Here is a 57671-nt window from a genome sequence, read left to right on the forward strand (position 1 = left end):
CCGAGGGTGAGGGAAGTACGTTTGGATTTAGGCTGCCAATTAAAAAGCTAAGCGCCACTCATGACGCGGATGAGCTCAAAAAGTAGCCATATAACGATTATTGCCACAGCGACGCCAATTAGTACAGGTTTGGCGATTGGTTTTTTCTCAAACCACCACTGCTGAACTTTATTGCGGTTTTCCGCGCTGATACGTGTGACGGTAGGGCGGCTGATTGCGGCGTCCTTACCGGTGTAGACTTTGTTGCGTTTTTTCTTCTGCTTTGCCATAGGTATTTATAGTATATCAAAAACCACCCCCGTATTAAAACGAGGGTGGTTTTATCCGAGACGAGCTCAGAAAGTTGAGCGGTCAGTCTCTAGTTGAGTGCACGACGGCTGGTAATATAGTAGCCAATCGCTGCAACGAGTGATCCTGCACCAATAAGGGCAATGATACTGTCGCTTGCACCAGTGTGTGGAAGTTCAGTTGGAGTGGTAGGAGTTGTCGGCTGACAAGCAACATCACCCACTGGCTTGTATTTGCTTTGATCCTTTACATCAACAGTGATTGTCTTGCCAGTTGTCTGGTCACATACCTGAACGGTATTTGGCGTCTCACATGTTTTTGTAACGGTAACAGTTGCTGTAGCACTCTTGCTGCCGTTGGCCGTATCGGCCGTTGCAGTGTTGACGAGTGTATTAAGGCCACACTGTGCTAGCTGGTCATTGCTTGCAATCTTTGCCTTAAACTTAAGGTAAGCGTTGCCACCAGGAGCGTATGAACCAATGTTGATGCCACCGTTAGTGACGCCATCGTTGGTTGCAGTCCACTGACCGTTTGTAGCAGACGTTGCAATTTGAGTTGTACCGTTCTCGTATGTTACACCAGCAGGAAGCTGGTCTTTAATGAGAACGTTGTTCTGCTGAGTTGTGCCAGTATCTTTGTACTGAATCTTATACTCAACTTCATCACCAGGCTGTGCTGAAACTTGTGCAGCATATTGGTTAGTGCCGGCCTTGCTGACTGTTTTTTGGATCTCGAAGTTAGGCTGGTCTACGTGAATCTTAAAGATAACATAACCTGAGTAGTTGTTACAGCCAGGTAGGTTACCGTCAAGCTTGTCGTAGCCAAGTGGTGTACCTGTAGTGTACAGAGAGTCGGGCATTTTCGACCCGTTCGTGGCACCCCAGTTGTAGATAGTTGCTGAACCTGGGACATATGTAAGTGCGTAGTTGCCAGAAGCATTACCGTACGCTTCAGACCAAACCTGTTGTGGGTTTGCATTGGTTGCACCAACAAAAGCAGTAACACGAGCTTGCTGGCCAGCGTCTACTGTTGCAGGCATCTGCACGCGCATAAATGCACCGTGAGCTATACCAACATAGTTATGAGCAGCATCGTTTAGGTTGCTTGCAGCATTGTTGTGATAGTAAACGAGCACATCATAATTTTGACCCGGTTGCAGGGTGGTGTTTTGTGAATATGCACTGTTTGGTGCGGTGTCGGCCTTAATGCCAACAAAGTTGCGCTCATCACCTCTCTGAGGGTTATCGGTGATTGAGTTGAATGTTACGTATGGGGCTGGGTGCGCCATAGTAAAGGTTGGACGGTCTGGTCCCCAAGCAAACAAAGCTGCTGGTACCATAACCGCTGCAAATACGACTGCAAGCAGTGCATTGCGCTTCGGTGACCGCTTGATAGCGGCTATAAATTTATTCATATGTACTCTCCTTACTGGTACTCCACATACCAGATTAAATGGAACTTAATAAAACTATATAACAAAACAATATACAAGTAAAACTATCTGAACATTTTATTGTTAACGTGCACAATTGTTGGGATAAAATCGGATCATTACAAAACATGGGTTAGCCAAGGAGCTAACCGTCGCTGCACGAGGTGCAGGAGATTGGCTCCTTGGTATATATGCACGAATAAGTAATACCCGCGGCAGGGCGGCGGAAGGCTTGAGGCCATTCCACCGCCCTGCGCCGAATCAGATTCGGTTGCGGCGTCCACGAACACGCAGACCCAGTCCCAGGAAGGGAAGGGCGAACGCGCCGAGGACGGTGTTCCCACTGTTGCTGTCACCACCGTCCGGGTTCTGGATCCCAGTACCCGGGTTGGTGGAGGGCGGTGCACCCGTAACTGGCGGCTGAGTGACCGGAGTGGTCGGTCCCTGGCTTGCGCCGGGGGCCGTAACACCGGTCGGCTCGGAGCCGGGCGTAGTCGACGGATTCGCCGGATGGGTTTCCACGGGCGGCGATGTCTCCGGCGGCTGTGAATGCGTCGGGAACGTCGGTACGCCCGAAGGCACCGGTCCGGGCCCCTTCGTCTCCAGACAGTTTGGCGGGGTTCCCGTCTGTCCCGGAGGGCAGGTGGGAGGCGTCGTTGTCGGAGGCGTGGTCGGCGGCGTCGTCGGCGGGGTGGTGGGGGGAGTTGTCGTTGTGGGAGGAGGCGTCGTCGGAGGCTTTGTCGTCGACGGAGTTGTCGGCGGCGTGCTCGGCGGTGCCGAAGGGTGCTGGTCGGTGTGACCCGGCGGAACCTTGGTAGGTTTGCCGGGGAACACCGGGTTGCCGCACCGTGCCAGTGCGTAGGTGGGACCACCACTGGCGTAGGACCGCTTGAGGGCGGTCCGATCACCGGTGATGCCACTCGTGGCGTTGACCACGAGTGAGCTGTCTTCCATGCCACTGTTTGTCGCGTTGGCCGGAGCCGGTGCGATGGACACGTGGCTGGTGTCCCACTTACTGGTAAGCGCCTTGTACAGGGCGATGCCCTGCGTCGACAGGCACTTCTTGTCTGGCGCCAGCAGGTTGGTGTAGGTCGCGTCGCTGCGCAGACCCTCGCTGAAGGCATAGCCTGCGAGGGCGCGAACGTCGTGACCGGCCACCGCACGCTGCTTGGCGTCAGCCTGGGCCGGAGTGATCGTGTGGTGCGTGACGTCCTCGTAGAGGCCGCCGTCCACCACCCGGTAGTCCGGGTTGTTCTCCCATTTCTGGACGTAGGCAGGGTCACAGGTAGCGGGCGCGATGCCCGTTCCCGGCGAAGCCTGACTCTGCGCCTGGTCGCCGCCGATGTTCTGGCTGGCCGACTGGTTGGAACCGGAGGTTGTGAGGCCGATCGGCGACAGAACAATCGCCAGTGCGGCGACGGTCGCGAACAGCGTCCCCCAGAGACCATCCCCATGAGGGAACAGCGCGACCACCATCAGGCAGAGCCACCACGTCACCCAGAAAATGAGTGACGCGAGGAAGCTGACGTGGGCGAACTGCGTGATCACGAGGAAGATCGCCAGGACTCCGGAGAGCAGGGCGAAGACGGGGTAGCAGTAACGCTGTCCCGCCTTGGGGTGGTTCTGAGGGTGCTGACGCGGCAGGAGTGAACCCACCGCGAACACCCCCAGGAGAACGATGACGATCCATGTGAACATGGTGTCACCCCTTTCCGTGGTAGGAGGGTGCCTTGGTGGTCACCCTAGTTGTGTGCGGGCGTGCCGGACTGGTCGTCGCGGCGCGGGAAGTAGCGGCGGAGCCGCTCCATCACGTCACCGCGCTGGCTGCCCTGGAAGGCGGAAGCCAGCAGGGCGGTCAGCTCCTCGTCGGTGTAAGCGGCGAGGATGTTCAGGATGCTGACTCCGCGCGGGTTGAGGCCCGCACGGTTGAGGACGCCGCTGAGCTGCTCGGGGGTGAGTCCGTTCAGGATCTTGGCGAGCTCGGGCTTGATCAGCCCGGGCTTGAGTGCCTCGATGGCACCCAGGGCGTCGGTGTGGTTCTTCTTGCAGTCGGCACCGAGAGCCTCGATGGCGGCCAGGATCGGGTCCTTGCCCTTCGGGTCGTCGGTCTTCTTGTCGCCCTTGTCCTTGTCGGACTTGGCGTCGGGAGCCGGCGGCTGGGGGGTGGGAACGGGAGCCGGGGTGGGCTGCGGCTGGGGGGTGGGTCCACCCTTGGGCGGATCCACCTTCGGCGCCTTGTCGTCCTTCTTCTCCTTCGTGTCCGGGGTGGGCACGGGGATGTTCAGGATGACGGCCGCGACCTTGTCGGCCAACCCGCGGGCCTGCTCGTAGAGCTTCATGGCCTGGGCGGGGTTGGTGTTCATGGTCTGCACCGCTCGCTGCCACACGTCGACGGCCTCGTGCTGCGTCGCGGTTGCGGCGCGCAGAGCCTCGGCGCGGACATCGATGGAGGCCAGGAGGTCCTTGTCGCCCTTCGCGTTGACGCGGGCGGCAGGCAGGTCCTCTTGGTACTCGCTGACGAGGTCCTTCGCGTACTGGTTGAGCAAGTCGCGCAGTCCGCTCAGGTGGCCAACGAGCTGACGGGTGTTGTTCGTCACGGCGATGCCTTTCTAGGCGGTAGGGTCGCTGCGAGGTTCGCAGCGGTTGACAACTCCAGATGGTGAGGTGATCAACAGATAAGCAACTGTATGTAGTCAATTACCTATCTGTTGATCACCTCTCTGGTGTAAATACTTTGTTCATGCATATCTGCTACGGAGATTAACTCAACGTAGGGCTGCAAGCTGCAGCGCTATACATACCGTAAAAGATATATATGGCGCTACAGCTCGCAAGAGCATGTACTGTAATGATCCGATTTTTTAATGATCCCGCTCGCATCTTTCTCCACACACGAGTGATGTTAATAATTTATCACAAAATAGCTAAAATGTCAATAGTGTATAGAGGTGGAAAGCAGATGAAATATGCTCTAGGACACAGAGGGAATATTATCTACAACATATTATTGACATATTATCTTGATGTTTACATGATTAAGATATTAAATGGTGGCATCGCAGATCATCGTCTCACCAAAGAAAGAGACCGGCAGTCTTCGCGACGTACCTACGGAGTGAAAACGATGACGCAATCAAAAAGTGGCTCCACGAGAGTGAGTGGACGGCTGGTGGGTCGAGTTGGGCTCATTGCCCTGGATGAGCTGTTCGATGCGGAGGTGCTTGAGAAGATGGAGCGAGAAGTTCGCTACCAGACGATCAAGGTCTTCGCACTCGCAAGGTCCCGAACCGACAGCAGGGCAACCCCTGGTTACGTCCTCGGGCTTGGCGACAAAGTGGGCGATCTTGCCCGCTATGTTGCAGGGCATGTGAAGGCGTACACTTGGAGGGCTATTCTGACTGTCAAGGACCTCCCTGTCGTTTACGGCGCGTGCGCCAAGAGCGAGATCGATTACATTCTGCGTCGCATAAAGCACGAACTGATCGTCAGAGTGCTGGTGCGGCTTCGGGATGAGTTCTCGATCTGGTACATGAGCGGTGAATGGTCGATGGTGCCGACGGTGGTGGACGATTACCTCCTTAGCGGTCGTCCGCACAAGGATTCGTACCACAATGCTCGCAACTACCATGGCAGACCCAAGCGCGACCGTCGCCGGTTGAAGCAGCTGGGGATGGCGCCTGGAGTTTCAACAGCGGCATAGTAGTCGTCATTCCGTTGGACGCAGTGGGTGATCGGGAGGTGAAACTCCGGATCACCCACTGTAAAAAAGTTAGCCTGTAAGGGGGCTTTTTATTTTGCAATCAATCTGTTACAATAGCTATCGCTAACCAAAATTTGGTCTCATCGTCTAACGGTTAGGACACCAGGTTTTCATCCTGGCAATCCGGGTTCGATTCCCGGTGAGATCACCAAAGAAAAACACTCATCGTCAAGATGAGTGTTTTTCTTTGGTGTGACTAAAAATGAAATACCCCGCTTTCTCGGGGTATTTACATACTCAACTAGAAAACGGGGTTAGCTCGAAACTAAAGGGGATCACGCATGGACTGCGAAGGCGCGAAGGGTTCTTTTAGGAGTTCTTGAGCACGCGAACCACGATTCCGTCACCGTTCTTCCGGACTTGCACGCCGGGAGCGATTGAGGTCCAGTCGTCAGTCGGGTGGTGGTAAAGTTCCAGATCCCAGATGGACTCACTGGGCTCGGACTCGACGGCTTCCACCACCTGGTTCGAGAACACGAGGTCGTGGAGCAGCGCTACGACGTTGCTGGTCGGAACGAGGCATGCGTCGGTGTTGACCGGGGTGGTGGGGCTGGTGGGCCAGGCCATGATGGCTGGATTCCTTTCCTACCTATATGTGATAATCCCATTTGGTAAAGAACTTTAGTATAATAAACTATTATTTTATTATTGTCAATATTACGCCGTAGTAAGCAAAGATTTATACATTAGCTTCGCGTTGTCTTTTGATGATGCGAAAAAGAATATAAAGAATAAGTGCAGCTACTACTGTAAGGCTCATGTACATTTGGTAGTGCAGGAATGTCTGGATGTGGTTACCACTGTAATAGCCAACAAGTGACCATGTCCCAACCCACAGTGCAGCACCCAGAGCGTTAAAGACGATAAACTTGGCCCACCGCATGTCACTGAGACCGGCTAGGATACCATTTAGTTGACGCAACCCCTCGATAAATCGTGCAATAGTTACAACTTTGCCTCCATGGTGGTTAAAGAAATGCTCTGCCTTGTGGAGCCTTTCGGGTGTTAAGAACACGTACTTGCCATATTTTTGAACAAGAGGATGACCACCATATTCACCAATAGCAAATCCTATGTTATCGCCGAGCACCGCACCAATAAATGCGACGACGGCTACTATGAATATATTCAAATCACCCAAGCCTGCATAAAAAGCAGCAGCAATTAAGACTGTTTCACCAGGTACAGGAATGCCGAAGTCCTCAAGTAGTAGTAATCCGCCTACGCCTAAATAGCCATAATGCGAAATAAGCGGTGCAAGCGATTGAATAATAGGGGGAATTTGCTGTGGATCTACTGACATACTCTTATTATACAGTGAGTGAGATGTGGTTGATACGATCACTGAGTACGGTTTTGCCCGAAAGGATCCATTGTTCAATAAGTTCGAAGTACTCTTCAAGAGATTGAAGGCTTACCCATTCACTCTCGCTATGACGGCTGCCACCATAGGGTTCAACGATGATACAGGGGATATTATAAGGAACAAAATAGCGTGCGTCGGTGCCGCCATATGAATCATGGTACTTGGCTGGCTCACCACGAAGGCTTTGATAGGCTGTCAGAAATGGCTGTACGGCGGGATCTGTCTTATCGAAGATGACAGGATCGCCCGTTTGGGTGATCTGCACCTCTATTTCGTGTAGCTCAGCTAAGTCGTCAAGTCGTTTTTTAAAGCGGCTAAGTTCGCTACTGTCAAAGCTACGGAAATCCATGAGCGCTGAGGCTGAATCGGCAATTTGATTGACCGCTTCGCCACCTTTAATACTTGTGATTGAAAGTGTACCGTGTTCTGGGCTTTTAAACGGGTACTCACTACGAAGTGTGTGGCATACATCCATAATCCGGTGCAGTGCATTGTCACCCTCCCACGGCCGTGAGCCGTGAGCGGCTTTGCCATTTGCGTAGAGACGAACACCAAAAAAACCTTTGGCACGCTGTTCAATCTCCCAATTGTCGCCACCATCCGGGATAAAAATAACCTTTGGTCGGAGTCCGGTGGCAATGACATCAGGTATGCTGTTGCCGCCAGTTTCTTCGTCTGTCGTGAACAATACGCCGATGTTAAGCATATGAAGTTGGTTAGCGTTCTCTTTTAAAAATGCAATATAACAGGCGGCGGCGAGCTTCATATCGTAAGCACCTCGTCCATAGAGCTTCCCGTCTTGGTTACGCATAGTAAATAACTCACTAGGTGCAGGTACTACGTCAAGGTGCGCTGCTAGTAGTATGTCTGGTTGCTTTACGTTACGAGTGGTGGCATAGAACCAAGGATTGGTTGTTTCTGCAGGGCTGGCGGTGATATGAAGTCCGAGTGGCTCAATCTCGCTACGAACGAATTCCAATATGTCGTGGCAGGCAATAGTATCACTCGTCACGCTTGGAATCGCGATAAGTTTTTCTAGTATAGATGCGAGTTTTTCTTGCATAGCTTCAGAATTGTCAGTATATCAGTTTGATTGTATGTTATCCATTATACACCTTACATACACCTACAGGCAAAACGGGCTAAGAACAATGCGAACGGTGGTACAATATATGTAATATGAGTGTAATTTTTAAACGAACCAAAATCCTTGCAACCGTCGGGCCTGCAGTCGACAATTACGAATCAATTGAAGCGCTTCTAGGCGCTGGTGTAAACGGCTTTCGCCATAATTTCAGTCATGGAACCTACGAAGAGCGTGACGCGCAGATCGAGTGGATTCGCAAAGCCAGCGATAAACTTAAAAAACCTGTTGCTATTTTGCAGGATCTTCAGGGTCCAAAGATCCGTCTAGGTATTCTTGTAGATAACAAATTACCGGTTAAAAAGGGTGATGAGCTGGTACTTGATCATGCGGTTGAGCATGACGGCAGCCTTACACTGCCAGTTCAATATAACTTATCTGAAAAGGTAAAAGTTGGCGAGCCTATCTATATTTTTGATGGTAAAGTTCGCACGACAGTTATTGAGATTCCTTCAGCGACAGCTGTAAAAGTCCGTGTAGAAAATGACGGAACGCTTATGAGTCGTAAGGGTCTTAATCTGCCAGACACCGATTTTGGCGGTGACATTCTTACGCCTAAGGATCTCAAAGACATCGAATATGGTGTTACTAAGGACTACAACTATGTTTCGCTTAGCTTTGTGCAGTCTGCCGATGATATTAATAATCTTCGCCAGATCCTTGTAAGCCATGGCTCACATGTACAAATTATAGCCAAAATTGAGACAAAAGCCGCTATCAAAGACGATGTGCTTGAAGAGATTGTTAAGGCTAGCGATGGCATTATGGTTGCCCGTGGTGACCTTGCGGTTGAGGCTGGTGCTGAGGTTGTGCCTATTGTTCAGCGTCGTATCGTTGCGCTTTGTCGTAAATACGGCAAGCTTAGCATCGTTGCAACCCAGATGATGGCAAGTATGGTTGACTCTCCTGAACCAACTCGTGCAGAGGTAAGCGATGTTGCGAACGCTGTAATTCAGGGTGCGGATACTGTTATGTTGAGCGATGAAACTGCCAACGGCAGTTATCCAATCGAGACTGTCATGGCTATGAAACGAACCATCCTTTATACACAGGAACACGCGACGGTTACTCGGCTTGAAGATGTCGTTGCTATGAAAAACAGTCAGCTTGATGCCATTAGCGCGGCTGCGGTCTCGCTTGCGCAGCAGCTTAAAGTGGATGCAATTGTAGCTGAAACTAAGTCCGGCGCAACAGCTGCCAATATTGCAGCACATCGTCCGAATCTGCCTATTATTAGTGTTACGAGTGAGGTGGGTACTGCCCAGCAATTGGCTTTAAGTTATGCAAACAAGAGCTTTGTTCGTCCTGATGGCGAACGTGCTGGTTTTGAGCTTGCGAAAGAGCTAAAAGCGAGTGGATACTTTGGTGACAAGCAAAAAGTCACCGTTGCGATTGTTAGTGGACGCCAGCCAGGTTTGATCGGGGCTACTGACACAATTCGTCTTCGCGTGTTAGAATAAACATAGCGAAATAACAGGGTGGGGTGATGACATTTTTTAAGCAGACTATCAATACGGTGCCACTGCAGCATGAAACAGTGCTACTCCGGGCAGACTATAACGTACCATTGAAAGAAGACGGCACGATTGATGACGATTTTCGAATTCGTGCATCGCTTGCGACCGTAAAAAAACTACTTGCTGATGGTTGTAAGGTCGTTATTATTAGTCACCTTGGGCGTCCCGAGGGGCGTGACGAAAAACTAAGTCTTGAGCCAGTGGCCTTGCGACTAGCTCAACTTTTGGGTGAACCTGTACGATTTGTCGACCAAACGGTGGGAGACAAGGTTAAAATGGCGGTTAAGCAGGCGCCTAAGCGTAGTGTTATCGTATTAGAAAATCTCCGATTTGACCCCCGTGAAGAAGCTAACGACGAAGGATTTGCCCGCGAACTTGCCGAAAGCAGTACGGCTCGGTATTTCGTACAGGATGGTTTTGGAGTAGTTCATCGTGCGCATGCAAGCACCTCAGCTATTACTATGCAATTGCCGAGTGTTGCCGGCCTGTTACTCGAACGAGAATACACAGTTATTACCGACGCCATGCAATCACCTAAGCGTCCGCTTGTTGCGGTACTTGGTGGGGCTAAGGTTGCTGATAAGATCAACGTCATCAAAGCATTTATTGAAGTTGCTGATACGATTATTATTTCCGGTGCCATGGCGAATACGTTTCTTTCGTATAAAGGCTATTCTGTAGGGTTAAGTAAAGTTGATACGGATGCTAAGCCCGTCTTAGATGATATTTATGCTACTGCAGCTAAAAAAGTGGGTCAAGACAACGTGGATTCATTCTTACTCCTTCCAACCGATCTAGCCGTTGCGACTAGCGCGGATACGGATCAACCACGTAAGGTTATTCCCATCCAGAGCGTTGCTGCTGATGAAAAAGCTTTGGATGTTGGAGATGACACGATTGAATTAGTATGTCAGAAGGCAAGTGAAGCCAAGACGGTTATATGGAATGGAACGCTAGGTATGGCTGAGTATCCCACTTTTGCGCACGGTTCAGCTCGATTAGCGCTAACTCTGGCAACGAACCCTAGCATCACCTCAATTATTGGCGGTGGAGACACTGCGGATTTTGTCTTGAAATGGGACGCTCAAAAAGGTGCTAGTTTTACGCATGTTTCTACTGGTGGAGGCGCAAGCCTCGAACTGATGGCAGGTGAAAAGCTACCAGGCATAGAAAGCTTGCTGGACGCCCGTAAATAAGTGCGATACACTAATTAACAAAGAAGCATAAGTAGAATATGGCTCGAGATAAAAAACTAATCGTCGGCAACTGGAAGATGAACCTCAATACTCATGAGGCGAGTCTGTATGTCCATAAATTGGCCGGTATGATAGAAGTTCACCGCGATGTCGAGGTGGTTTTGGCGCCCACTGTCCTTACTATCCAATCGCTCAGCCTGCAGGTAGATCGTCGTCAGTTTAAGTTGGCAGCTCAAAACCTTTATTGGCGAGATAGTGGTGCTTATACCGGTGAAGTTTCGGCAACGCAACTGCGCGGTATTGTCGACTACGCGATTATCGGTCACTCTGAACGTCGACATATTTTTAACGAAACAGATAAAGAGATACGCAACAAGGTACAAGCGGCTATTCGTAACGAGATTAAACCAATTCTTTGTATTGGTGAGACGGCTGGCGAGCGTACGGATGGCGAAACGAATGCGGTGTTGCACGATCAACTCGTGGCGGGTCTTGCTAATATTACGAGCGAAGAACTGGAGATGGTGACTATTGCCTATGAACCAGTTTGGGCTATTGGGACGGGTAATAACGCCATGCCTGATGACGTGCGGAAGGCGATTAAGACTATTCGCAATCAGATCAAGCATTTGTATGGTGAAGCTGCTTCAGAATCTCTCCGAGTGCTGTACGGCGGTAGCGTCACGAGTGACAGTGCTGGCGGGTATTTAATGATTGACGGCGTGGACGGATTGCTTATCGGGGGTGCAAGTCTTGACGCGCATTCATTTGCGATGATTACAGAAAAAGCGCATCAGGGCTCTAATATGGTTAAAAAGTAAGGGTGGGAAATGAAAGATCTAGATTTTGATGAACTTGACCGGGCGGTAAATTCCCTGATGACCAACGTCCCCAAAACGGCGACCCCACCTGGCGAGGAAAAGATTAAGACGCTCGATATCACGCCAACACTTAGTGGCGATGCTCAGCCGCAATTTGATCGCCTCACAAAGCTTGCTGCCGAGGCTGTTGAGGGTAAAGACACACCTTCTAGTTCGGCTATTCCTCCACTTGCAACTCCAAATATTCCGTCTCGTCCTAACGCTCCAACTATTCAAAGCGCTCCACGACCTGCAGCCACAGCACCAGCTGCTCGTCGCGCTGGTCGTTTCATGGACGTCGTTCATCCATCTTCAGATATGAATACTAAAAAACCGGATATGCCCGTTTCTCGTCAAGGGGTTACTATTGAACCTCGAAACAACGCTCCGCTTATTCAAGAAGTCTCGCCAGTAAAATCAGTTACGCCATCTTCTGAACCGGTAGTAAGAAAAGAAGAACCAGCAGCTTCGAATCCAGGTGGTTCAGAAATACCTTCACAATCCGTCGAAGCATCGGCACCGGCAAGTGATTGGCCCGATCCACTCGATATCGTTCCTCATGCGTCGTTAAAAAACGACGAAGACGAGAAAGAAAAGACCCCTGAACCTCCTATTGAGGCTCCACAGGCTGAAGCTGAAGACCTATCGCCAGCCCCACTCACATCGCCTTTTCTTCCAGACGCTAAGGTAGAAAAACGACCACTTGGCGGGATATCGACGAACACATCAACACCTGCAGAAGAGCCGGTCGCTCCAGTGTGGGAAAAACCAGAAGAGGATGAGCCAAAGACTGTCGATGATCCTAATGCACAGCTTCCCGCTAATCCATCCGATGTAGAACCGCTTCTTCCCGAGGAGCTTAGTAATGATTTAATGGCAGTCGAGGCTGATACGACTCATGATTCTCTCAAGGAAGCTCACGATGCTACAAAAGACGTTGAGGCAGAACCTGAGAAAATGCCAGAACCGAAGACAGAGAAAGCAGAACCACATCAGGAGAAGACTGAGCCTGTGTCAACTGGCCCTACTTCAATTCCGCAGCAATACCACGAAGAGCCGAGTACGGGAGACCAAAAAAATGGCTCCATCTATGATACGGATAGCTACCACCAACCGCTTGCTCACCCGGCTAAAAAGAAGTCAGGCTGGCTGTGGGTTCTATGGATCGTTATTATTCTGGTCATAGGCGCTGGAGCTGGTGCCGCGCTTTATTTCTCTAATATTATTTAGGCGCTAGGCCTATAACACAACACAAAATACTCACCGTGATGTAAAGGGTCGGGTATAATAAAGCTAATGGATTTACTCAAAGACCTTAATCCCGCGCAAGCTGACGCGGTAAAAACGACGTCTGGGCCGCTATTAATCTTGGCAGGGGCCGGAAGCGGTAAGACGAAAACGCTAACGCATCGGATCGCTTACTTAATTGCTAACGAGAGCGTATGGCCAAACGAAATCCTAGCTGTGACATTTACTAACAAAGCGGCGCGTGAAATGCGTGAACGACTCGGAGTATTACTCGGTCAGGATGGTGGAGCGCGTAATTTTATGCCATGGATGGGCACATTCCATGGCATTTGCGTACGACTTCTTCGACATGATGGTGACAAGATTGGTATTTCCGCTAATTATGTTATTTACGATGAAGACGACAGGCAAGGCCTTATCAAGCAGGCTATGAAACAGCTGTCTATCGGTGATAAACAAATTAAGCCACGCGCGGTGAGCTCACTTATCTCTAATGCCAAAAACGAACTTGTAACACCTGAAGAATTTGAAGCAAGTGCAAACTATCCGTTTCAAAAGGAGGTTGCTCGTATCTATACGTTGTATGAAAAACTACGTAAAGACGCCGGTGCACTTGATTTTGATGACTTACTCATCGAGACTGTTCGGCTATTCCGAGAGCATCCAGCAACTCGTGTAAAATGGCGAGCACAGTTCAAACATATTCTTATCGATGAGTATCAGGATACGAACGCCGCTCAGTATGCGATTGTAAAAAGTCTCGTAAACGACGACCGTAATATTTGTGTTGTAGGTGATGACTGGCAATGTCTCACCGAAGGTAGTCTTGTGGAAACATCGAGTGGTTTAAAGAAGATTGAGACCCTTAAGGCGGGGGATACCGTTCGTAGTGCGAGTGGATATGGTAAAGTAGGCGATTTTACCGTGACGCAGCGCAAGAGGTTCTCTTATTCGGGTGAGTTGATCAAGATTACAACAAAATCAGGTAATGTCATAACATGCACCCCGAATCACCTAGTGTTTGCAAGATGGGGGGTGAGTGATGCATTCTTTGTGTATCTAATGTATTCACAGAGCAAGGGATACCGAATCGGTGTCGCTAAAGGCACAAGATTTGATGGCAAGAAAAATGATATAGGACTCCGAGTACGTGCCAATCAAGAGCGAGCAGACCGGATGTGGGTTTTGAAAGTATGTGAAAGCCGTCAAGAAGCGTTGTTTTATGAATCCCGCCTTGCGTACGAGTATGGCATACCGATGACTATATTTCACGCCTCAGCCCAATCAACATCGTTTAGTCAGACATACATCAATCAACTCTACGAAGAAATTGATACAAAATCGCGTGCCAAATCACTCATGAAAGACATTGGGCTACTGTTCGAGTATCCGCATTTCTATCCACAAGCCACAACTCGCAATGGAATAAGCAGGCTAAATGTGAATGTCGTATTATTTGGTGATAAGCGAACGACAAGTCAAAGTCCGTGGTCAGCAAGTAGAATCTCGGCTAATACGACGAAACAAGAAGATCTTGCTGTATTTCAGAAATTAGGTATCAATGTGCGTTCGGGTAAATCAGGTGCGTTCAGGTCGGAGATGTATAATCTAGACTATGGCCATATCGAGACGATAGCTGATAAGCTTCATTCCGCGATTAATGACAGTCGTATGCAAGTTCGTAGGTATGCGTACATGACGGAAGGCGCATCGTACAATTTCATGCCAGCAAGCCAGGTGTACGTTGGCATGGCTATCCCTGTAAAGCAACGCAATCAACTGGTAGCAGATCAGGTTGTTGCGGTGACAAAAGAGGCTTATGAAGGTAACGTCTATGATCTTGATATTGAGAGAGTGCATAACTATATTGTTGGTGGCGTGGCGGTTCACAACTCAATCTACAGTTGGCGCGGTGCGGATTTTACGAACATTCTTAATTTTGAGCGAGATTTTCCCGGCGCAAAAATTGTAAAACTCGAGCAGAATTACCGAAGTACGGGTTCGATTCTTGAAGCTGCGCATAGTGTTATCACTAAAAATACTCAGCGTACCGATAAAAAGTTGTGGACAGCTGAGCCGGCAGGTGCACCCGTTCAGGTGCACGGTGTGTATGATGAGGCTGAAGAAGCATATATGGTTGCGAGTCGTATAAACGCGCAGGCAAGCATTGGTGCTCGGCAATATGGTGATTTTGCCGTCTTGTATCGTACAAACTCGCAGAGCTATACACTTGAACGTGCGTTATTGCAACATCGAATCCCGTATCAAATTATTGGCGGCGTAAGGTTTTATGATCGTAAAGAAATTAAAGATGTAATTGCCTACCTACGTCTACTATATCAACCGAATGATCGTATGAGTTTTAGTCGGATTGTGAACGTACCAACGCGAGGCATTGGTCCTACGAGTCTTGAAAAGTTTTTACTATGGCAGGCTCAAAACGGCATGGATATAATTTCGAGTTTAGTAAACGCCGAACAAACGAGCAGTTTGACGTCACGCGCTAAGGCGGCGCTCGTTTCGCTGGGTGAACTACTGCGAGGTCTTCAGGGCAAGGTCGAGGCGGAGGCTTCACCTAGCGAGCTTATCGATACTCTTATTAATAAAACTGGCTATCGGGATTTTATTTTGGATGGCACACCGCAAGCTGAAGAACGTGAAGCTAACCTTGGTTCACTTGTTTCTGACGCTAAATCGTTTCTGACTCTTCCAGACTTTTTAGAAGAAGTAGCCTTAATGTCCAGCGCCGACAGTGATAGTAGCGAGCAAAAAGTTACCCTTATGACTATTCATGCGGCGAAAGGTCTAGAGTTTCCTGTTGTCTTTATGGTTGGTTTGGAAGAAGGTATTTTTCCAAATGCACGGGTGCAAGATGATGGTCCGGCTGCACTTGAGGAAGAAAGACGGCTTTGTTATGTTGGTATGACTCGCGCTCGCGAAGAGCTTCACCTCAGCTATGCACAGAGTCGGCTACAGTTTGGCCAGCGTGGCTATAATATGCCGTCTCGCTTTTTGGCAGACATGGGGCAAGATGTGGTTACAGCGCCAGCCACTGGTTTTACAACCAGGACACCTGAAGATTTCAATGAGTTTGACATGATGCCTGGTTTTGATATTGGTGACGGTGTTCACTCGGCACAGTTTGGCGTGGGCGAGGTAATAGATATTGATGGTATGGCAGTGACGGTACGGTTTACAAACGGTCAGACAAAAAAACTCAATGTCGAATACGCACGACTAGAGAAAATCTAACTTCACCTACACAATTCACATCTGTCAGTGGTATTATATCTGTAATGGAAGATATAAAGCCCTTTTTGCTTTTACAAACTCGCCCAGAGGATGTTACGTCAAACAATGAATACGACGGTTTTTTGCAGGCAAGTGGCTTACACCCCGAGCAGCTGGTGCGTTTTAGGGTAGAGTCTTCACCACTTCCTAAAATAAATCTCGATGATTACTCTGGTATTATCCTTGGCGGTGGTCCGTTTGATATCAGTAAACCTACCGAAAAAAAGACCGATGTACAGAAAAGGGTCGAGGCGGATCTTTCTAAGTTACTAGATGAACTTGTAGATAAAGACTATCCGTTTTTTGGAGCCTGTTATGGTATTGGAACGCTTGGCTCACACCAAGGTGGCGTTATAGGTAACAAGTATGCCGAAACAGTAATGCCCGCATATTTGGAAGTGACAAATGAAGGAGCGGACGACCCGCTTTGCAAGGGGCTTCCGCATACTTTTCGAGCAATCGTAGGCCACAAAGAAGCTTGCGAGGTGCTCCCCGCACATGCTGTTTTGCTTATTTCGTCACCAGACTGTCCGGTTCAGATGTTTCGGATTAAAAATAATCTATATGCTACACAGTTTCATCCAGAGCTTGACACGGAAGGCCTTGCGATCCGTGTAGAAGTCTACAAACACGCTGGCTACTTTGCACCTGAGGATATTAAAAGTATTCTTGAGATGGCTGAGAAGGCCGACTTATCAAGCGCTCCTACGGTTCTCAGGAACTTCGTTCAACGCTACAGTCGACTTGTCAAAAAGTAGCGAAATTACCAGTAAACGTCTTTTTTTGCTATAATTTTATACAGTACACCGGCGGAGGTGTTTCTAAAATCTATGAAGAGTATACTCCGAAAACAAACGGTCCCACGCGGCATTCTTATGGCCGGTGTTCTTTTTGTCACGCTATTTATTGGTGTTTCATATGCATCTCGCGCCCAAGCAGACTCATTGCAACCTGTCAGTGGCCAACGGCTCATCACCCTTCATGATAGGGGTGAAGACAAGAGTTTTCTGACTCGTACCACAAGTGTACGCAAAGCGCTTCAGGGTGCTCACATCTATATTGATCCGAACGATCTCGTTGAGCCTGGGCTTGATGACGAGCTTGTTGGCAGTAGCTACGAGGTAAATATATATCGTGCACGGCCTGTAACTATTGTTGACGGATCCACACATCTGCGTGTGCTTTCCGCGTATCAGACGGCCAAGCAGATAGTTGAGCATGCAGGTATGACACTGCACGATGAAGATCGAACATCTATGACTCAAGATGCCGATATTGTTGGCGGAAACGCAGGTGTCCAACTGACTATCGACCGGGCAACGGCGTTTACGTTCAATCTCTACGGTAAAACCGTAACTGCCTATACTCAAGCGAAAACTATTGCGGAACTTCTTAAGGAAAAGGGAATTACCCTTGGCCCGAATGATGGCCTATCGTTGTCTCAAACTACACCAATCACTGCTGGTATGACTGTACAGATTTGGCGTAATGGTAAGCAGACGATTACCGAAGAACAAGCTATTGATTTTTCAATTCAACAGAATAAAGATGCTGATCAGCCGGTTGGTTATAAGAAGATTCAAACTCCAGGAACACCTGGCAAAAAATTAGTGACATATGAAGTCAATATGCAGAATGGTCAAGAAGTAAGCCGCACCGAAATCCAATCTGTTATAACACAACAGCCAGCCCAACAAGTTGAGATAGTTGGTATTAAGATGACGAATACGTTCAGCGGTAGCTTTGGGGAAGCGCTTGTGCGCTTACGTGGCTGTGAGGCGGGCGGATCGTATAGTCGAAACTCAGGCAATGGGTATTATGGTGCATACCAATATAACATCTCAACCTGGGGCGGCTATCAAGGGTTCCAAATACCTAGTGATGCACCAGCAGCAGTGCAGGATGAGCGTGCATGGCAAACCTATCAGTCGAGGGGTTGGCAGCCATGGCCTGCATGCTCAAATAGCCAGGGCCTTCAGGATATATATAGGTAAATGGCAGCACCTAACAAAGCTCTGGGTCAACACTGGCTTCGCGATCGCGATACACTTGCATACATTGCCGATGCTGCTGATATCTCGCAGAGCGATACTGTTTTAGAGATCGGTCCAGGTCTCGGGACGCTTACGAGTGAACTCCTGCGACAAGCGGGCAGCGTTGTGGCTGTAGAATTTGATAGCGAGCTTGCACGTAAATTACCTGGTCAATTTCCGGGTAAAAATCTCACTATTATTAATCAGGACATTCTGACATTTGATCTTTCGAGCCTACCCTCAGGATATAAGGTAGTGGCAAATGTGCCGTATTATATTACGAGCAAAATTGTAAAACTTTTGATGACGGCTAAAAATAAACCATCTACGGTTGTGCTTTTAGTACAGAAAGAGGTTGCCGAGCGTCTTGCGGCGCGTGCGGGAGATATGAGCATTTTGGCAATTAGTGCACAGGTTTTTGCAGAGGTGGAACTTGGCGATACTGTCCCGGCTGCATTATTTACACCACCACCAAAGGTGGATTCAGCCGTTGTGATTTTACGTGCACGTGCCCAACCCTTGGTAGATGATATGGATGAGAAAGATTTCTTCCGTCTCGTAAAAGCTGGTTTTTCTGCAAAACGTAAAAAGCTTCGTGGTAGTCTGTCTGGTGGACTCGGAATTTCTAAGGACCAAGCAGCTGATTTTTTGATTAAAGCTAGTATTACACCTGACTCACGTGCGGAGGATCTCTCGATAGAACAGTGGCATACTCTATTAGAATCAGGTATCCTAGAGGTATGATTGCGTCTGACCAGCCGACCATTTTTGGTTCTGCCGTAAAAGCGGCCATTTCATCTAAAGATGATGGCAACATGAAATATGGCATTGGAGACGACGGCGAAGTTGAAAAAAATCGCCGTCTGTTTTTGGATAAGGTCGGAATCTCTATTGATCATGCGACTCTTGTGGGTATTACATATGCGACCGATGACTTTGCAAAGTACCGTATAGCAAAACCAAGTGAGAAAACGATCGGCATGCGTACAATGGAAAACGTCGAACATGCCGATGCGCTTGTAGTAGAACAACCTGGGCATGCATTATTTTTGCCCCTTGCAGATTGTGTAGGGGTGGTACTATACGATGATGATCATCACGTGTTGATGGTTTCACATATTGGTAGGCACAGTGCTGAGATTGAGGGCGCTCGCCGCAGTGTGGAATTTTTAGCCGAGCAGTATGGCACAGACCCTGCGACACTAAAAATATGGCTGAGCCCAGGCGTTGGCAAGGCGTCATATCCACTACATAAATTCAAGGGTGAGAGCTTGCACGAGGTTATCGCACGGCAATTAGTTGGGGTCGGTGTCTCTATGTCTCATATTGAAAACAGTCATATTGATACGGCAACAAGTAGCAATTACTATTCGCATAGCGAATATCTAAAAGGTAATGATGACCAGGGACGTTTTGCGATTGTTGCTGAAATGTGCGAGCAGGGTGAGCCTGCTTTTTAGCAATACTACTAATCTGTTACACTAGAGAGTGACTATGGGTAAAAAACTATATATTACGACTGCAATCCCCTATGTTAACGGCACGCCGCACATCGGTAATGCCCTTGACTATCTTTATGCTGATATTTGGACACGCTACCAAAAACAGAACGGACACGAGGTTCGTTTTCAGGTAGGAACCGACGAACACGGAAATAAAATCGCTGCAAAAGCCGCTGAAGCTGGCATGACGCCAAAAGAGTATACCGATAAAATGTACGGTAACTTTGAGCTGCTTATGAAAAAGATGGATGCTCAGTATACCGACTTCATTCGTACGACTGACGCTCACCATGAAGGTGCTGTACAGTACATCTGGCAAAAACTTCAACCGTATATCTATAAAGGTAGTTATGATGGTTGGTACTGCGTGGGTCATGAGGCTTTCTTTACCGAGAAAGAGGTAGCGGAAACCAACGGTATTTGCCCTGATCATCAAAAACCTTACGAAAAAGTAAGTGAAGAAAACTACTATCTAAAGACAAGTGCATTTACTGATCAAATCCGCGAAGCTATCGAAACTGATCGCATGCAGATTGTGCCAGAAACGCGTAAGAACGAGTTTTTGGAACTTATTAAGAATGGTCTTCAAGATGTGAGTATTTCACGTCCACGTAAAAATCTCAGTTGGGGTGTTCCTGTACCTGGTGATCACGATCAGGTGATGTACGTATGGCTTGATGCCCTCGCCAACTACATCACGGTGCTTGGTTATCCAGACCAAGAGGGCTGGCAGGAATATTGGCCTGCAGATATACAAGTTGTTGGTAAGGATATTTTGCGTTTCCATGCTGGTATCTGGCCGGCAATGTTACTGGGTCTTGATTTGCCTCTTCCTAAGAAACTTCTAGTCCACGGTCATGTGAACGTTGGCGGCGCTAAAATGAGCAAGTCAGTTGGCAACGTCGTTGACCCTAACGAGATTATCGACAACTATGGCGTCGATGCGTTCCGCTATTTCTTCACACGACATATTCCGACACAGGACGACGGTGACTTCACCTGGGAAAAATTTGAAAACGCCTACAATAATGAGCTTGGCAATGATCTTGGAAACGTTGTTTCCCGCGTTGCAAGCATGGTGACACGTTACCAAGCGGGTGTTGTCGGTGAAACTCCCAACGGCGAACATGACATGCAACCATACCGCCAAGCAATTAGCGATTTACGGTTCGATCGTGCACTTGATGAAACGTGGCTAATGGTTAGGTCGCTGAATCAATATCTTGAAAGTGTGAAACCGTGGGAAATTGCTAAAAAACGTGAATCGGAGCCGGACGCTGAGGCTCATCTTGGTGAAGTGCTTGGACACGCGGTAAATACATTACTGCAAATCAGTGATCTATTAGTACCATTCTTGCCATCGACTGCTGAAACTATTCGTAAAACGTTTGAGAGTGGCGTGGTTGTTCCTATTGCACGTGAAGGTGGTATATTCCCTAAAATTTACCTCCACACTCCTAACCCGCGCGAACAAAAATAAAGCCATGCTAGTCGATACGCACTGTCATATTCACGAGCAGTCATACCCGCTTGATGCTGAAGAAACGATAAAAAACGCACATCAGGCGGGCGTGATGAAAATGATATGTGTGGGTACAAACGAGCAAAGCTCGGAAGAAGCGGTTATGTTTGCTCAAAAGCACGAAGGTATTTATTCGTCTATTGGTGTGCATCCGCATGAGACAAAAGATGGTTGGGAAAAGATTCTCTCTTTAGTGGAGTCTCCAAAACTCGTTGGTGTGGGTGAGATTGGTCTGGACTATTTTTACACACATAGTCCCAAAAAAGTGCAGATAGCTGCCCTTGAAGCCCAAATAGATATGGCATTAAAGGCAAATTTGCCGATTATTTTTCATGTCCGCGAGGCATTTGACGATTTTTGGCCCGTCTTTGACAATTTTCACGGTATCCGCGGTGAATTGCATAGTTTTACAGATACGACGGTTAATATGGAAGCAGGTCTAGCGCGCGGACTCTTTATCGGCGTGAACGGTATTAGTACGTTCACAAAGAGCGAAGCACAGCAAGTGATGTTTGCACACATTCCTCTCGAGAGAATGCTATTTGAAACGGACGCACCTTTCTTGACTCCTGCGCCATTTCGTGGTAAAGTGAATGAACCAGCGTTCGTGAAACAAATTGCGACGTTTCATGCTGGTGTACGTAGTGTTTCACCCGAGCGAATCGCGGCTATCACTACGGCAAATGCACAAACGCTTTTTAATCTTTCTTAAAACAAACACTGTCAAAAATCACTAAGTTTAATCCGAGGTGGATTGTGATGAATGAACAGCTAACTCCCAACTACGAACACAACCCAGGCACCCGTTTTGATGATGGTGATACGTTAGAGATTCATGCGGCCAATCCAGATCTTATGACTCTTGAAGAGTTGCAAGTTTTGAGACGTCGTCAGGAATTTGAGCGCCAGGCACTCGACCGGTTAAATGGCAAGCAGCAACCTGAGCGTGCGCCTACACCTTCAGAGTGGGTTGGCCAGGTAAGTCACAACCTTAAACAGATGCGTCAGCAACATCTCGATACTCCAGTAGATCTTTCATCCCCTGATTTCCGTGCATGGGAAGCTGAAATGCAATCCAATAACGACTCTGAACTTTTAGGAGTATAAACCTTATATGCCGACCATATTTAAAAAAGCCCTCAGTCTCCTCACTGGAGGTGATACGACAACCACCTTTAAGATGCCTAAGAACCGGCCGCTTAAGAAACTCACTGAGCGTGAGCTTATTCAGCTTGAAAGCGAAATTGGCTCTAAGCTTTTTGGTGAAATTCCAAAGGGCCATCGACGCGAGTTCTTTTGCCTGGATGAAAAAACATGGATTTGGTATGAAGAATGGATCGATCCTAAGACAAGCAAACGAGCAAACACAACCGTTCGTTATGAAGTGCATGCTAACGGCATTTTGAAAGTACAGGAGGGTGCACGCTATTCTTTTTTGGAAGGTCCTGAGCTTGATAATCTCGTGGCTGCAGTGGGTATGTACTATGAACAAGTGGCTCGCGGGGTATACAAACGCGACCCTCACACAGGTCAAAAACTCGCCTAGCTGGTATACTAAAAGGAGTGAGTATCAAAGAGGTTATTTATCTTGATCATGCTGCTGCCACGCCCCTCGATGAGCGTGTCTTTCGTCGTATGCAGCCTTACTTTAGTGAGCTTTTCTATAATCCTTCTAGTCCTTATGCTCCAGCGCTTGCTGTACGACGCGACTACGACGCAGCTAAGCAAACAATTGCCAGTAGCATTGGTGCCAAATCTGACGAACTAGTTATGACAGCCGGTGCGACCGAATCTATCAACTTAGCATTTGCAAGTATTGGTGGACATATGGTGACGGCAAATATAGAACACCATGCCGTCCTTGAAGCCGCTAAACTACGTGACCATACGCTTGTTGCTGCTGATGCTCGTGGCTTTATTTCGGCAGAAGCTGTGAAGAAGGCAATTCGCCCGAGCACACAGCTGGTGAGTATTGCACTTGCCAACAATGAGCTTGGTACGATCCAACCGCTTCGTGATATTGCTACTGTCATTCGACAGGAACGAGAGGCGCGCCTGTCGCGAGAGGACATGACTCCCATCTACCTCCATAGTGATGCCTCGCAGGGTGCGGGTCAGATTGATATCCATGTAGCTCGACTTGGTGTTGATCTTTTAACACTCAACGCTGGCAAGGTGTATGGTCCAAAGCAGGTGGGCTTATTATGGGCCGCAAGCCATGTCCGTTTAACTCCACAAATTGTTGGTGGTGGTCAAGAGCGAGGCTTAAGAAGTGGTACTGAAAATATCGCGGGAGTGATTGGTTTTGCAGGTGCCATGGAGCTTGCTGAAAGACACCGTAAATTCGAATCCGAGCGACTTCGAGGTCTACGCGATGAACTCCAAAAACAGCTAACAAGTGCATTCTCTGATGCAATTATTTCGGGTAATGAGAAAAAACGCCTACCTGGACATCTTCACATTTCATTTCCTGGCATTGATGCCGAGCGGCTCGTCTTTGCGTTGGAGATGCGAGGTGTTTTGGTGGCGACGGGCAGTGCCTGTGCCGCAAACAAAGGAACTCGCTCACATGTTCTAACGGCAATTGGACTTGCCCCTGAAATTGCCGATGGCAGCTTACGCCTTACGCTTGGACATCTTTCGACTGAGGAAAATGTACGTCAGGCTGCAGAGATTATTATTGAAGAAATAACCAGAGAACGAAAACGGATAGCTGTATGATCAAGGCACTTATAAGTGCTGCCGCAGCGCTGATTATCATTATTGTTGGCTTAACCGTATATCTTGGTCCGGATGATCTTTCAAGTTGTGGTAATGAGCCAGTCGCTACAAATAGTGCGTGCGCTCCGGCAGACGCGATCGTTGCGGTTAGTGGTGGTGATACGTTAGCCCGAACGGATGAAGCAATAAAACTATATCAAAATGGATGGGCGCCAAAGCTCATTTTTTCAGGTGCAGCTGAAGACAAATCGGGTCCAAGTAATGCTGCGGTTATGCGACGAGAAGCTTTGGCGGCTGGCGTACCAGAACAAAATATTTTGGTTGAAGAGTATAGTACGACGACTAAGCAAAATGCAGAAAATACCCAAAGCTTATTCGAGCAAAATGGCATTAAGTCGGTTATTCTGGTAACATCCGGATATCATGAGCGTCGTGCAGGCCTTGAATTTAGTACTCGTTCAGCGAGTGTGCTTGTCCGAGATCATCCTGTAGCGCATGACGATCAATGGTCGGCTTTTTGGTGGTTGACACCTGTCGGTTGGTATTTAGCAGTAGGGGAATTTGTGAAAATTATATTGTTTTATGTAGGTGTAACACGATGACAAAAGTATATGTAGGAATGAGCGGTGGTGTCGACAGTAGCCTGACGGCGGCACTTTTGGTTGAACAGGGCTATGACGTGACGGGTGTCTATATGAAAAACTGGACACAAGATTTACCTGGCATGCGTTGCCCTTGGGCGGATGATTTAGCTGACGCAAAACGCGTGGCGGTGCAGCTCGGTATCGACTTTAAGGTATTTGACTTCGAAAACGAGTACAAACACAAAGTCGTAGATTACATGATCGAAGAATATAAACTCGGTCGCACTCCAAATCCTGATGTTATGTGCAATCAAGAGGTAAAGTTTAAACTATTTCTGGAGACTGCGCTTGAAGATGGCGCAGATATGATTGCGACAGGACATTATGCACAAGTTGAGGATGGCATATTAAAACGTGCTATTGATGATAATAAAGATCAAACGTACTTTTTGTATCGAGTTACTGGCGACGCATTACAGAAAACACTCTTTCCATTGGGTGGTTATACAAAGCCTGAGGTTCGAGAGATGGCCAAAGAACGCAGTCTATTTACGGCTGCAAAAAAAGATAGTCAAGGTATTTGTTTTGTAGGAAAAATTGGTATCCGTGAATTTTTGAGTCAATATGTTGAACAAAAACCAGGCGCTATTATTGACAAAAAAACGGGTAAAAAACTAGGCATGCACGACGGTGCGATTTTCTACACGCTAGGCCAACGTCACGGTTTAGAACTTGGCGGTGGTTTGCCGTATTATGTTGTAGCCAAGAACATGGACAAGAACGAGGTCTATGTTACGACTGACCTTAGCGATGAGACGCTTTGGAAAAAAGAGATTACTCTCGCAAATATTCACTGGATCAACGATAAACCTATGGATGGCGAATACGAGATTCGGGTTCGTCATCGTGCCCCGCTGATAAAAGCGCGTCTTGTATTGGGGCTAGATGGCGCTGCTATTCTTAGCCTCGTTGATCCTGAGCGCGCGGTTACCGCTGGTCAGTCAGTTGTTGTTTACGACGGGCCAATTTGCCTCGGTGGCGGAATAGTCTCCTTTTAACCGTTGTTTGTGAGCGGTGATTTGTGGTATAACCATAAACAAGATGGCACAACAAAAAGCGTGGGCGCAAAATGGATTTACTATCATCGAATTGGTTGTCGTTATTGTAGTGATCGGCATTTTGGCTGCTATCACTCTTGCGACGTACGCAGGCGTAAAAAATAAATCATTTGACACCTCTGTTCAAGCGGATCTTCGAAGTATCGCATCGGGACTTAAAAGCTTTAAGGCAGCAACTGGCTCTTATCCAACGACAGATACAATTCTCAGTACGTTAACTGACAGTTCCGGCAATGTTGTAACGGCAGCTGTTCCAAAAATATCGCACGATGGTTACAGTATGACGGACGATTCTAACCCTAACGATACGTATTTCCGTAATTTGCTCGTCTGCGTTCGTAGCGGTGGAGCGGATCCTGAATTTGGCATTGTCGCATTATCGCAATCTGGCAACACATGGTACTACACGTCCTCGAATTCATCGATAACACAGGCAACACAAGCTTTTGTGGGCGTGGACGGAACGGAATGTCCGTATGTAGGCATTGCCTCAACCGACCCTGGCTATGCGCACTTTTGGGCCTATAAACGCGCAGCAACAACAACTGATCTGAACGCTGGCTGGCTTAACTGGGCCGCATACTAGTAACTTATTTATAGTTTGTTAATCTCCGCACCTCTGTTATAATGGCAGTTATGAATGCACAAGATATCCGCAACGCCTACCTACAGTACTACAAAGATCACCATCACACTGTTATAGAGCGCGCGGCCTTGATGCTAAAAGACGACCCGACGACGCTATTTACAGGCAGTGGTATGCAGCCGCTTATGCCATATTTGCTTGGCGAAGCTCATCCCGACGGTGTTCGTCTCGTTGACAGCCAGCCCTGTCTTCGCGCTCAGGATATTGAGGATGTAGGCGATAATCGACACACCGTATTTTTTGAGATGCTTGGAAACTGGTCGCTTGGTGATTACTTTAAAGCAGACCAGCTGCCCTGGATGTATGAGTTCTTGCTCGACGTCGTTAAACTGGACATCAACAAGGTGTATGCAACCTGTTTTATTGGTAATGAAGAGTTTAATATTCCAAGGGATAACGAAAGTGCTGAATTACTAAAAAAGATATTTGCCGATCGTGGTATTGAGGCGCTTATGGCAGACCTTGGTTCGGAAGAAGATGGTTATGCCAGAGGAATGAAGCCTGGCGAGCGGATATTCTTTTATGACGCGTTTAAAAACTGGTGGTGGCGCGGCAAGGGTATTGCAGGTATGCCAGAGGGTGAGCCTGGCGGTCCAAGTAGTGAAATGTTCTATCGTTTTGACGATTCTGATCATACTGATGCTGAGAAAAAGAAGTATGGCGAGTTCTGTCACCCAAACTGTGATTGTGGCAGGTTTATGGAGATTGGCAACAATGTCTTCATGGAATATGTACGCCGTGGTGAGGGTTTTGAAAAGCTGCCAAATCGTAACGTAGACCAAGGATCTGGTCTCGAGCGAATCGCAGCGGCTGCCATCGACAGCCCCGATGTCTTTAAAATCAGTCTTATGTGGCCAATTATTGATAAGTTGCAGATGCTTAGTGGCAAAAAATATGATAGTCATACTGAAAGCATGCGGGTTATCGCTGATCACTTACGCGGTGCGACGTTCCTTGCAGTGGATGGCTGTGTACCAGCAAACAAGGAGCAAGGTTACGTAATGCGTCGCTTGCTTCGTCGCGCCATCCGTTTTGCGTTTGATCTTGGTATTGAACAGAATTTCTTTGAGGAAGTAGTTCCTGTTATTGCTGATTTGTACCATGCAGATTACCCCGAGGTTGCCGCTAAACGCGAGGATGTTGTTGCGACACTTGTAAAAGAGGAGAAGGTTTTCCGCCAGACATTACGCAAGGGTCTAAAGCAACTTGAAAAGTTTGCTAAGGATGGCCTAACTGGTGCAGAACTCTTTATGTTATATGATACGTTTGGTTTTCCTGTAGAACTTTCGACCGAAGAGGCTTTTAAGCAGGACATTGTGTTGTCAGAGAATTGGCGTCAAGAGTTCAACGATAAAATGGCTGAACAACGAGCTCGATCGCAAACAGCAACCAAGGGTACATTTAAGGGCGGTCTTGGCGGTCAGACCGATATTCACAAAAAATACCACACGGCAACACACTTACTGCAGTCCGCACTTCGCCAGTTGTTTGGTTCTGAACTTCGCCAACACGGCAGTAACATTACCGAAGAGCGTTTGCGGTTTGACTTTAACCTCGACCACAAGATGACTCCTGAAGAGATTGCAAAAGCCGAAGAGTTGGTAAATGGTTGGATTAAAGAGGACCTACTCGTAACATTCAAGCTCTATCCAACTCAAGAAGCACTCGATATGGGTGCAATCGGTCCGTTTGGTGAGCGCTACGACGATACGGTTAAGGTGTATCAAATGGGTGAAGGCGACCATATTGCCAGCCTCGAAATTTGCGGCGGTCCTCACGTCGACCACACTGGCCAGTTGGCTGAAGGTGGTAAGGTGTTTAAGATCACCAAAGAAGAGTCGAGCTCGGCTGGAATTCGTCGTATCAAAGCTATTCTTGTGTAACTAGTTTAAGTAACTACTTTAAACAGCTCTGTCTTTCAATGACGGAGCTGTTTTATGTTCAACACCTCTAAAAACAGAAAATAAACAGTCGCTGAAGCTTTATTCTTATGCTAAGTGGTATATAATGATACTAATTATGGTTTTCGAAAAATTGCGTCAAAAAACACAACAGAAGTTAGACAACGATTATGTCGTTGCGCTTGATATTGGTACGGAATTCGTAAAAGCCCTGATTGCAAAAATGAAAGATGACACACTTGAGATAGTCGGTGTTGGGCGTGCCCGTCAAGATCTTAGTGATATGCACTCCGGTGCAATAGCAGATATTTCGGGCGTCGTTCGTAACTGTGAAGAAGCGCTCTCAGAAGCGGAAGATCAAGCAGGTCTTCAGGCAAAGCGCGTCGTCATCGGTATTGCTGGTGAGCTTGTCAAAGGTGTAACAAATACCATTCGCTACCGCCGGCCACAACCAGATCGTCCACTTGATACTGCGGAAATGGAATTTATTATTGAGAAGGTTCAAGAGCGTGCGCAAGGTAAGGCACAGCGTCAGATTGCACTTGAGACAGGCAACGAAGAAGTTGAGGTGAAGCTCGTTAACAGTGCGCTCGTGAGCATTCATATTGATGGCTATAAGATCTCCAACCCAATTGGCTTTCAGGGTCGCGATATTGCTGTTCAAATTTACACAGCATTCGCTCCAATGGTTCATATCGGTGCACTTGAACGTGTTGCGGACGAGTTAGCGCTGGAACTCGTGGCTGTCGCCGCAGAGCCGTTTGCAGTAAGCCGAAGTGTGCTTGGTACGGACGCAAGTAGCACCTTCACAGCTATCCTAGCTGACATTGGTGGCGGCACGACTGACATTGCTGTTGTAAATGATGGTGGTGTCGAAGGCACTAGGATGTTTGGCATTGGCGGTCGTAGCTTTACGCGTACAATCGCAAGTGAAATGGACCTCAGCTATGCTGATGCTGAGAAGTTGAAGGTTAACATAGAGAATAATCAGATTAAAGCGAGTGTTAAGAAAGACGCCGAAAAAGCAATTGATAAGACACTAGATGTGTGGCTTGCGGGCGTGGAGCTTGCTCTAGGTGAGTTTGATTCAGTCGACCACTTACCGAATCGCATTCTCTTATGTGGGGGTGGCGCTAGTCTTACTATGCTGGTTGACGCTCTGTCTGAGCGTGATTGGTATAAGGAGTTGCCGTTTACAAAACGTCCGACCGTCCAGCGAATTGATCCAAGCGAGGTAATTGGAATCCACGACGCGACAGGGGCTGCAAGTGATCACACTTTCATTACAGCTATGGGACTTCTCAGGGTTGGCTATGATACAATGATAGGGAGCAGCGACACGGATACCATAAAAGACAAACTTAACCGGATCCTTCGCATTTAACTATGAACAAAGACGTCATTTATATCGATGTTGAAGATGATATCACGGCTATTATTGGCAAAGTGAAAGATTCTAAAGAAAAAATCGTTGCCTTGGTTCCACCAAAGCGTATTGGTATATTGCAAAGTGCAGTTAACCTAAGACTTTTGCAGCGAGCAGCATCACAACATGATAAACACTTGGTGCTTATTAGCAATAACTCGGCTCTTACAGCGCTAGCGGCCGCAGCGAAAGTACCAGTCGCAAAAAACCTTCAGAGTAAACCAGAACTGGCTGAAATTTCGGCTCTCAGTGTTGATGATGACGATGATATCATTGACGGCTCTCAACTTCCGGTCGGCGAACTGGCAAGGATAGCTGATAAAAGTGCACTAGGCGCGGCTGCACTATCTTCACCAGAACTCGAAGCGATCAAAGAAAATGCAGCCGAAGAGCGACCACGCGCAACGCCACCGCTTGCAGGTCAAGCACTTAAGAAACCAAAGGCAAAAGTCCCTAACTTCAATAAGTTTCGTAAACGGATGATTTTTGCCATCGGTGGTGGTGTACTGCTAATCGGGTTTCTTGTCTGGGCGATCTTTTTTGCACCCTCTGCAACAGTTATTATTACGGCGCGTACAACCGACTCTTCGGCTAACGCTAAGGTGTCTCTTGCTGATGCGGCTGCAACTAGCATGTCTGCTGGTACGCTCAAGACGACTACACAACAGATTCCAAAGAGCTCAACCGTCGACGTGACGCCGACAGGTAGCAAGCAAGTTGGCACCAAAGCTACTGGTTCTATGACTGTTACTCGCACCTCTATATCAAGCACTCCGATAAGTGTCCCCGTCGGAACGACGTTTACAAGTAATGATAACCATGTTTTTGCTAGTACGCAGGCAGCTACGCTTGGCGGCACAACCATAGGGCCAAACGGTGTCGTGCAAGATTCAGCGACTATTAGCGTTCAGGCTTCTGATGTTGGCGAGGATTATAATCTCTCTGCACGAAGCTACCAGTCGAGTGTAAGCGGCATCTCTGCTCAGGGCAGCGACATGGCGGGCGGTACGAGTAAAACTATTACAGTAGTTACAAATGACGACGTGCAAAAAGCAGTGGCTCAACTGGCTCAACAAAATACCGATGATATCAAAAAACAACTGGCGGCTAAGTTTAACGATACCTTCATTGTGCTTGACCAGACATTTAAAACAGATACCGGTAAGCCTCAAGTAACGCCTGGAGTTGATCAAGAAGTTCCAGCGGGTAGTAAGGCGTCTCTTACGACGACGGTAACCTATAGCCTAACTGCAGTCGCTAAGGCAGACGTGAGTCACTATCTTGATGATTACTTTAGTCAACAAATCCAGGGACTGGGTGATCGTCGTGTGTATGATAACGGTGCGTCTAAAGTGACATTCACGAACGTAGCAGCAAGTACGACAGGATATACCGTCAACTTAGTGGCTACTGCTAAAATCGGTCCAAAAATTGACGATCAAAACGTAAAGGACAGCGCAAAAGGCAAACGCTTTGGCGATATTCAGTCGAGTATTGAATCAATTCAAGGTGTTGATAACGTTGATGTTAAGTTCTGGCCGTTCTGGGTCTCTACGGCACCAAACGATACAAAAAAGATAAACGTACAATTTAATCTGAATGAGTCATAAAAAGAGTATTCTATCGCTCGATGTAGGCGAGAAGCGAATTGGCGTTGCTGTTGGCAACACGGCAATCCGGATTGCTATGCCTATAGATACTCTAGAGGTTGATGGCACTGAACTGGAGCGAATCGCGCAACTGGTCGTAAACGAGGATGTCGATACGATTGTTGTTGGATACCCACGCAATCAATCTGGTGAGCCAACTGCACAAACCCGATTTGCTGAAGCTTTTGCTAAGCAGCTTGTTGATATGGTGCCGCATCTAAAATTTCAGGACGAGTCTCTTACGAGTGTGTTAGCTGAGCAGCAACTTAAATCATACGGTAAGCCATATGCAAAAGGTGATATTGATGCGGTTGCCGCGTCGCTTATATTGCAAGATTATCTGGAGGCAAACTAATGGATATACGTCCCCCTAAAAAGCGTCCTCTATCATCCCATGTGCCTCAAAATATACAGCACGTAGCCCCTCCGGTCGTTCCTCCGCCAGCCCCTATAGCGCCGCAACCTCAAACACCTCCGTCATTAGTGCCTAAGAGAAAAAGACGTCTTTGGACTTGGATTACGGGTGGTATAATTGCAGTTTTGCTGCTCATTGCTGGCGGTTCGGTAGTTTGGTATAAGTTATCGCTCCGAGCAGTTGATGCTAGTGATACGTCACGTATCAGACTTACTATTACAGAAGGGCAGTCGCCGTCGCAAATTGCTCAAGCGCTCCAGGACAAGAAGCTGATTCGCAGCCAGGTCGCCTTTGATGTCTATACTCGTTTAACGGGCGCTCGTTCTCAGTTGCGGGCTGGTACGTACAGTATTTCACCATCTGAATCTACGGAGACTATTGTAAGTAATCTTGTTTCAGGTAAAGTAGACCAGTTTAATATTACGTTTCTACCCGGCGCAACGGTTGCCGAGGATAAACAGGTTCTGGTAAAGGCTGGCTACAAGCAGAGTGATGTTGATGCGGCTTTCAGTAAACAATACGATCATCCATTGTTTGCTACAAAACCAGCGACAGCAGATCTAGAGGGCTATATCTATGGTGAAACGTATAACTTTGACAGCGATACGACTGTAGAACAAATACTGGCAAAGACGTTTGATGAGTATTATGCTGCTGTTACGGATAATGATTTGGTAGCTGGCTTTCAAAAACAAGGCCTTACTCTTTATCAAGGTATTACGCTCGCCTCTATTGTTCAGCGAGAAGTGTCAAATGCAACTGACCAAAAACAGGTTGCACAGATTTTTCTCAAACGTCTCCAGATAGGAATACCATTGGGGTCAGACGTTACCTATCACTACGCTGCACAAAAATTAGGTGTGGACCCATCTCCAACTCTTGATTCACCTTATAACACGCGTATTTATAAAGGATTGCCTCCTGGCCCTATTGCAGCACCGGGTCTAGGAGCACTTAAGGCTGTCGCAAATCCTGCCTCGGGGGACTATCTCTACTTCCTTAGTGGAGATGATGGAACAACCTACTACGCCACTACAGAGGCAGAGCACCAGGCCAACATTACGAACCACTGTCAAATTAAGTGTGCTACTCCCTAAGTTTGACATTTTTACATTCTATAAAATAAATTGACACACTTTGCAATAGCTGATACAATGAATATCAGCACATTTACGAGCCCGTCTACTTAATGCGGCATATGGCCACATCAGCGAGTGGGAAGTACGAGACGTAAATGAGCCTACCGACAAATGTCGCTACGGATACCGAAATTGAACGTTTCACCCAATATCATTAATGAAATAGGTCGACACGTATCCTGTTCTATGCGAGAAGAAAGACAGAGTAAGGTAGACGCCTTTGCAGTAATGCTGAAGGCAGGAGAACGATCATTCGTAGGTCTGATACCATCGCGGGCACTGCCCAGATGACAACTGCTGAACTTAAGCAACAGGTGTTTGCTCGTCGTCAAAAGACATCGCGCGGACACAAATTAGGACCTAAATCAACGACGATAGCCGCTTATGCGGGCGTTTTCTTGCTGATTATGTCGATGGTTGCAATCGGTTACCAACCTCCACAGAAGATGGATAGTGTCGCCAATGCTGCAACTCCTACGACAACAACACAAACCACGACAACGACTCAGCCTTCGGTTGACCAGTTAGTGGCTACGAATATCGCGGCGGACATCGCCGAACGTGCTAACTTGCCAATTGCAACAAACGTAGCAAACCTTTCCGTATCACTTGCAGCAGAGCACCAGCTCTCACAAAACAGTGATAACGTTATTAGTAAGCCGCAAATCGTGCAGCCAACGGCTGATAGCCGTACCGTGCAACACTATACGTCACAGGCGGGCGACACAGCTCAAACTGTGGCTCTTAAGTATGGTATTTCACCCGATACGATCAAATGGGCTAATAACCTTGCAACGGACGCCATTAACGCTGGTACTAATTTAACAATTCCTCCGACAGACGGTATTATTTATACCGTTAAGGACGGTGATACAGTTCAGAGTATTGCCGCTAAATACCAGGCAAACCCTGATCGTGTTGTGTCATTTAATGACCTTGAGCTTTCTGGTATTGCTACGGGTAAGACGATTATTATTCCTGGAGGTGTATTACCTACGGACGAGCGCCCTGGTTATGTTGCGCCAAGCAAGGCAAGCAGTTACGGTGCATACAGTGGTGGCTACTCAACAGTCGACGCACAGATTGCCCGTGCTTCGGCGGGTAACCGCTATGCCTTCGGTAACTGTACCTGGTATGCCTACGAGCGTCGTGCGCAGCTTGGTAGTCCTGTTGGAAGTTTCTGGGGTAACGCCGCGACCTGGGCTGTCTATGCACGTGCAGCTGGTTACCGTGTAGACAATACACCTGAAGTCGGTGCGGTTGCGCAGTGGAACGCTTATCAAGGTGGTGCGGGTTATGCTGGTCACGTTGCAATTGTTGAATCTGTTAACGGTGATGGAAGTATTACAGTGAGTGAGATGAACTATCTCTATAACTTTAACCGTGTCACGAGTCGTACAATTCCTGCTGGTTCTGTCTCAAATTACATCCATTAGAAATAAGAACTTTATTGGAACATAATCTCCCCTATTTTTCCAGGGGATATTTTGGTATAATGTAATGAAATGTTTATCGATACGGCTAAAGTTTTTATTCAAGCAGGCAAGGGCGGCAACGGCGCCGTTAGTTTTCGTCATGAAATCTACGTAGATAAGGGTGGTCCTGACGGTGGTAACGGTGGTAAAGGTGGGGACGTTATATTTGAGGCGACTGAAAACCTCAACACATTACTCGACTTTCGTTATAAGCCGGAGCTCAAGGCTGCATCCGGTACAAATGGCAGCAAATCTAATCGTTATGGTAGATCTGGCGAAGACTTGATCGTCAAAGTACCTATGGGCACAATCGTTCGCCATAATGGTGAGGTTATTGCCGATCTTACAAAGAATGGTCAGCAGCAAGTGATTGCAAAGGGTGGTGACGGTGGATTTGGTAATGCACACTTTAAATCATCTGTTCGCCAAACGCCTAAAATGGCTGAACTCGGTGAACTCGGTGATACGTTTGAGGCTGAGCTTGAGCTCAAACTATTAGCCGATGTTGGTCTTATCGGTTTTCCGAATGCAGGTAAGTCTACCTTTTTATCTGTGGTGAGCAATGCGCGCCCAGAAATCGCTAACTACGCCTTTACGACGCTAACACCAAACCTAGGAGTTGCTGATATTGACGATGGTAGTTTACTAATTGCCGATATACCTGGTCTTATTGAGGGTGCAAGTGAAGGCAAGGGACTCGGCGACGCTTTCCTACGTCACGTCGAACGAACGGCCGTTCTCCTTCATCTTATCGATGCCTATACGGATGATGTGGCTGCGGCTTACCAGACTATTCGCAAAGAGCTTTCAAACTACAGTGAGGAACTGACTAGGCGTCCCGAGGTCATTGCCTTAACTAAGATCGAAGGTCTTGACGATGACATTATTCAAATGCAGTTAGATGCTATTAGAGGTGTTGCAGGCAAGAAGGCAGAGATCTTCGCAATTTCATCAACAGCACATAAGGGTTTAACAGAAGTTTTACGTGCACTTCGCATTAAGGTTCAGACGGCGCGTGATATCGAGCGTGAAATCGAGAGCGAAGAGACGGATCTACCCGTTATTAGCCTGAATAGTGAACAAGTTGCTGAAGCTTGGTCGGTAGAGAAAGACCACGAAACAGGTCACTATATCGTAAAGGGTGACAAAATCGAAAAGTTTGCAAGGCGTACGAACTTTGATAATTACGAGGGTGTTAACCGTCTACGTGATATTATGCAGCGCCTAGGTATTACCCATCAATTAACTCGTTCTGGTGCGGCTGGTGATAGTCTAATAGAGATCGGTGGCACAACGTTTCCACTTGTTGAACAGTAAAAAACAACCTCAGCTCGAGGAGTAGTTTCTACTGGATAAAACAAGATGGACCAATTCAAACCACCAGTCTTGTCACTGATGTTATTTGGATATGGACGTGTTTGCTGAGCGGGATAATAATAAAGCTACAGGGATAGATAGGGCTGCCGCTGTTATCTTTGCAAGCATAACGCTACCAATCATCGCAGGATCGACACTCGCGACAAAACCTAGATGGTCCCCGATCAGGAAAGCACCACTTACCATAAACGCACTATTTAAAACCTTGCCCCGTTCATCCATCTCTGCGAATGTATGAAGCATAGGAAGATTATTTACTGTGCTCGTTAATAATCCAGCCATGCTTGCACCGTTTATTCCCATCCTTGCGCCGGCTTTTTGAAGTGGTTTTTCTGCCTTGAGTGTAAGTAACTTTACGAGAGGGAAAGCGCCCATAAGAACGATAGATATAACACCAACAATTTTTATCCCAGAAACAAGTGGCTCCATACTAGAAAGGAGCGTCTTTCCAGTAAGCAGCTGTACTGATGCGATAATCAGTCCTATTACACTTAGTATGACGATGCATTCCCCTAAGTATTTAGCAGCCTTCATGGTATGACGAGAGAAGAAATGGAGAGATAAAGCGATAACAAGCGATAGCGTGACAAGAGGTATACTGTTCGGCAGTAGTTCCTTAAGGGGAAAGCCGGCGACAACACCACCAACAAACGCCCCGACTGGAATCGTAATAAGACCAGCGAGCAGACCCTTAAGTAGGAATGAGTGGTCATTCTTATGGACAACGTTGAGCGCAACCGGTATTGAAAATACGAGTGTTGCACCAAGCATTGAGGCAACCATTAGGCCGGAAAAAGCAGCCGATGTAGGCGTAAGCGCGAGTGATTTCGCAATAGGGTATCCACCCATATCAACCCCTAGGAAACCGGCAGCCATAGACGGATCTGCCCCCACTACCCTCAAAACCGGAACTGCGATAGGTCGTATAATCGTACTCAAGATTGGTGCGAGACTAATAATTCCAAGCATAGCTAAGGCGAGTGGGCCGAATGTTTTCAGTCCATTCTCAAATTCTTCTCCAAGACCAAACTTGTTGCCAAGACAATAGTCAATTCCGCCTATAACAATGCCGATACTTAATATGCCAAGAACGATGGTGTTTATATCCATAGCTTTTAGATTATACATCAGGATTCAGCCTAATGACGATAATTTTTTGTTATAAAAAGCCGGAAAAATCTGGACAGGTGTATAGCAGGTGTAATAAAATTTTCTAATGAGTAAAAACATAAACATTATACAAGACCGCATTACAAAATATAAGGAGCTCATCAATGAACGTGCCTCAAACCTGATGGGGTATCCAGAAAGTGGGTACTTTGACTATGCTCCACTTCGTGACTTTATGGACTATAATATTGATAACCTAGGTGATCCATATTCTGACCTTCTCTATGGTGTGAACTCCTGCGAATTTGAGAAGGAAGTGATTTCTTATTTCTCTAACATGTACGATCTCAAGGATAACGAATCCTGGGGATATGTTACATCTTCTGGTACGGAGGGTAACCTGTACGGACTCTTCTTAGGCCGTGAATTACATCAGGAAGCGATTCTATACTATTCGGCTGATGCCCATTATTCCATTGCCAAAGCAGGACGATTACTCCGTATACCTATGCAAGTTATCCCTTCTTTGACAAACGGTGAGATTGACTACGAAGCCTTGCACCACGCCATCGATTTAAACCCTGGCAAGCCAGCCATAGTAGTTGCAACGCTAGGTACGACATTTACAGGCGCCATTGATAACGTCGACAAAATTGCAGCTATTTTTGAGGAAAATAACCGTACGGACTTCTATATACATTGCGATGCTGCATTATCTGGTATGATGCTTCCTTTCATGAAAGAAATGGGCGCACCGCAGATCAGCTTCGATAAACCGATCGGCAGCGTATCAGTGTCTGGGCATAAGTTTATTGGTGCACCGTATCCATGTGGCATTGTCGTTGCGCGCAAAGAACATGTCGAACGTATCCAGACGGCGATTGAATACATAGGTGCATTAGATAGCACTATCGGCGGTTCCCGTAACGGTCAAGCGCCACTCTACTTGTGGTATGCAATAGAATCGCGTGGTCACGATAAAGGCTTCGAGAAAGAGGTAACGACAAGTCTAAAAATGGCCGATTATCTGTGTGAACGGCTAGGGTCTATTGGCTATCCGTATGATCGTAATCAATTCTCAAACACAGTTACCTTCAAAGAGCCGGCAGAGGATATTGTTCGAAAATGGCAATTAGCACGCGTTCGGGGCAAAGCACATATTATAACCGTACCTCATGCAAATAAACAAAAGATTGACGCATTTATTAGCGATCTTGAGGCATCTGCAAGAAGCGACGCAATTTAAAAATGTAAGCCCAACTAGGCCAGCACCATAGCAGTTTACACGAAAACACACCCTAGAAGGTGTGTTTTTTGTTATGCTAGATATATATGCCAAAGACTTTTTTCTTTTATGACCTAGAGACAAGCGGTCTTGATGTACGCCAAGATAAGATTATGCAGTTCGCAGGAATGCGTACAACACTTGATTTAGAGCCGGTGGGTGAGCCGTTCAACATGCTCGTAAAATTGAGCGACGATACGCTGCCAAGCCCAGAGGCATTAATGGTAACTGGCATTACCCCGCAAGAGACGCAGGCTGATGGATACACCGAGACAGAGTTTGCGCAGCTGATTATAGATGAGGTATTCACGCCGGATACGATAACGATAGGATTTAACAATATTCGCTTCGATGATGAATTTATCCGTTATCATTTGTGGCGTAACTTTCGTGATCCGTATGAGTGGTGCTGGAAGGATGGGCGGTCACGCTGGGACCTGCTTGATGTCGTGCGTATGACTCGCGCTCTCAGGCCTGAAGGCATCAAATGGCCAGTGGCGGACGGTAAGGCGACAAACCGCTTAGAGCTTCTGACTAAAGAGAACGGAATTGATCACTTTAAGGCTCACGATGCTATGAGTGACGTTGAAGCTTTAATTGCGGTAACGAAGCTTATCAAGGAGAAGCAGCCGCAGCTTTATCAATATTTGTTCGATATGCGTGATAAGAACAAGATCAAACAGCTCGTTAACTTAGAGGACAAGAAGCCGTTTGTCTATACGAGTGGTCGTTACGATAGCACCTATCATAAAACGACCGTGGCTTTTCCATTAACCAGCGGCAAGAATGGGAATGTAGTGGTATATGATCTTCGTCACGACCCCACACCGTTTATCGATTTGAGCGTTGAGGAACTAAAAAAGAAGCTCTATGCACCATGGGAAGAGCGCCAAAAAGAAGGCTTTGTAGCACTTCCAGTAAAAGAGCTGCAGTATAATCGAGCACCGACAGTGGCACCGCTAGGTGTCCTTGAGCAAGAGGATGGCTGGAATAGGATTCAGCTAACAAAAGATGTGATTGAGCAACATAAAACGGCGTTACTACGGGCGCCACATTTTGCCGAGAACATACGGTCTATTTTTGAAACAAAGGGCGATTTTAAAAAATCTACCGATCCAGAAGCGTTGTTATATGATGGCTTTGTAGGCGATAGGGATCGACTGCGAATTGAAACAGTTCGCAATGCGGATGAGCGAACATTGGCAGATTTTCACCCCGATTTTGTCGATGAGCGACTAGCTCCACTCTTACTCCACTATAAAGCGCGAAACTATCCACAGAGTCTTAGTCAGGATGAGGCTTCTGAATGGGAAGCATGGCGTGGTAAACGAATAAACGAAAAAATACCTCGTTTCATGGCGTCACTTCAGGCTATGGCTACGCGTCATCCAGATGAGAATAAGCAATTTGTGCTTCAAGAACTTCAGCTGTGGGCGGAAAGTATCGTTCCGAGCGATTTGTCTAGCCAAGAGAGCGAGAACTAGAGCTGACTATAGCGACGACGAGGTAACTGTTTAACTGTTTTAGAAGTCTTCTTTTTAGGTGAAACCTTCGAGAAGGCGTCGAACGGAATAAGATTCAGTATCACAATCCAGGCGGCACTTGTCATGAGGAGTAGCATAAAGGTAGACGGCACGGCATATTTGGTGCCAGGTACAATGCCGGCTAGTACAAACAGGGCAAGTGAATCAAGCATGCCGGACTCAAAAAGCACAACAACGAAGAGTATAACGAGAGCTACGATGATCAGTATTTTTTTCATGGTTCCACCTCTTACGAAACATTATTTTATACCAATATAGCATTGCGTCAAAGCTGTGCAAAGATAAGCGTTTTTGTTGGCTTCATAGAATTATCCAAAAGTCTATATCTGGCAAAAGAGGGTATTTTTATGCTATAATTAAGTGCTATGCCAGAGGTTATTCGTGTTACTGGTGCTCGCGAGCACAACCTAAAGAATATTAGTGTCGAAATTCCACGCGACAAACTAGTGGTTATTACTGGGCTCTCGGGCTCAGGTAAGTCGAGCCTTGCCTTTGATACTATTTACGCTGAGGGACAGCGTCGCTACGTGGAGAGTCTTTCTAGCTATGCTCGTCAGTTTCTTGGTATTATGGACAAACCTGATGTTGAGTCGATTGAAGGTCTAAGTCCAGCTATCTCAATTGACCAGAAATCTACCAGTCGAAACCCACGTTCGACTGTAGCAACCGTTACTGAAATCTATGACTATTTGCGTCTTTTGTATGCGCGCATTGGCGTGCCACACTGTCCGATTTGTGGCAAAGAAGTGTCTCGTCGTACACCACAGGCAATTATCGATGAGGTCATGAAAATCGAAGAGGGCACTCGTCTTATGGTGCTTGCTCCGATTGTTAAAGAGAAAAAAGGTGAATTTGCGCATATCCCTGAACAGTATCGGCGCCTTGGTTTTGCTCGTGCTCGTGTAGATGGTGTTGTGTACGCACTCGATGAATTTCCCGACCTTCAAAAGAGCTACAAACACAACATTGAAATCGTTGTTGACCGCATCTCTATGAGTGCGGATAGTGTTAGCCGTGTGACGCAATCGGTTGAACAGGCACTTGAGCTCGCCGACGGGGTCGTTGAGCTTTTGAATGCAGATAAAGACGAAACGGCTATTTTTAGTCAGCGTTATGCCTGCATTGATCACCCGAACGAAGAAATTCCAGAGCTCGAGCCACGACTTTTTAGCTTTAACGCTCCTCAAGGAGCCTGTCCTGTTTGTACTGGTCTGGGGTCTCGCTTGGAGGTTGATCCCGATTTAGTATTTAACCCTAACCTTACGATCGCAGAAGGTGCTATTCGTCCGTATAATCGCGTTAATAGTGATGCGTGGTACATGAAACGTTTGGCAAAGGTAGGAGAGGCGCATGGCTTTAGTCTACAGGTGCCTGTTAAACAACTGAAAAGTGAAGATCTGACTAAGATTCTTTATGGCACAGGTGCAGAAAAATACCGCGTTGACATCGGAGCTGGACGTCACTACGAATCTACATACGAAGGTGTTATCCCCAACCTCGAACGTCGTCATAAAGAAACCGACAGTGAATTTATGCGTAAAGACATAGAGCGCTTTATGCGTGAGCGTAAGTGCCATGCCTGTAACGGCAATCGTCTTAAACCAGTAGTGCTTGCCGTGACAGTTCACGGATTGAGTATTATGGACATGTGTAATATGGGAATCGATGAAGCGCTAGAACTTTTCCGTAACGTGCTTAAATTTACTGAACAAGAGCAGTTCATCGGTCACCAAATTGTTAAGGAAATTACCGAACGTCTTGGATTTATGAGCAATGTTGGTCTCAACTACTTAGAGCTAGCACGGGCTGCAAATACGCTTTCTGGCGGTGAAGCTCAGCGTATCCGTCTTGCAACGCAGATTGGCTCTGGCCTGCAGGGTGTACTGTATGTTCTGGATGAGCCATCAATCGGTCTACACCAGCGTGACAATGACCGACTTATTGCAACGCTTAAACGACTACGCGACCTAGGGAATACCGTACTTGTTGTTGAACACGATGAGGATACAATTCGTCAGGCAGACTATCTGCTTGATATCGGTCCAGGAGCTGGCGTTGCTGGTGGTGAAGTTGTTGCTGCCGGTACGCCGGAAGAAGTAGCAAAACAGAAAGACAGCATTACAGGGCGCTATCTTTCGGGTGCTGAAAAAATTGATGTACCTAAAAAACGTCGTTCCATTGAAAAGGATCGCCAACTTATTATTCGAGGTGCACGTGAGAACAATCTCAAAAACATTGACGTCGCATTTCCACTTGGCGTTATGACAGTTGTGAGTGGTGTAAGCGGTAGTGGTAAGTCTACGTTGGTGAACGATATTTTAGCCAAAGAGCTATCTGCTCGACTTCACCGTGCACAGACAGTGCCGGGTGCCCATGAGAACATTGAAGGCATTAAGCACCTTGATAAGGCAATCGTTATTGACCAATCGGCAATTGGTCGAACCCCACGCTCTAACCCGGCTACCTATACAGGCGTATTTACACCAATCCGCGAACTTTTTGCCGGTACACCGGAAGCTAACATCCGAGGCTATAAAGCCGGTCGTTTTAGCTTCAATGTTAAGGGTGGTCGTTGTGAGAACTGTCAGGGCGATGGTGTAATAAAAATTGAAATGCATTTTTTGCCAGATGTCTACGTAACCTGCGACGAGTGTAATGGAAAACGCTACAATCGTGAGGCTCTCGAGATTAAATACAAAGAAAAAACAATCAGCGATGTACTTGAAATGACAGTTGAGCAGTCTGCAGATTTCTTTAAGAATGTTCCATCAATTGCCCGGAAACTCGATACACTCGTAGATGTTGGTCTTGGTTATATTCGCCTAGGACAGCCGGCTACAACTTTTAGTGGTGGGGAAGCTCAACGCATTAAGCTTGCTACCGAACTCTCTCGACGTGCGACCGGTAAAACTCTCTACATTTTGGATGAGCCGACAACCGGCCTCCATAGTGCTGACGTAAAACGATTACTTGGGATTTTGCAGAAACTGATCGAGGGCGGCAACAGTATGGTTATTATCGAGCACAACCTTGACGTCGTTAAGTCTGCTGATCACGTTATTGATATGGGTCCTGAAGGTGGCGCTGGCGGCGGCATTGTTGTTGCACAAGGTACCCCAGAGGACGTCAGCAAAGTCGCCGAGTCATTCACTGGTCAATACCTAAAGACGTTACTGAAGTAGGAACTATGCAAACGGCGCAGCTGAACGGGGAGGTGCCCATATGGACTCAGGACTTCTTTTTATCATCAATGAATTCCACAGAGTTTGAATCAAAGAGGCAGAGATAACATTACTTGCCACGTAACTGATGTACAGAAGAATATGAAAAACAGACCTCTCCCGCTACTTTATGGTTGGAATATGTCGAGTTGGGATAGTCTATGCAGCCGCAACAATCTGTTCAATAAGTTGTATTGTATCATCGGGATTGCTAACCTCGAATGTCTTCACTCCAGTAACTGTTCTTGCTGGATAGTCATTACCACCTGGACTAAGCTGGTCGCCCACAAAACCGATTTCCCGATAACTGTGATTTAGCCTCTCGGATAATTTTCGTATGCCATAAGCCTTGTCGACCCCACGCTGCGTAACATCTACAGAACTCGCGCCACCGCTTCTTAGATCATATTCAAGATCTCCTAAGCGTTCAGCGGCGTTTGCTATTAGCCTTGCCCTTCGCTCGCCATTTGTATCCCAACCCTTTTTAATTTCAGGTGGCGCCTGCTGGCCAAGCGCAGAAAATGTAATCTGGCTACCACGATCCTCAATAATCTCTCCATAGGGCTTTGGCACCCAAAGGCCTTCTTCTTTGGCAGCAGTCTCTAGGGTCTCAATGATTAAGCGCTTGTGTTCTGGGTCTATATTTTCCGCATAAACCTCTTCCCATACACCATCAACATAGTCTAAAGAACGGGTTCCGCATGTCGGGAAAGGATGCATTCTTTTAAGGCTCTCGGGATCAGGATCAGGCAATCGGCTTATAACCTGTTTATCAACTTGCTCCCAAGTCCCCCCGGTGATAATGGCAACATTCCGAATAGCGAGTAGCTGCATTAGCTGTTCACCCATCTTAGCGCCGATACTTTGCTTAGATTCTGCTAGCGTGTCGTCAAGATCAAACCCCCATACCTTTATGTCATTCGGGTCAATATCCCCCTGTTGACTTGTTAGTGTCCTTCTCTCAAAAGTATTCATAACTTCAGTATTCTCCTGCTCGGTGTGCATGTCAAGCAACAGCTTCATGAGCAGCGGCTTGCACTAGATGGTAATTCGACTCGGGTTAATTAGGAAGGTGAATTTTAATAGGTTGCTCATATTAGAGAGTGGCTTGACCTTTCTATGGCATACTAATCTACTTTGGATTCACCTGGATATATTCGGAGTATAGTGGAGGCGAGAGTAAGAGCGCGGAATAAGGATGATTTTGGACGTGTCGCTAAACTTGACGACTTTTTTGAGCAGTTCGAAAATAGCAAGCAGCATGTACAAGCGACAATAACACTTAAACCTGGCTATGATTATGAGTCTGTCGTAACTCGCGTAAAAGAACTCGTGGAGTAATTATTTTTTACGGAATAAAACGCGGAACTGCTTTTTTGTGCCGTTCCAGATTATAGTACGTTGACGCTTGTCTTTTAGGATGTGAATAAGAGGCGGTAGGACGGAAACAATAACAATCAGCGTAACGATTGGAAGTAGCACGCTATCTATTCCAATGCCGAGCCTATTAAAGAACTCTCCGATATAGAATCCCGCGTAAGCAACACCTGCAGCCCAAAGAAGTGCGCCAACAACGTTGTAGCTAAGAAAGGTACGGTAACTCATTTTGCCAACTCCGGCAATGATAGGTACGAAGGTTCGGACTACAGGAATAAAGCGGGCTAAGATCACTGTAACGCCACCATGTTTTTCATAAAACTCCTCGGCTTTTTTGATGTTTTCTTGACGAAATAACAACGAGTTTGGTCGGCTAAATAGCCTGCGACCAACGCGTTTTCCAAATATATAGCCGACGCCATCCCCAAGAACGGCAGCAAGGAATATGAGCACGACAAAGAGATGGATACTAAAGTTGAATAAATGAACGCTAATTAAAAAACCTGCGGTAAATAGAATGCTATCTCCTGGCAAAAAGAAGCCGATGAGTAGTCCTGATTCTGCAAAAATAATTGCGGCAACAACTGCCATTACAAGCCAAGGGCCAGCTGTTGAGGCAAAGCTAGTAAAGTCAAATCCTGGTATCATACTTGCTCTATTTTAGCACGGCGATCATAAATGCTATAATAGAGAGTACGGAAATGGAGGCGAAATGAACGATATTTCATTGAAATTGAACGAACGTACTAAGGTGGGGAAAAAAGCTGCCGAATTACGCAAAGAAGGTATGATCCCGAGTGTTGTATATGGCGGCAAGGGTGACCCTATGACGACCGAATCGCCTATGGTTGAAACAGCTAAGGTTGCTCATGCAGCAGGCAAGCACACGCCAGTACATTTGACGATTGATGGTAAGAAGAAGCTCGCTATCATTAAGGCTATTGATATGCACCCAGTGAAGCACACGCTTCGACATGTGGCTTTTCATACGATTAAGCAGAACGAACCGCTTGTTGCTGAGGTGCCTATTGTACTAGTCGGTATGGGTGAAAGTGAGGCTGAAAGGGCCGGACTTGTCGTACTTCAGGCTATTGAACGAGTAGACGTGAAGGCTTTGCCTGCAAACTTGCCAGAATCTCTTGAGATTTCTATTGCAATGCTCACCACAACTGACGACAAGCTAACGTTTACAGACATTAAGCTACCTAGTGGTGTTGAGTTTGCGAACGTAGAGCAGGATATGGATCTTGTGGTTGCAAACGTGTATGAGCCGAGTGCACTGCAGGCAGCGAACGAATCTGCAGGTGGCGATGCTGAAGATGAGTCGACAGTTGAAGCAGAAAACGGTGCTGATGTTGTGCAGAATACGCAAACAGAAGAAAATCATCCAGGTGGCAAAGGTCAGGATAAACCAAAACAAGCTGACGCTAGTAAGTAGCGCCGTATAAAACGACTAACACCCTAGACCAGTCTTGGCCTAGGGTGTTTTTCTATTCCTCAATAAATCCGCCAGATTGATGTGCCCACAGCTTTGCGTATGTGCCTTTTTGAGCGAGTAGCTGGTCATGTCTACCTTGTTCTTTGATGGCCCCGCCCTTTATGACAATAATCCTATCCAACTTGGCGATTGTTGAAAGGCGGTGAGCAACGACAATGCTCGTGCGGTTTTTCATGAGCTTTTCGAGTGCGTCTTGAATAAGCTTCTCACTCTCGCTATCGAGTGCAGACGTCGCCTCATCTAAGATAAGGATTGGCGCGTTTTTAAGGATTGCCCTGGCAATGGCAATACGCTGCCGCTGTCCACCACTAAGCTTGACGCCGCGCTCGCCAACGATTGTATCAAGGCCTTCTGGAAGATCTTTTATAAACTCATAAGCATTTGCCTGTTTTACTGCCTGCATAATCTCCTCATCTGCTGCTTCAGGCCGGGCATAGGCGATATTGTCACGAAGACTGCGATGAAACAGGTATGGTTCTTGGGGTACGTAGGCAATAGCACTTCGTAAACTGTCTTGTGAAACCTCTGCAATGTTCTGTCCGTCAATCTCGATAGATCCAGAAGAGACATCGGCAAAACGCAAAACCAACTTAGTAAGAGTTGTTTTACCTCCACCACTATGACCAGCAAGACCAATACGCTCGCCCGGTTTAATGTGAAGCGTAAGGTCGTTTATTGCTACATCTCGGCTTTTTGCATAGTGAAATACGACGCTATTGAGATCGACCTGTCCTTTACGTACAACTAAGCTAGGGGCATGAGGCGCGTCCTTAATTTCAGGTTCTTCGTAGATGATATCAGTGATATTGGCGGCATCGATAAATAACTGTTCCATGCCACGAATAATAGGCGTGATTTCAAACAATGAGCCGGTGAGCCTGCCTAAGTAGCTTATGGCAAATACAAGTGCGGCAATTGACACATTTCCGGTAGTGGCAAGCCATATGCAAGTCCCAATTGTCACAAGTTGAAGGGCAAAGAGCATTGCTTGGCGCGCAATGGTTTCGCGCTGAAAAATCCTAATTTCATCAAACATAACATTCTCGATTTTTTTGCGGTCAGTCACGACACGATCTACCTCTTTTGTGCCATTTGCAAAATAGCGAACGATCTGCTGATTACCAAGAATGTCAGCGACTGTGCCGTTTAACTGGGACATCATCTGTTTACGCTTGTGACGAATTGGCCCACGGCTTGAAACGGCCTTTAAGCTTCGCCAAATTAGCAGTATCGTTGCAAGTCCAAGCGGAATTAAAAGTACAGGGGACATAAAGGCGATAATAATGAGACTCGCAATGAAGTTGACAACCAGACCGCTTGCCTGTAAAAAGATGATGTCAAAAAACGATACGATAGAAGCACCGAAAGTGTTAACATCTCCAGCCAATGAACCTATTTTTCGGTTAGCAAAGAATTGGTCACTGTGTAGCATGAGGTGTTGCATGCTCTTTCTTATGAGTGTCGTACGCATCTCTTCTTCATGGCGAAATAGGGATGTAAAACCTACGAGTGCGGTAAGAACTGCTAAGACTGAAACCAAGGTGCCGATTACTAAAAGAAAAACAGGATGCTTCCAGTCGTGTGGATGAAGTATTAATGACTGTACGATAAGGCTAAATAAAAAAGGGAGTAAAACGACATAAAGTAGCCGGTTGATCGGAACAAGCGTCGAATAAAATATAAATCGACGCTTGTCTTTGGCTATTTCTGTCCAAAAAATGGTTAGAGTTTTACGTGCTGTTTTTGTATCGGTACGAACTAGTATTTTTGCCATCACTATTCCTCAATAAATCCGCCAGATTGGTGGGCCCACAATTTTGCGTAGATACCTTTTTGTTTTAATAAATCAGTATGTGCGCCATCTTCAACAATGTGGCCCTTATCGAGCACAATAATACGATCAAGTGTTGCGATAGTACTCAGACGGTGAGCAACGACAATGCTCGTGCGGTTTTTCATGAGCTTTTCGAGTGCGTCTTGAATAAGCTTCTCACTCTCGCTATCGAGTGCAGACGTCGCCTCATCGAGTACTAAAATAGGTGCATTTTTCAAGAGAGCTCTGGCAATGGCAATGCGCTGCCGCTGTCCACCGCTAAGCTTGACGCCGCGCTCGCCAACGAGCGTATCAAGCCCATGGGGTAGCGACTTGATAAAATCGAGGGCGTTCGCTTGTATTGCAGCTTCACGAATTTCGTCATCTGTTGCATCGGGCTTACCATAGGCAATGTTTTCACGGAGCGTGCGGTGAAACAGCATTGGCTCCTGGGGCACGTAGGCGATAGCCGAGCGCAGGCTTTTTTGAGTAACGTCGCGGATATCAGCATCATTAATGTGAATGGCGCCACCAGTCACATCGGCAAAGCGAAGTAAAAGGTGAGTAATAGTTGTTTTACCAGCTCCGGAAAGACCGACGAGTCCTACTTTTTGACCAGCTGGAATAGTAAGCTGAATAGCACGCAGAACGTCTTCGCCCGCATCATCGTAGCGGTATGAGACGTTGTCGAATTTAATAACGGGATTAGTAATAACTAACTTGCTTGCCGCGTGTGAGTCATTGACATGCACATTCTCACTGAGCATCTCAGTCATAGGCGCAGCGTCAAGCAGGGCTTGGTCGTAGCCATTAATAATATCGCCAAGGGTAAATAACTGCGAGCCAATACGTTGTAAATAGGCGAGCATAAAGACTGCGGTTGCAAGAGAGATGCTGCCAGTACCAACCAACTGAACGGATACGACAATAGCGATGATTTGCACAACAACCATCAGTGCTACGCGAATGGATCCTTCAGTTGCGGTAAATCCAATATCTTTACGATAGATACGTTCAAAACGGCGAGTTTGCTTTTGGAGATCTTTGATTTCGCGATCTTCTCCTGCGAAGGCTTTTACAATGGCATTGTTTGTTAATGCGTCTGCAACCTTACCATGTATCTCAGCAACGAGCGTTTTTCGTTCGTGTCGCCATGGTGCACGTTTCTTAGCACTCCATCTAATTTGAAATGCGAGCATAACAAGCAGGGTAAAGACAATCGCAGCGACTAGCCATGATTGCGTGAGAAGAATAGCCACACCGCTTCCGATAGAGAGAATGAATCCGAGCGTCCGAATAATAAACAGATCCTGAAGTGTTACCTCGCTACGGACGTAGTCTATGTAGCGACTCGTCATGGCACCGATTTTTTGATTAACGAAAAAATGGTTGTCCTTCTTGATGAGGCGAATGAAGGTCTGTTCGCGTAGATTTGCAAGAGTCTTCGACTCGTGGTAAACCATCGACCTAAAACCGACAAGGTTGAATGATGCACCTAAAAGCCCGAGTCCAGCGGCGATCCATAGGAATGGATAGACTTTTGCCAGATGGTGCTCGGTGAGGGCACCAATAGCTTGACTGAGCATATAAGGCAAAGCCGTATCAATAAGAAGCGACCCTACAGGAATGAAAACGAGCATCACAATGAAGCTTGTTCGATGTTTTTTTACTTGCTCCCAGTATAGACGGAGCGTTTGTCGATTGACGTTCATGGCGATCTCCAGAGTTTAGTTATTGTTAAAAAGACAAGATCGCTAGCGGTTCGGACGGCCAAACATTCACGAATAGCGGATCAACTACACATGAGATGATCATAGTACATCTACTATATCGTAGTTTTTATGGCTTGCCAAGACATATCTATGGTTTTTATTGAGGTGAAAACCAGATTCCTGTATAATGGAAAATAATGCAAAAGATTTTATTATATTATAAATTCACACCGATCGAAGATCCGGAGGTTATGAAGCTATGGCAAAAAACACTCTGCGATAGTCTTAATCTTGGTGGGCGTATACTTATTTCTAAACACGGTATTAATGGTACTGTTGGCGGGGGCCTAGATGACCTTAAGAAATATATTAAGGCAACGAAGGACTTTCCAGGCTTTAAAGGGACTGTTTTTAAGTGGAGTGATGGTGGTCGTGAAGACTTTCCACGTATGAGCGTCAAAGTTAAAAAAGAGATTGTTGCATTTGATGCTGCCGATGAGCTGAAGGTTGATGAGAATGGTGTTGTTGGCGGCGGTACACACCTAAAACCGGGTGAAGTCAATAAGTTAGTCAAAGAGCGTGGAGACGATGTTGTATTTTTCGATGGTCGTAATGCCTATGAGGCAAAAATCGGTAAATTCAAGAATGCCATCGTACCTGATACGCGAACAAGCCGAGATTTCATCAAAGAACTCGAAAGTGGCAAATACGATAATCTTAAAGATAAGCCAGTTGTCACCTACTGTACGGGTGGCATTCGCTGTGAAATCCTCTCGAGCCTTATGAAAAATCGTGGATTTAACGAGGTCTATCAGATAGACGGTGGTATTGTGAAGTATGGTGAAGCATATGGCGATGATGGTCTTTGGGAGGGCAGTTTGCATGTGTTCGATGATCGCATGAAGGTTGAATTTAGTGACCACACAGCTGTCGTTGGGCGCTGCGTTCACTGCGAAGGTCCTACTAATAATTATGAAAACTGTGCGTTTGCGAATTGTAACGATCTGGTTTTGATTTGTCTTGGTTGTAAGCAAAACCCAGATTTGCTATATCACACAGAGGATTGTCGTGAACAGGCGAAGTTGATATATTCTTGACGTCTTGTAAATAATTTATTAATATAGTCGAAGCCTCTTTGCATGATGTATGCAAATGCTGTCAGGTATGTTGGAATAATTCGATCCAAGGAGGTCTCACGTGAGTGAGGACCGGACGAAGAAGACGGCCGCCGAGGTGAACGACGGTGCTCCCGCGGGAACGCCCGAGTCCGAGGAGGTCATGACGGAGCTGCCGCCGGAGTTCCAGGAGGCGCTGCGCAAGGCGTTCAGTGATGGACTGCCGAGCCGCCGCACCCGGATCATCGCCGGGACGGTCGCCGCGCTCAGCGCTGTCGGCGCGGTCGTGACCGTGGTGGCCAGCGGCAAGTTCGCCGTGAAGGCGGTTCGCCGCGTTCGCCGCCACTAGTCGCGAACACTGAGGTGTTGCGGGTGGGCGCTAGCCTATCCGCAACACCTCGGGCCGCACTTCAGCATACCTAATCTACTTCTATATTTATAAATATACTGACGAGTCCGGTAGGACGAAAAGTAGTACTAAAAAAGCCAGGCTAGTGCCTGGCTTTTTGGGTTAGATTTGAGTAGTGCTCTAGGCTACTTCCATCGATTGCGCACGAATATGCCGTGGCAGCAGGAAGCTCATGCCAAAGGTAATTGCAACCAATGCGACCTCGTAGATAGCGGCGGCTTTGAAGGCATTGATGAAGTTATCAGTATTTGCCTTTTTAGCAGCGTCGCCTAACGTGGTAGCGATCGCGGCACTGGCCGGAGTTTGTGGACCGGCTTGAAGCTGCTTACAGCTATCTGGGGTAGCTGTGGCGTCTTTTTCATTGATTCGATCGTTAAAGCATGTGCGCATATCTTTTACAATTGTGTCTTGTGCCTGAGTTGGCACGTGGGCTTTTGAAAGCTCTGTGCGGATGTTGGGCTCTACAGAAGTAAAGCTTGCATCAGCGTGAGTAGTCAATTGGCCAAAGAAGATTACACCAATCATAGCAACACCAATCGCGCCACCAAGCTGCTGTACGGCGTTCATAACGCCCGAGGCGGAACCAGCGTGCTTAGGGTCGACATCAGCAAGAACCACTGAGAAGATTGGTGACATCACAAGACCCATGCCAAGACCAGTAACGAGTAGGCCAGGGATAAACTCCCAAGGAGTCATATCAAGACCGTTATGCTTTACAAACAAGTAGGTAATAATCAAACCCGCTGCCATAACGACTGCTCCAAGACTCATGGCGTAACGGCCGAGTTTTGGAATGAGCTTTTGACCGAATAAGCCAATTGCTAGTGAAATACCAATTGCTGTCGGTATGCCAGTAAGTGCAGCCTTGATAACCTCGTATCCAAGACCGATCTGAATAAGCAATGTAAAGGGTAGGAAGAAGCCAATCATAGCACCCTGGAAAACAATATTGATTCCAAGACCGGTAATAAACGTTTTAACTTTAAAGAGAGCAGTAGGGATGAGCGGAGAACCGTCAATGCGTTCCTTGCGCTTTTGCCATAGGGCAAAGACACCGAATACTGGGAGAGATGCCGCCATCATACCGAAGGTCCACGCAGGCCAACCAAGGTCGCGACCTTCGATGAGTGGGAATACGATCATGAACAAGGCGAGCATTACAATAAACGTACCCCAAATATCCAATTTGAGCGGGTGAGGTGATTTACCGTTAGGTAGGTACTTAGCACCGGCAATAATAGCGAACAAGCCAACCGGAATGTTAATCAGGAAAATTGGACGCCAATCGAGGCCAGCAATATTGGCGTGAATTAGCAGACCACCAACGACAGGACCTAAAGATGCGGCAACGCCGGCAAGTGCACCAAAGAGACCCATAACGCCACCGCGTTCATGCGGTTTAAACATCACCTGCATGAGTGACATAACCTGCGGCACCATAAGCGCGGCCATACCGCCCTGTATCAGTCGGGCTCCAACGAGCACTTCTGTGTTCCAGGCCATACCGCTTAGCAATGAAGCGAGGGTAAACCCGGCCACACCAGTAATGAACAGTTTTTTATAACCGAATACGTCACCCATGCGCCCGCCTGTAATAAGAAGAACGGCGAATGATAATGAGTAGCCGGCGATGAGCCATTGGATTGAAGCATAGCTTGCTCCAAGGTTACTTTGAATTGATGGGATGGCAATGTTGACAATAGTGTTGTCGAGAAGGTCCATCACAAATGCGAGGGCGACAATAATCAGTGCAATAGTTCGTTGCCTGCTGGTGAACTTACTCGCATGATGCTGCGCCGAATCGGTGGGATGTTCGGTTGACATATGTTATTTTCCTATCTATAGTATAAAATAGTTTAGTTTATAATTATCTTAGATTGTAAGATAAATCGAAAGCTGCGTCAACCATGAAATCTAAAAAAGACCTTATAGAGGAACTGAACCAATCAATGCAACGCTCTGGCACGCTGACTGTTCTCCATACCAATGCTGTTGCAGACAAAATTGGTCTCAGCGCGACAGAATTTGAATCGATGGACATCATCAGCCGACATCAGCCAATGAGTGCGGGTAACCTGGCACGCTACTGTGGCCTGACGACGGGTGCTATTACGGGTATCGTAGATCGGCTTGAACGAGCAGGTCTAGTACGCCGTACTCGTGACCCTCATGACCGTCGCCGTGTGTTTTTAATGCCAATCGAAGACGAAGAAAAAAGTCAGAAAGTTCGTGATCTCTATTGTCCGATGGGTCAAGCGTTTGAACGGACTATGCAAAAATGTACACCCGAACAGATTGAGTTTTTAATTGATATTCACGAACAAATGAACGACAAAGTCGAAAAGATTATTGTAGATCTTCGTAAAAAATAACCTAGGCGTCGCGTCGTTCAACAATAATTGTACATTTTGTAACGAGTGCGGCAATTGCGCCAACGGCAGCAAGTACGGGAGCGAGGAGAGCACCTACAACGCCAAATGTGAGAGGAAACTCTACAAGCACTTTACCAGCATCGTCCTTAATGATAATGCGGCGGATGTTACCTTCGTTAATAAGTGATTTAACTTTGGCTAGCAGCTCTTCGCCGTTAACTGTAAATTCTTCGGTGGTTTTCTTTTCTGTCATAGTTTCAGTATATGCCTATTTAAAGCGCTCGGCAAAGTTTGCAAACTCACGGCTAAAGAGGGTATACATTTCGTGCATAGATTGGAGCCGTGGGTCGTTCGGAAGTAGTTCGAGGCCCTCTTTGGCGATTGCGACACCTTCATCCATAGCTTTGAATTTTCTTACTGTAGCCTTGCGCCAACCGTCTGGGTCTAATTGGTAATAAAAGTGACGATCGCCTGGTCTTTTAAATCGTTCAACCAATCCGATACTTCTCAGTAGGGTTAGTGCCTCACTGATAGCGCCTGCAGACAGGCTTATAGTATCGCGAATATCTTCGACGGTTTGCTGCGCAGGTTGACATACGGTTAAGTAGGCGAGCATGCGCGACACGCTTGGCGGCATGCCAGCAGTGATGCCAAACGTTTCCATCTTTGAAATAAATTGATCAAACTCAGGCTGCATTATTCGCTGATAATATCACGTTTTGTAAAGATGATAATACCAGCAGCCATCAGAGTAACGCCAACAGCAGCTAGCCAAGCGAACGTTTTCCAGTCCGGTGCAATAGTTGGAGAAATAGAAATGTAGTGAAATAGTGAGCTATTCGTAACAAAATCGTTTAATTTTACGACTGATCCGATCATATCGATCAAGAACGACCAAATAATAACAGCGTACATCCCAATAGTCGTAAACCGTGGCGCAAGTCCATACAGTAACGTACCAAACCCGATAGTTAGGAGAACTGTTCCGGTTAGTGCTATGCCAATAGCAAGGAGTGTACCAAGTTCGACCGAAAGATGTTGCGCGCTTGCCATGGCCCACGTCGCCGTCATCGCTAGCAGGGAAATGACGACCGTTGCACTGAGAACGAGCGTGAGGCGACCGATAAGCCAGCTACTTCGTCGAACGGGTTGTACTAGTATGTTATCGAGAACATTTTTAGCTTCACTATTACGAACAGAGCCCATGCTGGATGTTGCCATTAAAAGCAAAATAACGACAAGGAAGATGAAGCCGGCGCCAATAAAGGCGAGAGCTATATTATCTGATCCGCCTAGCTGTGCAACTACTCGTTTGAGTGATGGTGAATCGCTCACGGCGCTGGCAGCAATGCTTGATATCTGCGCCATGAGTGCACTGAGAAATAACGCCCCAATGCCCCAACTTATAAAACTAATGCTGTTTTGACGAAGCGCCAATGCAAATGGAGAACTGAGTAGTTGATAGTGGGGTTTTGCGGTGGTTGATTCCTTAAGTGTGCCTTCGCCAAGGTCGCGTCTTGTAATAAGGTATGCACCAAACGGTACAAGAATAACTGAAATGATAAGAAATGGAAGCAGCCATACAAGGTGAGGATCGGTCGTTGGCTTCATAACCTCCAGCCAACCAAATGGTGTGTAGTTTTTAAGCCAAGACAGGTCAGGGATGGTATTACCGAGCGTACGAAGAACAAAAAAGAATAGAAGCGGAACAAGGCCATATACCAATGCGCGACGCCGAGTAACCGATAGCTGACTGACCAAAAAACCAAGTGTCGCGAACATAACGGCTGGTGCGAAAACAGCTAGGCTTAAAAGTAACCCGGCAGTGCCTGGCGCATCGACGCCATGTAGGAGTCCGGTGCTAGTCATGGCAATGGCCGCTATGGCGAACGCAAGAGTGAGTGTGGCCATGAAACCTGTAAATACCTGGAGCGAGGCGCCTTTTGACGTTGTTCCGCCCGCCGCAATAAGCTCCCAACGACCATCTTCTTCTTGACCACGTAGTAAGCGCGTAACAGTCATAAGGCTCCAAATACTCGCAATCATGGCGAGAAACATGCCACTTCGGTATGCCATGTAGCCGGCAGGCGAGGGCAGATCGCTCGGGTCACCGTAAATGATGCCAAGCGCTGGCGCAGCTTCGAGGGTTATTTTAAATTGTGCGCGTGAGATGGGATCGGGATAGCTGGTAGTGTAGGCGTATTCTTGCAACCCGCCCATAAACCCGGCGAGAATTCCTACGATAAGCGCGCCCTTCAACGCCTGTTTAAAGCCGAACCGGCGCAAGGCATTCGCTGGCGAAAGGCGCTTACTTTTCATTGTTGCCCCCATCATAGATGGCCAGAAACAGCTCTTCGAGTGATGGTTTACGACTTAAAAAGCTAAGAGGCTCCGCCTTGGCGGCCGCGACTAGTAAATCGTCGATTGAGCCGTTGACACTGCACTGTACATGTTTATTGTTAACGAGTACATTGCTTACATTTTTAACGTGTGAGAAATCGGGTGGAGTAGCTGCAAAGGTCATATCGACCGTAATCGCCGAAAGATGACGAAGCTGGTCGAGTGTACCGAGTTCGACTAGCTCGCCATCACGCAAAACGGCCACGCGGTCGCAGAGCTCTTCGACTTCTTCAAGCATATGTGAAGACAGAAAAACGGTTTGGCCTTCTTTTTTTGCCTTTAATACCTCGTCACGGAATACCTTTGCCATGACTGGGTCGAGACCGCTTGTTGGCTCATCAAAAATAAGCAGATCAGCCTTTGATGCGAGAGCGGCAATTAAGGCGATCTTCTGGCGGTTTCCTTTAGAGTAGCTGCGGATTTTCTTATTAGGGTCGAACTTGAACTTTTCAATCAGTTCAAGTTGGTAATCGTCATTCGAGCTGCCATGTATGTTTGCAAGAAATCTCAATGCTTCGGCACCCGTCATATTTGGCCAAAAGCTGGTTTCACCTGGTACGTAGGCAATCATGTGGTGTAGTTTTGCGGCATCATGTGTTGCGTCTCTATCAAAAACCTTGACTGATCCTTCAGAGGGTTTTATAAGGCCGAGTAGAAGGCGAATAGTGGTTGTTTTACCGGCGCCGTTCGGGCCAAGGTAGCCTAAGATTTCACCTTTTTTTACCTCTAAATCGAGTCGGTTAAGGGCGGTAAAATCGCCGTAACGTTTTGTAAGCCCCGCTGCTTTAATAATCGTCGTCATGGTATCTCCGCTTATGCTTTGTTTCATTGTTTCACTTTTTTCTGAAACTTTCAACAGGCATCTTCATCATAATTTTGGAAGGCTGTATACTAGTGAAAGTGAATAAACAATTAGAAGCTAAGCTAAAAACCCTACCTCGCAGTCCTGGCGTATATTTTCATAAGTCAAAAACAGGCGAGATTATTTATGTAGGCAAAGCGGCGGTGCTAAAAAACCGCGTACGGCAATATTTTCAGTCGCAGCGAGATATGGATATTAAAACACGAGCACTTGTCGCCGAGATTGAAGATACTGATTGGATAGAAACCGAGAGCGAGATCGACGCACTCTTTTTAGAAAGTGAGATGGTCAAACGATACATGCCGCGGTTTAATATCTTGCTGCGTGATGATAAATCGCAAATGTTTGTGCGGATCGATATGAAAAACGAATGGCCGTTCGTTAGCTTCACGCGCAATCCAGCAGATGACGGGGCAGAATATTTTGGGCCGTATTATAACGGATTCGCAGTTAAGAAAGCGTTACGGTATTTACGCAAGGTTTTTCCATATTACACTAAGCCACCTCGTCTAGGTGAGCGACCCGATCTTGATGCGCATATTGGATTAAGTCCACGGCCTGGCATATCGAGTAATGAGTATAAAATAACTCTACGTAAACTTATTAAGTACATGGAAGGCGGACGTAAGGCACTCGCTAAAGAAATAGAGCGTGACATGAAGACCGCAGCGTTGCTACATGATTTTGAAGCAGCTGCACAGCTTCGCAATAAGTTGCAAGATCTTGGGGAGCTGCAGCGTCGGATTATGTTCGGCGACAAAGAGTTTTTGGATATTAGTAAAGACAGGGCCCTTAGCGATCTGCGTGATCTTTTTAGTCTTTCTAAAGTACCAGCTCGAATTGAGGGCTATGATATTTCGCACATGAGCGGCACGAACGTGGTGGCGAGTATGGTAGTGTTCACGAATGGTGTGAGCGATCGGGCGAACTATCGTAAGTTTAAAACACGCATCGAACATAATGATGATTATTTCAATATGAATGAAACACTTCAGCGAAGATTAAGTGAAAAAAACCTGAAGGCATGGGGTAAGCCGGATCTTATCTTAATTGACGGTGGTAAGGGCCAGCTTGATGCTGCGATAAAAGCAGCCGAAGAGCGAGACATAACTATTCCTATGATTAGTATAGCCAAGCGTGAGGAAGAGGTAATAATTCATAAAACCCGTTCCAATATTAAAACGGAAAAACTAATGGAGCTTTTGCGTGACCCTATCCCGGGCGTGGTGGTCGTCGACTCTGGCCAGTATTTAATCGTTAATCTTCATGCAGGACAGGTGAACGCTTCATCGCATTCACGCAATCTCCGCGGGGCGCCTGTCGTCTCGACCTACTCCGACGTC

Annotated in this window: 52 protein-coding genes and 1 tRNA gene (1 of these 53 running past the window's edge); 35 read left to right on the plus strand and 18 right to left on the minus strand. The window is 47.0% G+C overall.

Translation table 11 applies throughout. From position 1 onward, the window contains the following. Positions 1-47 precede the first annotated feature (47 nt). From VLG36_05670 to VLG36_05685, 4 genes are all read right to left on the minus strand, one after another. Entirely contained in the window at positions 48-269 is a 222-nt protein-coding gene (locus VLG36_05670) for a hypothetical protein (GenBank protein ID HSW78260.1), read from the minus strand. Between the two features lie 89 nt (positions 270-358). Next, on the minus strand, positions 359-1702 hold the full coding sequence (locus VLG36_05675) for an LPXTG cell wall anchor domain-containing protein (GenBank protein HSW78261.1): 1344 nt from the start codon (positions 1700-1702) through the stop codon (positions 359-361). A gap of 279 nt (positions 1703-1981) precedes the next feature. Next, positions 1982-3418: a hypothetical protein gene (locus VLG36_05680; protein ID HSW78262.1), complete on the minus strand. Its 1437-nt coding sequence runs from the start codon at positions 3416-3418 to the stop codon at positions 1982-1984. 44 nt (positions 3419-3462) lie between these two features. After that, complete coding sequence (locus tag VLG36_05685; GenBank protein HSW78263.1) at positions 3463-4317, minus strand: hypothetical protein; 855 nt, start codon at positions 4315-4317, stop codon at positions 3463-3465. A gap of 341 nt (positions 4318-4658) precedes the next feature. Here VLG36_05685 and VLG36_05690 point away from each other — a divergent pair, with 341 nt between their 5' ends. Both VLG36_05690 and VLG36_05695 read left to right on the plus strand, forming a co-directional pair. Continuing rightward, positions 4659-5420: a hypothetical protein gene (locus VLG36_05690; protein HSW78264.1), complete on the plus strand. Its 762-nt coding sequence runs from the start codon at positions 4659-4661 to the stop codon at positions 5418-5420. A gap of 136 nt (positions 5421-5556) precedes the next feature. Continuing rightward, positions 5557-5631: transfer RNA gene (locus VLG36_05695), tRNA-Glu, on the plus strand. A gap of 158 nt (positions 5632-5789) precedes the next feature. On the opposite strand, the gene VLG36_05700 is transcribed toward VLG36_05695, so the two are convergent. The 3 genes from VLG36_05700 to VLG36_05710 all read right to left on the minus strand — a co-directional run bounded on the left by VLG36_05700 (position 5790) and on the right by VLG36_05710 (position 7909). Beyond that, positions 5790-6047, minus strand: coding sequence for a hypothetical protein (locus VLG36_05700; GenBank protein HSW78265.1), 258 nt, complete (start codon positions 6045-6047; stop codon positions 5790-5792). 112 nt (positions 6048-6159) lie between these two features. Next, positions 6160-6783 (minus strand): DedA family protein, encoded by a 624-nt coding sequence (locus VLG36_05705; GenBank protein ID HSW78266.1) that lies wholly within the window; start codon positions 6781-6783, stop codon positions 6160-6162. Positions 6784-6790: 7 nt separating this feature from the next. Beyond that, entirely contained in the window at positions 6791-7909 is a 1119-nt protein-coding gene (locus tag VLG36_05710) for a M20/M25/M40 family metallo-hydrolase (GenBank protein HSW78267.1), read from the minus strand. 116 nt (positions 7910-8025) lie between these two features. Here VLG36_05710 and pyk point away from each other — a divergent pair, with 116 nt between their 5' ends. The 24 genes from pyk to obgE all read left to right on the plus strand — a co-directional run bounded on the left by pyk (position 8026) and on the right by obgE (position 35550). Further along, entirely contained in the window at positions 8026-9450 is a 1425-nt protein-coding gene (pyk, locus tag VLG36_05715) for a pyruvate kinase (protein HSW78268.1), read from the plus strand. A 26-nt stretch (positions 9451-9476) separates the two neighbouring features. Beyond that, entirely contained in the window at positions 9477-10703 is a 1227-nt protein-coding gene (locus VLG36_05720; protein HSW78269.1) for a phosphoglycerate kinase, read from the plus strand. Positions 10704-10741: 38 nt separating this feature from the next. After that, positions 10742-11524, plus strand: a complete 783-nt coding sequence (gene tpiA, locus VLG36_05725) for a triose-phosphate isomerase (protein ID HSW78270.1) — start codon at positions 10742-10744, stop codon at positions 11522-11524. Positions 11525-11533: 9 nt separating this feature from the next. Beyond that, positions 11534-12793: a hypothetical protein gene (locus VLG36_05730; protein HSW78271.1), complete on the plus strand. Its 1260-nt coding sequence runs from the start codon at positions 11534-11536 to the stop codon at positions 12791-12793. Positions 12794-12859: 66 nt separating this feature from the next. Next, entirely contained in the window at positions 12860-16063 is a 3204-nt protein-coding gene (locus VLG36_05735) for a UvrD-helicase domain-containing protein (protein ID HSW78272.1), read from the plus strand. Positions 16064-16107: 44 nt separating this feature from the next. Further along, the gene (locus VLG36_05740; protein ID HSW78273.1) at positions 16108-16860 is read left to right on the plus strand and encodes a glutamine amidotransferase; all 753 of its coding nucleotides are present in this window, start codon (positions 16108-16110) and stop codon (positions 16858-16860) included. A 72-nt stretch (positions 16861-16932) separates the two neighbouring features. Then, a complete protein-coding gene (locus VLG36_05745) occupies positions 16933-18096 on the plus strand; it encodes a G5 domain-containing protein (protein ID HSW78274.1) in 1164 nt (387 codons plus the stop codon). Next, positions 18097-18879, plus strand: coding sequence for a 16S rRNA (adenine(1518)-N(6)/adenine(1519)-N(6))-dimethyltransferase RsmA (gene rsmA, locus VLG36_05750; GenBank protein HSW78275.1), 783 nt, complete (start codon positions 18097-18099; stop codon positions 18877-18879). It abuts the gene before it with no gap. Beyond that, positions 18876-19595 carry a laccase domain-containing protein gene (locus VLG36_05755; protein ID HSW78276.1) on the plus strand — a complete coding sequence of 240 codons (720 nt, stop codon included), beginning with the start codon at positions 18876-18878 and terminating at the stop codon, positions 19593-19595. Before rsmA ends, VLG36_05755 begins: the two co-directional genes overlap by 4 nt. Before the next feature lie 34 nt (positions 19596-19629). Further along, complete coding sequence (gene metG, locus VLG36_05760; GenBank protein ID HSW78277.1) at positions 19630-21117, plus strand: methionine--tRNA ligase; 1488 nt, start codon at positions 19630-19632, stop codon at positions 21115-21117. A 4-nt stretch (positions 21118-21121) separates the two neighbouring features. Further along, positions 21122-21871 carry a TatD family hydrolase gene (locus tag VLG36_05765; protein ID HSW78278.1) on the plus strand — a complete coding sequence of 250 codons (750 nt, stop codon included), beginning with the start codon at positions 21122-21124 and terminating at the stop codon, positions 21869-21871. A gap of 47 nt (positions 21872-21918) precedes the next feature. Next, positions 21919-22266 (plus strand): hypothetical protein, encoded by a 348-nt coding sequence (locus VLG36_05770; GenBank protein ID HSW78279.1) that lies wholly within the window; start codon positions 21919-21921, stop codon positions 22264-22266. Positions 22267-22273: 7 nt separating this feature from the next. Beyond that, positions 22274-22705: a hypothetical protein gene (locus tag VLG36_05775; protein ID HSW78280.1), complete on the plus strand. Its 432-nt coding sequence runs from the start codon at positions 22274-22276 to the stop codon at positions 22703-22705. Between the two features lie 17 nt (positions 22706-22722). Beyond that, entirely contained in the window at positions 22723-23880 is a 1158-nt protein-coding gene (locus VLG36_05780) for a cysteine desulfurase family protein (GenBank protein HSW78281.1), read from the plus strand. Then, entirely contained in the window at positions 23877-24482 is a 606-nt protein-coding gene (locus VLG36_05785; protein HSW78282.1) for a YdcF family protein, read from the plus strand. The genes VLG36_05780 and VLG36_05785 overlap by 4 nt, the downstream gene beginning before the upstream one ends. Next, positions 24479-25522, plus strand: a complete 1044-nt coding sequence (gene mnmA, locus VLG36_05790; GenBank protein ID HSW78283.1) for a tRNA 2-thiouridine(34) synthase MnmA — start codon at positions 24479-24481, stop codon at positions 25520-25522. Before VLG36_05785 ends, mnmA begins: the two co-directional genes overlap by 4 nt. A 43-nt stretch (positions 25523-25565) precedes the next feature. Beyond that, entirely contained in the window at positions 25566-26168 is a 603-nt protein-coding gene (locus VLG36_05795; protein HSW78284.1) for a prepilin-type N-terminal cleavage/methylation domain-containing protein, read from the plus strand. 50 nt (positions 26169-26218) lie between these two features. Then, a complete protein-coding gene (locus tag VLG36_05800; GenBank protein HSW78285.1) occupies positions 26219-28111 on the plus strand; it encodes an alanine--tRNA ligase in 1893 nt (630 codons plus the stop codon). Positions 28112-28247: 136 nt separating this feature from the next. Further along, positions 28248-29513, plus strand: coding sequence for a cell division FtsA domain-containing protein (locus VLG36_05805; GenBank protein HSW78286.1), 1266 nt, complete (start codon positions 28248-28250; stop codon positions 29511-29513). A 2-nt stretch (positions 29514-29515) separates the two neighbouring features. Further along, positions 29516-31165, plus strand: a complete 1650-nt coding sequence (locus VLG36_05810) for a hypothetical protein (GenBank protein HSW78287.1) — start codon at positions 29516-29518, stop codon at positions 31163-31165. After that, on the plus strand, positions 31155-31559 hold the full coding sequence (gene ruvX / locus VLG36_05815) for a Holliday junction resolvase RuvX (protein ID HSW78288.1): 405 nt from the start codon (positions 31155-31157) through the stop codon (positions 31557-31559). The genes VLG36_05810 and ruvX overlap by 11 nt, the downstream gene beginning before the upstream one ends. Continuing rightward, on the plus strand, positions 31559-32716 hold the full coding sequence (mltG, locus tag VLG36_05820; protein HSW78289.1) for an endolytic transglycosylase MltG: 1158 nt from the start codon (positions 31559-31561) through the stop codon (positions 32714-32716). The genes ruvX and mltG overlap by 1 nt, the downstream gene beginning before the upstream one ends. Before the next feature lie 329 nt (positions 32717-33045). Beyond that, the gene (locus VLG36_05825) at positions 33046-34194 is read left to right on the plus strand and encodes a CHAP domain-containing protein (GenBank protein ID HSW78290.1); all 1149 of its coding nucleotides are present in this window, start codon (positions 33046-33048) and stop codon (positions 34192-34194) included. 69 nt (positions 34195-34263) lie between these two features. Next, complete coding sequence (obgE, locus tag VLG36_05830; protein HSW78291.1) at positions 34264-35550, plus strand: GTPase ObgE; 1287 nt, start codon at positions 34264-34266, stop codon at positions 35548-35550. Between the two features lie 81 nt (positions 35551-35631). Here the strand turns inward: obgE and VLG36_05835 are convergent, their stop codons facing one another. Then, positions 35632-36720 (minus strand): ethanolamine utilization protein EutH, encoded by a 1089-nt coding sequence (locus VLG36_05835; GenBank protein HSW78292.1) that lies wholly within the window; start codon positions 36718-36720, stop codon positions 35632-35634. 106 nt (positions 36721-36826) lie between these two features. Between VLG36_05835 and VLG36_05840 the strand changes: the two genes are divergently transcribed. Both VLG36_05840 and sbcB read left to right on the plus strand, forming a co-directional pair. Beyond that, complete coding sequence (locus VLG36_05840; protein ID HSW78293.1) at positions 36827-37966, plus strand: histidine decarboxylase; 1140 nt, start codon at positions 36827-36829, stop codon at positions 37964-37966. A gap of 86 nt (positions 37967-38052) precedes the next feature. Continuing rightward, positions 38053-39489 carry an exodeoxyribonuclease I gene (sbcB, locus tag VLG36_05845; protein HSW78294.1) on the plus strand — a complete coding sequence of 479 codons (1437 nt, stop codon included), beginning with the start codon at positions 38053-38055 and terminating at the stop codon, positions 39487-39489. Here sbcB and VLG36_05850 read toward each other — a convergent pair. After that, positions 39486-39767 (minus strand): hypothetical protein, encoded by a 282-nt coding sequence (locus VLG36_05850; GenBank protein HSW78295.1) that lies wholly within the window; start codon positions 39765-39767, stop codon positions 39486-39488. The genes sbcB and VLG36_05850 overlap by 4 nt on opposite strands. Positions 39768-39914: 147 nt before the next feature. Between VLG36_05850 and uvrA the strand changes: the two genes are divergently transcribed. Continuing rightward, the gene (uvrA, locus tag VLG36_05855) at positions 39915-42731 is read left to right on the plus strand and encodes an excinuclease ABC subunit UvrA (protein ID HSW78296.1); all 2817 of its coding nucleotides are present in this window, start codon (positions 39915-39917) and stop codon (positions 42729-42731) included. 198 nt (positions 42732-42929) lie between these two features. Here the strand turns inward: uvrA and VLG36_05860 are convergent, their stop codons facing one another. Then, complete coding sequence (locus VLG36_05860; GenBank protein HSW78297.1) at positions 42930-43793, minus strand: HAD-IIB family hydrolase; 864 nt, start codon at positions 43791-43793, stop codon at positions 42930-42932. A 114-nt stretch (positions 43794-43907) separates the two neighbouring features. On the opposite strand from VLG36_05860, the gene VLG36_05865 reads away from it, so the two are divergent. Continuing rightward, a complete protein-coding gene (locus VLG36_05865) occupies positions 43908-44111 on the plus strand; it encodes a hypothetical protein (GenBank protein ID HSW78298.1) in 204 nt (67 codons plus the stop codon). Here the strand turns inward: VLG36_05865 and VLG36_05870 are convergent, their stop codons facing one another. Then, positions 44112-44795, minus strand: a complete 684-nt coding sequence (locus VLG36_05870; GenBank protein ID HSW78299.1) for a VTT domain-containing protein — start codon at positions 44793-44795, stop codon at positions 44112-44114. It lies immediately after the preceding gene. 64 nt (positions 44796-44859) lie between these two features. Here VLG36_05870 and VLG36_05875 point away from each other — a divergent pair, with 64 nt between their 5' ends. Continuing rightward, positions 44860-45585, plus strand: a complete 726-nt coding sequence (locus VLG36_05875) for a 50S ribosomal protein L25 (protein HSW78300.1) — start codon at positions 44860-44862, stop codon at positions 45583-45585. Positions 45586-45637: 52 nt separating this feature from the next. Here VLG36_05875 and VLG36_05880 read toward each other — a convergent pair whose 3' ends face one another. Both VLG36_05880 and VLG36_05885 read right to left on the minus strand, forming a co-directional pair. Next, positions 45638-47419 (minus strand): ABC transporter ATP-binding protein, encoded by a 1782-nt coding sequence (locus tag VLG36_05880; GenBank protein ID HSW78301.1) that lies wholly within the window; start codon positions 47417-47419, stop codon positions 45638-45640. Between the two features lie 2 nt (positions 47420-47421). Continuing rightward, entirely contained in the window at positions 47422-49170 is a 1749-nt protein-coding gene (locus tag VLG36_05885; protein HSW78302.1) for an ABC transporter ATP-binding protein, read from the minus strand. 197 nt (positions 49171-49367) lie between these two features. Between VLG36_05885 and VLG36_05890 the strand changes: the two genes are divergently transcribed. After that, entirely contained in the window at positions 49368-50267 is a 900-nt protein-coding gene (locus VLG36_05890; GenBank protein HSW78303.1) for a rhodanese-related sulfurtransferase, read from the plus strand. 100 nt (positions 50268-50367) lie between these two features. Beyond that, positions 50368-50634, plus strand: coding sequence for a hypothetical protein (locus tag VLG36_05895; GenBank protein HSW78304.1), 267 nt, complete (start codon positions 50368-50370; stop codon positions 50632-50634). Positions 50635-50814: 180 nt separating this feature from the next. On the opposite strand, the gene VLG36_05900 is transcribed toward VLG36_05895, so the two are convergent. Then, positions 50815-52518: an MFS transporter gene (locus VLG36_05900; GenBank protein HSW78305.1), complete on the minus strand. Its 1704-nt coding sequence runs from the start codon at positions 52516-52518 to the stop codon at positions 50815-50817. Between the two features lie 83 nt (positions 52519-52601). On the opposite strand from VLG36_05900, the gene VLG36_05905 reads away from it, so the two are divergent. Continuing rightward, entirely contained in the window at positions 52602-53066 is a 465-nt protein-coding gene (locus tag VLG36_05905) for a MarR family transcriptional regulator (protein HSW78306.1), read from the plus strand. Position 53067: 1 nt separating this feature from the next. Here VLG36_05905 and VLG36_05910 read toward each other — a convergent pair whose 3' ends face one another. Genes VLG36_05910 through VLG36_05925 form a run of 4 tightly spaced genes read right to left on the minus strand, consistent with a single transcriptional unit; the run spans position 53068 to position 56295 of the window. Next, entirely contained in the window at positions 53068-53319 is a 252-nt protein-coding gene (locus tag VLG36_05910) for a DUF4342 domain-containing protein (protein ID HSW78307.1), read from the minus strand. Between the two features lie 15 nt (positions 53320-53334). Next, complete coding sequence (locus VLG36_05915) at positions 53335-53763, minus strand: hypothetical protein (protein ID HSW78308.1); 429 nt, start codon at positions 53761-53763, stop codon at positions 53335-53337. Further along, positions 53763-55385 (minus strand): hypothetical protein, encoded by a 1623-nt coding sequence (locus VLG36_05920; GenBank protein ID HSW78309.1) that lies wholly within the window; start codon positions 55383-55385, stop codon positions 53763-53765. The genes VLG36_05915 and VLG36_05920 overlap by 1 nt, the downstream gene beginning before the upstream one ends. Beyond that, a complete protein-coding gene (locus VLG36_05925; GenBank protein HSW78310.1) occupies positions 55375-56295 on the minus strand; it encodes an ABC transporter ATP-binding protein in 921 nt (306 codons plus the stop codon). Before VLG36_05925 ends, VLG36_05920 begins: the two co-directional genes overlap by 11 nt. A 71-nt stretch (positions 56296-56366) precedes the next feature. Between VLG36_05925 and VLG36_05930 the strand changes: the two genes are divergently transcribed. After that, positions 56367-57671, plus strand: partial view of an excinuclease ABC subunit UvrC gene (locus VLG36_05930; GenBank protein HSW78311.1) — the 5' portion only. Its footprint extends 249 nt past the window's final position; 1305 of the gene's 1554 nt are visible here — the first part of the coding sequence; its start codon is at positions 56367-56369; its stop codon lies off the right edge, out of view.

It is taken from the genome of Candidatus Chromulinivoraceae bacterium (genome assembly GCA_035478595.1).
Classification (GTDB): Bacteria; Patescibacteriota; Saccharimonadia; order Saccharimonadales; family Saccharimonadaceae; genus CAMLKC01.

Bases quoted from the DNA above. Each gene is read 5' to 3' on its own strand.
- tpiA (HSW78270.1), top strand. From the start codon at position 10,742: ATGGCTCGAGATAAAAAACTAATCGTCGGCAACTGGAAGATGAACCTC.
- VLG36_05705 (HSW78266.1), bottom strand. From the start codon at position 6,783: ATGTCAGTAGATCCACAGCAAATTCCCCCTATTATTCAATCGCTTGCA.
- VLG36_05745 (HSW78274.1), top strand. From the start codon at position 16,933: ATGAAGAGTATACTCCGAAAACAAACGGTCCCACGCGGCATTCTTATG.
- VLG36_05905 (HSW78306.1), top strand. From the start codon at position 52,602: ATGAAATCTAAAAAAGACCTTATAGAGGAACTGAACCAATCAATGCAA.
- mnmA (HSW78283.1), top strand. From the start codon at position 24,479: ATGACAAAAGTATATGTAGGAATGAGCGGTGGTGTCGACAGTAGCCTG.
- rsmA (HSW78275.1), top strand. From the start codon at position 18,097: ATGGCAGCACCTAACAAAGCTCTGGGTCAACACTGGCTTCGCGATCGC.
- VLG36_05770 (HSW78279.1), top strand. From the start codon at position 21,919: ATGAATGAACAGCTAACTCCCAACTACGAACACAACCCAGGCACCCGT.
- VLG36_05885 (HSW78302.1), bottom strand. From the start codon at position 49,170: ATGAACGTCAATCGACAAACGCTCCGTCTATACTGGGAGCAAGTAAAA.
- sbcB (HSW78294.1), top strand. From the start codon at position 38,053: ATGCCAAAGACTTTTTTCTTTTATGACCTAGAGACAAGCGGTCTTGAT.
- uvrA (HSW78296.1), top strand. From the start codon at position 39,915: ATGCCAGAGGTTATTCGTGTTACTGGTGCTCGCGAGCACAACCTAAAG.
- VLG36_05800 (HSW78285.1), top strand. From the start codon at position 26,219: ATGAATGCACAAGATATCCGCAACGCCTACCTACAGTACTACAAAGAT.
- VLG36_05915 (HSW78308.1), bottom strand. From the start codon at position 53,763: ATGCAGCCTGAGTTTGATCAATTTATTTCAAAGATGGAAACGTTTGGC.
- VLG36_05720 (HSW78269.1), top strand. From the start codon at position 9,477: ATGACATTTTTTAAGCAGACTATCAATACGGTGCCACTGCAGCATGAA.
- VLG36_05710 (HSW78267.1), bottom strand. From the start codon at position 7,909: ATGCAAGAAAAACTCGCATCTATACTAGAAAAACTTATCGCGATTCCA.
- VLG36_05765 (HSW78278.1), top strand. From the start codon at position 21,122: ATGCTAGTCGATACGCACTGTCATATTCACGAGCAGTCATACCCGCTT.
- VLG36_05835 (HSW78292.1), bottom strand. From the start codon at position 36,720: ATGGATATAAACACCATCGTTCTTGGCATATTAAGTATCGGCATTGTT.
- VLG36_05675 (HSW78261.1), bottom strand. From the start codon at position 1,702: ATGAATAAATTTATAGCCGCTATCAAGCGGTCACCGAAGCGCAATGCA.
- VLG36_05775 (HSW78280.1), top strand. From the start codon at position 22,274: ATGCCGACCATATTTAAAAAAGCCCTCAGTCTCCTCACTGGAGGTGAT.
- VLG36_05900 (HSW78305.1), bottom strand. From the start codon at position 52,518: ATGTCAACCGAACATCCCACCGATTCGGCGCAGCATCATGCGAGTAAG.
- VLG36_05680 (HSW78262.1), bottom strand. From the start codon at position 3,418: ATGTTCACATGGATCGTCATCGTTCTCCTGGGGGTGTTCGCGGTGGGT.
- VLG36_05700 (HSW78265.1), bottom strand. From the start codon at position 6,047: ATGGCCTGGCCCACCAGCCCCACCACCCCGGTCAACACCGACGCATGC.
- VLG36_05840 (HSW78293.1), top strand. From the start codon at position 36,827: ATGAGTAAAAACATAAACATTATACAAGACCGCATTACAAAATATAAG.
- VLG36_05925 (HSW78310.1), bottom strand. From the start codon at position 56,295: ATGAAACAAAGCATAAGCGGAGATACCATGACGACGATTATTAAAGCA.
- VLG36_05825 (HSW78290.1), top strand. From the start codon at position 33,046: ATGACAACTGCTGAACTTAAGCAACAGGTGTTTGCTCGTCGTCAAAAG.
- obgE (HSW78291.1), top strand. From the start codon at position 34,264: ATGTTTATCGATACGGCTAAAGTTTTTATTCAAGCAGGCAAGGGCGGC.
- VLG36_05910 (HSW78307.1), bottom strand. From the start codon at position 53,319: ATGACAGAAAAGAAAACCACCGAAGAATTTACAGTTAACGGCGAAGAG.
- VLG36_05740 (HSW78273.1), top strand. From the start codon at position 16,108: ATGGAAGATATAAAGCCCTTTTTGCTTTTACAAACTCGCCCAGAGGAT.
- mltG (HSW78289.1), top strand. From the start codon at position 31,559: ATGGATATACGTCCCCCTAAAAAGCGTCCTCTATCATCCCATGTGCCT.
- VLG36_05875 (HSW78300.1), top strand. From the start codon at position 44,860: ATGAACGATATTTCATTGAAATTGAACGAACGTACTAAGGTGGGGAAA.
- VLG36_05890 (HSW78303.1), top strand. From the start codon at position 49,368: ATGCAAAAGATTTTATTATATTATAAATTCACACCGATCGAAGATCCG.
- VLG36_05850 (HSW78295.1), bottom strand. From the start codon at position 39,767: ATGAAAAAAATACTGATCATCGTAGCTCTCGTTATACTCTTCGTTGTT.
- VLG36_05730 (HSW78271.1), top strand. From the start codon at position 11,534: ATGAAAGATCTAGATTTTGATGAACTTGACCGGGCGGTAAATTCCCTG.
- VLG36_05670 (HSW78260.1), bottom strand. From the start codon at position 269: ATGGCAAAGCAGAAGAAAAAACGCAACAAAGTCTACACCGGTAAGGAC.
- pyk (HSW78268.1), top strand. From the start codon at position 8,026: ATGAGTGTAATTTTTAAACGAACCAAAATCCTTGCAACCGTCGGGCCT.
- VLG36_05870 (HSW78299.1), bottom strand. From the start codon at position 44,795: ATGATACCAGGATTTGACTTTACTAGCTTTGCCTCAACAGCTGGCCCT.
- VLG36_05920 (HSW78309.1), bottom strand. From the start codon at position 55,385: ATGAAAAGTAAGCGCCTTTCGCCAGCGAATGCCTTGCGCCGGTTCGGC.
- VLG36_05785 (HSW78282.1), top strand. From the start codon at position 23,877: ATGATCAAGGCACTTATAAGTGCTGCCGCAGCGCTGATTATCATTATT.
- ruvX (HSW78288.1), top strand. From the start codon at position 31,155: ATGAGTCATAAAAAGAGTATTCTATCGCTCGATGTAGGCGAGAAGCGA.
- VLG36_05805 (HSW78286.1), top strand. From the start codon at position 28,248: ATGGTTTTCGAAAAATTGCGTCAAAAAACACAACAGAAGTTAGACAAC.
- VLG36_05810 (HSW78287.1), top strand. From the start codon at position 29,516: ATGAACAAAGACGTCATTTATATCGATGTTGAAGATGATATCACGGCT.
- VLG36_05735 (HSW78272.1), top strand. From the start codon at position 12,860: ATGGATTTACTCAAAGACCTTAATCCCGCGCAAGCTGACGCGGTAAAA.
- VLG36_05880 (HSW78301.1), bottom strand. From the start codon at position 47,419: ATGGCAAAAATACTAGTTCGTACCGATACAAAAACAGCACGTAAAACT.
- VLG36_05795 (HSW78284.1), top strand. From the start codon at position 25,566: ATGGCACAACAAAAAGCGTGGGCGCAAAATGGATTTACTATCATCGAA.
- VLG36_05755 (HSW78276.1), top strand. From the start codon at position 18,876: ATGATTGCGTCTGACCAGCCGACCATTTTTGGTTCTGCCGTAAAAGCG.
- VLG36_05860 (HSW78297.1), bottom strand. From the start codon at position 43,793: ATGAAGCTGTTGCTTGACATGCACACCGAGCAGGAGAATACTGAAGTT.
- metG (HSW78277.1), top strand. From the start codon at position 19,630: ATGGGTAAAAAACTATATATTACGACTGCAATCCCCTATGTTAACGGC.